The organism is Novosphingobium sp. GW821-FHT09E05 (assembly GCF_059416165.1).
This window is the reverse complement of the sequence record NZ_JBWKOQ010000006.1, coordinates 110233-155052: the sequence shown is the minus strand read 5'-3', so window position 1 is coordinate 155052 and position 44820 is coordinate 110233. Positions and strand designations below refer to the sequence as shown.

Sequence of the window (44820 nt, the reverse complement as noted above, 5' to 3'; positions counted from 1 at the left end):
CGCCTGTCCCTCGAGCGCGCGCCCGCGCTCGATCGCGGCGCGCAGGCCGGCGGTGCGCCGCTCGACCTCGGGCAGCATGGTGTCGAGCATCGCCCGCAGGTAGACCGCATCGCGCACGGAACCGGGCCGCAGCAGCGCCAGCAGCGGCGGGCGGCGCGAGAGGCGCTGGAGCGAGCCGGTGAGCCGCGCGAGCGGTCCCTGCCGCTCGGCGAGCTGCGCGCGCAGCCCGGCGCGCTGCGAGGCGATCAGCCGCATTTCCGCGCGCTGCGCCGCGATGGCGGCCTCGGTTTCCTGGATGCGGGCGGCGACGGCGGCGGCCTCGCGCGCGGTGCTGTCGGCCTGCCGGGTGACCGCCTGCGCCTGCCGTTCGAGCGTCTCGGCCCGCCTGCGCGCCGCCGCGCCTTCGACCCGCGCCGCGCGCATGTCCGCCTGCGCCCGCCGCGCATCGAGCGCCGGGTCGAGCACCGCCAAGGCGCCGCCTTGCGTCATCGCCTGCGTGGCAAGCACACCTCCGCCAAGTGCGGCAAGAACCAGCAGGGAGCGGGAGATAGGCTTCACGCGGGACTGACTAGGCGAGGCAGGTCCGGGCGGGAAGAGGGAAGTGCCACCGGCGCCGGCCGGGGACTAATCGCTGGCGGGACCGGCCAGGTATTCCGCGTCGGTGACATGTTCCAGCCATGTCACGGGCGAGCCATCGAGCGATTCCTGGACTGCGATGTGCGTCATCGCGGTGGTCGGCGTGGCGCCGTGCCAGTGCTTGCGGTCCGCCGGGCACCATAGCTGGTCGCCGGCATGAAATTCATGGATCGCGCCGCCTTCGACCTGCGTCCAGCCGATGCCCTCGGTGACGATCAGGGTCTGCCCCAGCGGGTGCTTGTGCCAGGAGGTTCGTGCGCCGGGCTCGAAATGGACGATCGCCCCGCCGAGCCGCGAGGGTTCGTCGCGCTGGAAGCGTCCCGTGACGGTCACCTTGCCGGTGAAGTTTTCGGCCGGTCCCTCGATGGTCTCCATGTCGGCCTGGCGGGTGATGATCATGTGTGTGGCTCCTTGCTGCGGCGGCGCGGCGGGGGCCGGCCGCGCCTGGGGATGGTCGGGCGCCGCGGCGGCGAGGATCAGCGCCGCGAAGGGCGCCAGGATGAGCTTCATCGCGGTCTCCGTTGCTGGATCGGCACGACGCCGTGCGCGGCAGATGTGGAGAGCCGGCCGGCGATCCGATACCCGCCGCATCCTGCATGCAGCAGTGAGCGGCAGTCATCCTGGCGGAACGAACGACACCCGCGCGGCCTTCGCGATCGTGGCGAGCAACGACCTCGCCGCCGCCATCCCGTTCTGGGAGCGTCTCGGCTTCGCGCGGGTGGGCGGGGATGCGGGCTACGTCATCATGACGGGCTGGGACTGCGAGGTTCATCTCACCCAGGCCGGAGGCGGCGTCTGGCGGGTGCCGGAAGAGGCCAATCCGTTCGGCGTATTCATCCGTACGCCCCACGTCGATGCCATCGCGGCGAGGGTGGACGACCTCGTCATTCGCCCCGGCGGGGTGCTGCGCCACCGCGAATGGGGGCTCTACGAGGTCGGCATCGCCGGGCCGGACGGGTTGCTCGTCCGCATCGGCTGGCCCTCGGCGCTGGTCGGGCCGTAACCCCTCACCCCGAGCGGTGGTAGGGGTGCCCGGCGAGGATCGCGGTCGCGCGCCACAGCTGTTCGGCGAGCATCGCCCGGGCCATCAGGTGCGGCCAGGTCATGCGGCCGAAGCAGAGCAGATGGTCGGCGCGGCTACGCGCCTCGTCGCCGTGGCCGTCGGCGGCGCCGATGAGGAAACGGCATTCGCGCACCCCCTCGTCGCGCCAGCGCCCGAGCAGCGCAGCGAATTCCTCGGAACTCATGGTCTTGCCTCGCTCGTCGAGGAGGACGTCGCGGCTGGGAGTCTGGCTGGAAGGCGGGACCTTGCCGCCCACGTCGGGCAGCTCGCTGTGCCGGAACGGCCAGGCGATGCGCTTCGCATAGCGGTCGAGCAGGTCGGCCTCGGGCGAGCGGGCGATCTTGCCGCGGGCGATGATGTGAAGCAGCATGATCGGGAGCGCTCGGGACGCGGGGTCCCGGCGCGAAATCCTTTCGCAAGGGGCCCGGTCAGGTCACGCGACCGGGGCTCATCCTCTCGCCGGGGCGGCGACCGTCAGGCCGCGCCGGACGGTCCGTCGAAGCCCCACATCCTTTCCAGGTTGTAGAAGCTGCGCACTTCCGGGCGGAACAGGTGGATCACCACGCTGCCCGCGTCGACCAGAACCCAGTCGGCGGCCGGAAGACCCTCGATGCGCGGGCTGCCGTGACCGGACTGCTTGAGGCGTTCGCCCAGCTTCTGCGCCATCGCGGCGACCTGGCGGGTGGAACGGCCCGACCCGATCACCATGAAGTCGGCGATGCTGGATTTGCCTTCGAGATCGATGGTGACGAGATCCTGCACCTGGTCGTCGTCCAGCGAAGCGAGGACGAGGGCCAGCAGCGGATCGTCGCTCTGGATCGTGGTAGGCGGGGGGGTGGCGCCGGTGGAAGCCGGCTGTATCTGTGCCTGTGGCATTTTAGTTGGTGTCTGCTCCTTTCAGGGATCGACCGGACCCGGCGGAAACCGCCGTGCCACGATCGATCGTTTTCTTTGGTTGCCGGTAGTGCAGGAGAAGGGGCACGAAGCCACTCACTCTGCCATGCCCGGAATGGTGCGGTGCGTGACTGCATCCCGCGAAAGTCCGGTTCCAGACCTTCGTGCCCAGTCCGGATCGGCCTGGCGTATCGCCGTGGCCGACCGCGTATCGGGGTCGAATCGCAATGTCACTAGCGCGGGTGCGCTCCACCTTTCCGGGTCGCGAAGGCTGGTCATGGGCTTCCGGTAGCGCCCTAGCCAGGCCATCGCGGGGCTCGCGAGGGCAGCGCCATCATACCCCGGACGGGCGATTACCGCAATCGGCATGAGTCGGGCGATGGTCCGCCAGTCTTTCCAGCGGTGCAACTGGGCGAGATTGTCCGCTCCCATGAGCCAGACGAAGCGCCGTTTCGGGTAGCGCCGCAGCAGCGCCTTCAGGGTGTCGACGGTGTAGCGGGTGCCCAAGGTCCGCTCGATCGCGGTGGGCCGGATTCGCGAGCGGCGCGCCTGGCGGCGGGCCGATTCGAGCCTGGCGGCGAGCGGCGCCATGCCCTTCGCGGGCTTGAGCGGATTGCCCGGCGAGACCAGCCACCACGCTTCGTCCAGCCCCAGCGCCGCGATCGCGAACAGGGTGATGCGCCGGTGCCCGCCGTGCGCCGGATTGAAGCTGCCGCCGAGCAGGCCGGTGACCGGGCCGGGGCGGGCCTTGTGAACGGTGCGAATCGGGGCGCGACTCAGGGGCGCGCCTGCCCCGTGCCGCGCACCTGCCACTTGTAGGTGGTGAGCCCCTCGAGCGCGACCGGGCCGCGGGCATGGAGGCGGCCGGTGGCGATGCCGATCTCGGCGCCGAGGCCGAACTCGCCGCCGTCGGCGAACTGGCTCGAGGCGTTGACCATGACGATGGCGCTGTCGACCTCGTCGAGGAAGCGCTCGGCCGCCTCGGCGTCCTCGGTGACGATGGCGTCGGTGTGGTGCGAGGAGTGCGCGGCGATGTGGGCGATCGCGGGCTCCAGCCCATCGACCACCGCGACCGCAAGCACCGCGTCGAGGTACTCGGTGTCCCAGTCCTCGTCGCTCGCGGCGAGGATGCGCGGGTCGAGCGCCTGGGCGCGGGCATCGCCGCGCAGTTCGCAGCCGGCGTCAAGGAGCGCGGCGACGACCGCCTCGCTCTCGGGGAACAGCGCGTCGAGCAGCAGCGTCTCCATCGCCCCGCAGATGCCGGTGCGGCGCATCTTGGCGTTGAGGGCGAGGCTGCGCGCCATCTCCGGGTCGGCGGCGGCGTGGATGTAGGTGTGGCAGATGCCGTCGAGGTGCGCGAGCACCGGAACGCGTGCATCGGCCTGGACCCGCGCGACGAGGCTCTTGCCCCCGCGCGGCACGATCATGTCGATCAGCCCGGCGGCGGTCAGCATCGCGCCGACGACGGCGCGGTCCTGCGTCGGCACCAGCTGGATCGCGGCGGCGAGGATGCCGACGCTCTCGAGCCCGGCGGCGAGCGCGGCGCGGATCGCGCGGTTGGAATGGAGCGCCTCGGTGCCCCCGCGCAGCAGCACGGCGTTGCCCGAGCGCAGGCACAGCGCGGCGGCGTCGGCGGTGACGTTGGGGCGGCTTTCGTAGATGATCCCGATCAGGCCGATCGGCACCCGGACGCGCGACAGCCTGAGGCCATTGGGCCGCTCGCTGGCGGAGATCACCTCGCCCACCGGATCGGGCAGCGCGGCGACCTGGTCGAGGGCGTCGGCGATGCCGGCGAGGCGCCCCGCGTCGAGGCGCAACCGATCGAGCAGCGCCGCCGTCAGGCCCTTCGCCTCGCCGGCCGCGATGTCGAGCGCGTTGGCGGCGAGGATGTCCGGCCCGGCGGCGCGAAGCGCGGCGGCGGCGGCGCGCAGGGCCTCGGCCTTCTGCGCGTCGCTCAGCCGGGCGAGCACGCGCTGGGCGGCGCGGCCGTCTTGCGCGAGCTGCGCGACCAGCGCCTCGGGCGACAGCGTGGCAGGGTCGGCGGCGAGAGGGGTCTGCAGGTTCATGGCCTCGGGCTAGCACCGCCCCGCCCGGTTGTCACCGATCGAGAGGCGGCGGCGGCGTTCACGATGTCGCCGCGCACGGTTACGCCGCGCAGGTCCTGTCCCGGGTCGTCATTGCGGCCGCCTTTGGGCGTGAAGAACGCCTCCCAGCGCCCGTCTTTCATCAACTGGAAGCGCGCGATTTTCCGGCAGAAAATGACAATCCGCGATGTATCCCTCGGTTCATCGCACGAATCTTCCGACTCGGCTCGATTCGACAATGCTTCGAGGTGAGTCGATTCGCCATGCCAACCACCCCCTGCTAGTTCGCCGCTCCGGGACTGAGACATAGAATTTCCAGCGGGGTCGTTTTGTTATCCACATCTGCCGGGGCGCTTTTCCAGCGCCTCAGGACTGCATTCCCCGATCGCGAGTTCATCATGCGATCGCAGGGACAGGTCCGTTTCATCCGCGTTTCTTCGCGCCGCCAGAAGATCGCCGCCGGAGTCGCGGTCGGCGTGCTCGGCGCGTGGTGCGCCTCGGTCGGCGCCCTGGCGCTGTCGCAGGCCTCCACGCAGACCGCGCAGGCCGATCTCGTCCAGCGTGAGGCGAGCGTCGCCAGGGCCGAGGGACGCGTCCAGCATTACCGGCAGAACGTCGACGCGCTCGCATCCGATCTCGCCCGCCGCCAGAAGTTCATCGAACAGGTGGTCGACGCCCACATCGGCGACCTTCCCGAAGCCGGCGCCGCCGAAGGCTCCGGCGACGAAGTGCCCGCCGCCAACAAGATCAGCGCCGCCAGCCCCGGCGCCGGCCCGCTCGCCCGCATCGAAGCCGGCCAGGTCGCGCTGGTCGAGCGCCTGACCCGCTACGCCGACCAGCGGTCGAGCGCCGCCAGCGAGGCGATCCGCCACCTCGGACTCAATCCCGCCGCCATGGCCGCCTCGCGCGCCGCGGAGGGTGGTCCGCTCATCAAGCTCGTGACCGCGAGCGACGGCAGCGTCGATCCCCGCTTCCGCCGCATGGGCCAGAGCCTGGCGCGGATGGATGCGCTGGAAAGCGGCCTCGCCTCGATCCCGCAGGTCAGCCCGGCGCACGTCGCCTATGTCTCGTCGAGCTACGGCTACCGCTCGGACCCCTTCACCGGCGGCGCCGCGTTCCACGCCGGGCTCGATTTCCCCGGCCCGATGGGCTCGCCGATCTACGCCGCCGCCAAGGGCCGCGTCACGTTCGTCGGCCAGAAGTCCGGCTACGGCAACTGCGTCGAAGTGACGCACGGCAACGGTCTCATGACGCGCTACGGCCACCTTTCGGGCTTCCGCGCCCATGTCGGCCAGGAGGTCGAGGCCGGCGCGCTGATCGCCGCGATGGGCAGCACCGGCCGCTCGACCGGCCCGCACCTGCACTTCGAGGTCCGCGTCAACGACCGCCCGGTCAACCCGCGGCCCTTCCTCGAAGCCGCCCGCAACGGCCAGACCGGCCAGTAAAGCCCAACCAAGGAGAGAGACGGACATGGCAAAGGCCTTCATCAGCTCCCGCGCCGTCAACGGCGCCGGCAGCTTCTCGATGCTCGGCGCCGATACCGCCATCACCGGCAACATCCAGGCCAGCGCCGACCTCCACGTCGACGGCAGCGTCGACGGCGACATTGCCTGCAACGCGCTGGTGCAGGGCGAAGGCAGCGAGATCACCGGCGCGGTGCGCGCCGAATCGGTGCGGATCGCCGGCCTCGTACGCGGCTCGGTCGCCGCGCGCGAAGTGGTGATCCTCAAGACCGCGCGGATCGAGGGCGACGTCGCCTACGACGCGCTGACCATCGAGCAGGGTGCCCGCCTCGAGGGCCGCCTCAGCCCCAACGGCGGCCAGATGCCCCCCGCCATCGCCCGCCTGCCGCACGCCGAGGCGGAACTGATCCTCCCCGCCGCGGCGGAGTGACCGCCTAGCCGGCCTGCGCTTCGCGGCGCAGGGCCTTGCGGTCGAGCTTGCCGGCGGCGGTGACCGGCAGCGCCGCGCGCAGCTCTACCCGGTCCACCCGCTCGTGCCTGCCGATGCGCGCGTTGAGCCACCCGGCGATATCCTGCGCGGTCGCGGCCTGATCCGCGCCAGCGACGACGAAGGCGCACGGCCGCTCGCCCATCCCTTCGTCCGGCACCCCGACCACGGCGGCTTCGCGGACGGCGGGATGTTCGAGCAGCACGGCCTCGACCCGGCTCGGGAAGACCTTGAGGCCGTCCACCGCGATCATGTCCGTCAGGCGATCGGCGAGAAGGACGTAGCCATCCTCGTCGATCGTGGCGACGTCGCCGGTGCGCAGCCAGCGGCGGCCGTCGCGCTCGACGAAAACGCCGGGCTCCGCGCGGTTCCAGTAGCCGAGCATGACCTGCGGCCCCGCGATCGCCAGTTCCCCCGGCTCGCCTTCGGCAGCATCGCGCGAGGGATCGTCGGTGTCGAGCAGGCGCAGGTCGGTGCCCGGAAGCGGCTGCCCGATCGACCCCGGCACCTCGCGCCCGTCGAACGGGTTCGAGGCGGCGACGCCGGCGGTTTCGGCCAGGCCGTAGCCTTCGACGAGCTTGGCGCCGCTGGCCTTCTCGAACCGCGTCTTCAGCGCCCCCGGCAGCGGTACGCCGCCCGAAATGCAGGTGAACAGGCTGGACAGGTCGCAGCGCTCCAGCGCCGGATCGTCGAGCATCGCCTCGAACATCGTCGGCACGCCAGGGATCGCCGTCACCCGGTTGCGCTCGACGACGGCGAGCGCCCGGCCCGTCTGGAACCGCGGCAGCATGGCGATCATGCCGCCGTCGTAGACGGTGCGGTTGAGCACGCAGGCATTGGCGAAGACGTGGAACAGCGGCAAGGCGCCCAGGATCACGTCGCGCTGGTGGGCATGGGGGTCGATTGCCTCGATCTGCCGGGCATTGGCGGTGAGGTTCTGGTGACTGAGCGCCACCCCCTTGGGCGCGCCGGTGGTTCCGCCGGTGTACTGCAGCAGCGCGACGTCGGCGAGCGGGTCGATTGGGGCCGGATCGCGTTCGCGCCCGAGCAGCATTTCGTCCCATTCGAAGACGTTTGCCGCCTCGGGGATCGCCGCGATCCGGTCGCGCCGGAACAGGCGCAGGCCCAGGCTCCGCCAGAACGGCAGCTGCGTGGACAGCCGCACGACGCAAAGCCATTCGAGGCCGGTACCGTGCAGCAGGTGCTCGGCGACGGGCAGGAGTTTCGGCACGTCGAGCGTGACCAGCAGCCGCGCGCCCGAATCGGCCACCTGCGCCTCGAGCTCGGCGCGGGACTGGAGCGGGGAGAAGTTGACCACGGTCATGCCGGCGATCAGCGCGCCGAAATAGGCCGACAGATAGGCCGGGACATTGGCCATGAAGAGCCCGACCCGGTCGCCCTTGCCCAGCCCCAGCGACTGCAGTCCACCCGCGAAGCTGTGCGCTTCGGCGGCGATGTCGTCATAGGAGAAGCGGCGTCCGAGAAAGTCGATCAGCACGCGGCTGCCATGCGCGGCGACGCTTGCCGCGAACATGTCGGTCATCGCCATCGGGGCGAACACCTGCTCCCACTCGCAGGGATGCGCGTAGCCGTCCCGCCAGGCCTTCGGGCCTATCCTCTCTTCCATTCCGCAGCTTTGCGCCGGGAAAAGAGGGCGAACAAGCGGATTGTGTGCGGTTGTAAACAGTGCCGACAGGCGGGGCGCTGAAAATCGCCGGCGCCTGTCGGGACGGTGTGTTTACTGGCCGCGTTCCTCGGCTTCGGCCGCGCGCTTGGCTTCGAGCCAGGCGGCGACTTCGGCTTCCTGGGCGGCTTCGCTGGCGGCCTGGACCTGAGCCTGGCGCTCGGCACGCAGTTCCTCGATCAGCGCGGTGCGATCGTCGGACAGGCGCTCGTTGGTGAGGTTCTCGTCCTCCTCGATGCCGGCCTTCTTCGCGGCCTTGGCGACGATGGCGTCGAGTTCGCGCTGCGAGCACAGGCCCAGCGTGACCGGGTCCTTCGGGGTGATGTTGGCGATGTTCCAGTGCGAACGGTCGCGAATCGCCGCGATCGTGTTGCGCGTGGTGCCGATCAGCTTGCCGACCTGCGCGTCCGAGACCTCGGGGTGGTTGCGCAGGATCCAGGCGATGCCGTCCGGCTTGTCCTGGCGCTTGGACACCGGGGTGTAGCGCGGGCCCTTGGTGCGGCTCACGTTGACCGGCGCCTTGTGCATGCGCAGCTTGTATTCGGGGTTGGCCTGCCCCTTCTCGATCTCTTCCATGGTCAGCTCGCCCGAACGCACGGGGTCGCGACCGGTATACTTGCTGGACGCCAGGTCATCGGCCATCGCCTGGACTTCGAGCATGTGAAGGCCGCAGAATTCTGCGATCTGCTCGAACGTCAGCGAGGTGATGTCGACCAGCCAGGAGGCGGTCGCGTGCGGCATCAGCGGAGTGGGCTGGCTCATGTCTCTATCTCCGGCGAAAACAATAAGGGCCGCCCCTTGGGGAGCGGCCGTACCGGGTCGATCTAGGCGAAGTCTGTGGATTCGGCAAGCAAAAGGCTCGCTGTCCGGACGAGTCATTTGGGCGGGCATCGGCGCGCTCGTCTGCGACGTTTCACGTGGAACGCGCCGCGGTGCTTCAGATCTCCAGCACGATCTTGCCGACATGGTCGCCCGCTTCCATGCGGACATGGGCGGCAGCGGCCTCGGCCAGCGGATAGCGCGTGTCCATGACCGGGCGCAGAGTGGCGTCCGCCACCAGCGGCCAGGCACATTCGAGGATTTCCTGCGCGAGCAGCGCCTTGAACTCGTCGGAACGCGGCCTCAGCGTCGAGCCGGTGAGGGTGTAGCGCCGCGTCATGACGACGGCCATGTTGATCTCCGCCTTCACGCCGCCCTGCACCGCGATGGTGACGTGCCGCCCCTCGGGCGCAAGGCACTTGAGGTTGCGCGCCACGTAGCTGCCCGCGACCATGTCGAGCACGAGGTCGACGCCCCTGCCCCCGGTGATGCGCGACACTTCCTCGACGAAATCGGCCGCCTTGTAGTCGATCGCATGGTGCGCGCCGATCTTGAGCGCCGCCTCGCACTTTTCGGGCGAGCCGCAGGTGACGATGACGGTCAGCCCGAAATGGCGCCCCAGCATCGTCGCCATGGTGCCGATCCCGCTGGTGCCGCCGTGGACCAGGATCGTCTCGCCCTGCCGCGCGTAGCCGCGCTCGAACACGTTGTGCCAGACGGTGAACAGCGTCTCGGGCAGCGCCGCCGCCTCGTCCATGGCGAGACCATCGGGCACCGGCAGGCAGTGCGCCGCCCGGGCGATGCAGTATTCGGCATAGCCCCCGCCCGAGACGAGCGCGCAGACCTGCTCGCCGATGACGAGCGCATCGACGCCCTGCCCCAGCGCGGCGATCGTGCCCGAAATCTCGAGGCCGGGAATCGGCGAGGCTCCCGGCGGCGGCGGATAGTTGCCCTGCCGCTGGACGACATCGGGCCGGTTGACCCCGGCGAACGCCACCTTGACCAGCACCTCTCCCGGTCCGGGCGCCGGCACGGCAACGACCTCGGCCCTGAGCACCTCGGGACCACCGGGCGATTCGTAGCCGACGGCGGTCATGGTGGCGGGCGGCTTCAGGTCCGGAGCGTCAGCTAACATGGGGCGATGGTGCCACAGCACCGGGCTGCGGGGAACACCTTTCGGGCCATTGACAGGCAGGAAATACAGTCCGATGCTGCACCGCAATGGACGATGATGATCGACCGCGGCTGCGGTCGCCCGAGGGCAACTTCGGCGCCGCCAGCCTCCTCGCCAGCGAAAGCCTGGAGCGCTATTCGCTGGACGAACTCGGCGCACGCATCGCCCTCCTGGAGGCGGAGATCGCAAGGGTCCGCGCCCACCGGGATGCATCTTCCGCGCACCGGCTCGCCGCCGATGCGCTGTTCAGGCCGCGATCATCGTGAGCCTCGCAGCTTCGCCTCTTGCCCCCGATACGGGTGCAACTGGGGGCAACCTCGCAACGGTCCTGATCGTTCCTATATCGATGCTGAAACCTCTTGCCGCCAAGCTCCCCCGCAAGGAGAGTCGTCCCTCCCAATGAAGGTCGCCTAAATGCCAAGTTTCGCGCAAAGCCTTGAAAAGACCCTGCACTCGGCTCTGTCTCACGCGTCTGAGCGCAGCCACGAGTACGCGACGCTCGAGCACCTGCTGCTCGCGCTGATCGACGACACCGACGCCGCCCAGGTCATGCAGGCTTGCGGCGTGGACCTCGGCGATCTGGGCGACGTGGTGCGCCAGTACCTCGACCAGGAATACCAGTCGCTCAAGACCGAGGAAAAGGGCGATCCCGCCCCCACCGCCGGCTTCCAGCGCGTGATCCAGCGCGCCATCCTCCACGTCCAGTCCTCGGGCAAGGACACCGTGACCGGCGCCAACGTGCTGGTCGCCCTGTTCTCCGAGCGCGACAGCTACGCCGTCTATTTCCTGCAGCAGCAGGACATGAGCCGCCTCGACGCGGTCAGCTACATCAGCCACGGCATCGGCAAGGGCGGCAAGCGCGTCGAGGAACGCAGCCCCAAGGGCTCGTCGGACGAGAACACGCCCACGCCCGAGGACAAGAACGAGACCAAGGCCGCCACCGGCAACAAGAAGGACTCGGCGCTCGACCAGTTCACCGTCAATCTCAACGAGAAGGCGCTGAACGGCAAGGTCGATCCCCTCATCGGGCGCGGCCCCGAAGTCGACCGCACGATCCAGATCCTGTGCCGCCGCTCCAAGAACAACCCGCTCTACGTGGGCGATCCCGGCGTTGGCAAGACCGCCATCGCCGAGGGCCTGGCGCGCAAGATCGTCGAGGGCGAAGTGCCCGAGGTTCTGGCCGAAGCAGTGATCTACTCGCTCGACATGGGCTCGCTGCTGGCGGGTACGCGCTATCGCGGCGACTTCGAGGAGCGCCTCAAGCAGGTCGTCTCCGAACTGGAGAAGATGCCGCACGCGGTGCTGTTCATCGACGAGATCCACACCGTGATCGGCGCGGGCGCCACCAGCGGCGGTGCGATGGACGCCTCGAACCTGCTCAAGCCGGCGCTGTCGGGCGGCACCATCCGCTGCATCGGCTCGACCACCTACAAGGAGTTCCGCAATCACTTCGAGAAGGACCGCGCCCTGCTGCGCCGGTTCCAGAAGATCGACGTGAACGAGCCGACGATCGAGGACACGATCAAGATCCTGCGGGGCCTGCGCACCGCCTTCGAGGAACACCACAAGGTCAAGTACACGCCTGACGCGATCAAGACCGCGGTCGAGCTTTCGGCCCGCTACATCAACGACCGCAAGCTACCCGACAAGGCGATCGACGTGATCGACGAAGTCGGCGCGATGCAGATGCTGGTGCCCCCCAGCCGCCGCAAGAAGACGATCACCGCCAAGGAGATCGAGCAGGTCATCGCGACCATGGCGCGCATCCCGCCCAAGTCGGTCAGCTCCGACGACAAGAAGGCGCTCGGCAACCTCGAGCGTGATCTGAAGCGCGTCGTGTTCGGCCAGGACAAGGCGATCGACCTGCTGTCAACCGCGATGAAGCTCAGCCGCGCAGGCCTGCGCGATCCGGACAAGCCGATCGGCTCGTTCCTGTTCTCGGGCCCGACCGGCGTCGGCAAGACCGAAGTCGCCAAGCAGCTCGCCACCATCATGGGCATCGAGCTGAAGCGCTTCGACATGTCCGAATACATGGAGCGCCACTCGATCAGCCGCCTGATCGGCGCGCCTCCGGGCTATGTCGGCTTCGACCAGGGCGGCCTGCTGACCGACGCGATCGACCAGAACCCGCACTGCGTCCTCCTGCTCGACGAGATCGAGAAGGCCCACCCCGACCTGTTCAACATCCTGCTGCAGGTGATGGACAACGGCCGCCTCACCGATCACCACGGCAAGACCGTCGATTTCCGCAACGTGGTCCTCATCATGACCACCAACGCGGGCGCCTCGGACATGGCCAAGCAGGGCATCGGCTTCGGCGACACCTCGAAGGAGGATGCCGGCGAGGAAGCGGTGAAGCAGATGTTCACGCCGGAATTCCGCAACCGCCTCGATGCGATCGTGCCCTTCGCCTATCTCGCCAAGGACACCATCAGCCGGGTCGTGGACAAGTTCATCCTCCAGCTCGAACTACAGCTGGCGGACCAGAACGTCCACATTCAGTTCGACTCGGATGCGCGGACCTGGCTCGGCGATCGCGGCTACGACAAGCTCTACGGCGCGCGCCCCATGGGCCGCGTGATCCAGGAGAAGGTCAAGCAGCCGCTCGCCGAGGAACTGCTGTTCGGCAAGCTCGCGCACGGCGGCGAGGTCCACGTCTCGGTCAAGGAAGACGCGCTCAACTTCGAGCTGACGCCTTCCCCGCCCAAGGTCGCCAAGGCCAAGAAAAAGGCCCCGGCCAAGCGGGCGAAGAACCCCGGCACCCAGCCGGAAACCAGCTCGGACGACTGAACCGAATAATCAGGTCAACGAGATGGGGCGGGAACCGCAAGGTTTCCGCCCCATTCTCTTTGGATGGCCCGCGATTTCTCCTGGATCAGACCCGAACCCTGGGGAATCCACGTCGTCCCTGCCGACTGCTGGATCGACCCGGCCCGGCCGGTCGACCGCGCGCTGGTGACCCATGGCCACGCCGACCACGCGCGCGGTGGCCACGGACGGACCTTCGCGACCCCCGCCACCCTCGCGATCATGAAGCTGCGCTACGCCACCGAGGACGGCGCGGTGCAGGTCCCCTACGGCGAGCGCATCGCCTTGCCGGGGGATGTCCACGCCACCTGGATTCCCGCCGGCCACGTCCTCGGTTCGGCGCAAATCCTGCTGGAGCACGCGGGCGAGCGCATCGTCGTCACCGGCGACTTCAAGCGCCGCGCCGACCCCACCTGCCCGCCCTTCGAGGTCACCCCCTGCGATGTGCTGGTCACGGAAGCCACCTTCGGCCTCCCGGTATTCCGCCACCCGCCGGTCGAGCAGGAGATCGCCAAGCTTCTTGCCGCCTTGGCCGCCAATCCGGAGCGCTGCGTCCTCGTCGGCGCCTACGCGCTCGGCAAGGCGCAGCGCCTGATCGCCGAACTGCGCCGCGCCGGTCACTCGGACACCATCTGGCTCCACGGCGCCATGGAGCGCATGTGCCGCCTCTACGAGGAATGGGGCGTCGATCTCGGCGACCTTCGCCTGATGTCCGACGCAACCAAGGACGAGCTGGCCGGAAGCATCGTCGTTGCCCCGCCCTCCGCGCTCAACGACCGCTGGAGCCGCCGCCTGCCCGAGCCGATCACCGCCATGGCCTCGGGCTGGATGCGCGTGCGCCAGCGCGCCCGGCAGCGGATGGTCGAACTGCCGCTCATCATCTCCGACCACGCCGACTGGGACGAACTGACGCAGACGGTGGTGGACGTGAACCCCGCCGAGACCTGGATCACCCACGGCCGCGAGGAAGCGATGCTGCGGTGGTGCGAATTGAACCAGCGCAAGGCGCGGGCGCTCGCTCTGGTGGGGTACGAGGACGAGGATGACTGAGGTTGGAAGGATAGACGCAGGGGAGCATGGCCCGGGGCGCACGCAGCAGCGTGGCGCCGTATGCGCTAGCGCCTCTCGCCTGAAGCCTTCACCCCAAACCTCGTCCTTCTCGCGAAGGCGGGAACCTATCTCCTGCGATTTCCGGGGGGTGCGGCATCAGATGGGTCCCCGCCTACGCGGGGATGACGGAAAGGGAGGAGGGCAAGCACCACGCCTCTGCCCGCGCAACCCCGCCGTGAAAGCGGTCCGGAGCCACGGCCCCAGGCCTCTCCCCCGCTGATGGAAGCCTTCGCCGCCCTCCTCGACGCGCTGGTCTACACCCGCAGCCGCAACGCCAAGCTCAAGCTGCTGGCTGACTACCTGCACGTCACCCCCGACCCCGACCGGGGCTGGGCGCTCGCCGCGCTGACCGACGGGATGGACTTCCCGGCGGTGAAAAGCTCGACCATCCGCAACCTGCTGACCGAGCGCATCGACCCGGTGCTCTGGACGCTCAGCCGCGAGTACGTCGGCGATTCCGCCGAAACCGCCAGCCTGCTCTGGCCCGAACCACCGGAAGCGCCGTCTCCGCCCACCGTGGCCGAGGCGGTCGATGCGCTGTCCCGCATGACCCGCGCCAACGTCATGACCGACCTGCCGCGCCTGCTCGACCGGCTCGACGCGGAAGGCCGCTACGCCCTGCTCAAGCTGGCGACCGGGGCGATGCGGATCGGCATATCGGCGCGGCTCGCCAAGACCGCCTTCGCGCAGGCGTTCGGCGTGTCGGTGGAGGACGTGGAGGAGCACTGGCACGGCCAGGTCGCCCCCTATGCCGCGCTGTTCGACTGGGCCGCGCACGGGGCCGAGCCGCCGAGTTCGCAGGACCTGCCGCTGTTCCGCCCCTTCATGCTCGCGCACGGGCTGGAGGAAACGCAAGTCGATCTCGCCGACTATGCGGCGGAGTGGAAGTGGGACGGCATCCGCGTGCAGGTCGTCTGCGCCGGCGGGGAGACCCGCGTCTATTCGCGCTCGGGCGACGACATCTCCGCCACCTTCCCCGAGATCGCCGACGCCCTCCACCTCGACGCTGTGCTCGACGGCGAACTGCTGGTGCGCGGCGCCCACCAGGGCGGCGAGACAGGCGGTGCGGCCAGCTTCAACGCGCTTCAGCAACGCCTCGGCCGCAAGACCGTCAGCAAGAAGATGCGCGAGGAATATCCCGCGTTCGTGCGCCTCTACGATGCGCTGATCGTCGAAGGCGAGGACCTGCGCCCCCTCCCCTGGACCCAGCGCCGCACGATGCTGGAAGCCCTGCTCCCCCGGCTCGACCCGGAGCGCTTCGACATCAGCGACGTCATCCCCGCCGCCGACTTCGCCGAGCTCACCGCCATCCGCGAGCGAGCGCGCGACGATGCGATCGAGGGGGTCATGCTCAAGCGGCGCGACAGCCCCTACGTCGCGGGCCGCAAGACCGGCCTGTGGTACAAGTGGAAGCGAGACCCGCTGCTGGTCGACTGCGTGCTGATGTATGCCCAGCGCGGCTCGGGCAAGCGCTCCTCGTTCTATTCGGACTACACCTTCGGCTGCTGGGACGGCGATCCCGACGCCGGGGCCGAGCTGCTGCCGGTCGGCAAGGCCTATTTCGGCTTCACCGACGAGGAGCTGAAATGGCTCGACCGCTATGTCCGCAATCACACCGTCAACCGCTTCGGCCCGGTGCGCGAGACGGACAAGTCGCTGGTGTTCGAAGTCGCATTCGATTCGGTCCACGCCAGCAAGCGCCACAAGTCCGGCGTCGCCATGCGCTTCCCCCGCATCAGCCGCATCCGCGTGGACAAGCCCGCGCACGAGGCGGACCGGTTGGCGACGCTGCGAGGGCTGATCCGCGATTGATGGGGTTCCACGTGGAACCGCCCGCCCGGTTCACAAGACGCACCCCGATACCGCAAGCACAGCTGGCCAAAAGCCCCCGTCGTCCCCTCGTCGGGGTTTGATCTATATCTTCATTCGATAATCTAGGTCTCGATGCGGAACTGCTTCTCGCGCGAGGTGGCGCCGCGCAGCAGCTGGACCCGCGACGGCGCCAGTCCCAGCGCGCGGGCGAGCAGGTCACGCACGGCTTCGTTGGCCTTGCCGTCCTCTGGCTTGGCGCGGACCTTCGCGAGCAGGCGGCCGTTGACGATCTCCAGCGCCTCGACCCGTGCGCCCGGCGTCACGCGCAATGCCAGCCGCCCCTCCCCGTCCATCATCGCCAGCAAAGCCTCAATCGAAGGTAACTCCGCCCGCGCCTTGGCCATCAGCCCCGCAGCCCGAGCGCCTCGGCATGCATGCGGCCGTTGATGACGTAGCCTTTCACCCCCGCCTGGTTGGCCGCCACCGCCGCGTCGTCGAGGTCGCGCAGGTACTTCGCCGGGCGGCCCATCCAGAGCTGGCGCGCGCCGATGCGCTTTCCCGTAAGCTGGGCGCCGGCCGCCAGCATGCCGTCGGATTCGATGTAGCTGCCGTCCATCACGATCGCGCCGAGGCCGACGAAGGCGCGGTCCTCCAGCGTGCAGCCGTGGACCATGGCGAGGTGGCCGATCAGCACGTCCTCGCCGATGATGGTCGGGAAGCCGTCGGGGTTGGAGGGCTTGGGGCTGTCGCAGTGGACCACCGAGCCGTCCTGGATGTTGGTCCGTGCGCCGATCACCACGCGGTGGACGTCGGCGCGGATCACGCAGTTGTACCAGACGCTGACGTCCGGGCCGATCTCGACATTGCCGATGATGCGGCACCCCGGCGCGATGAAGGCGCTGGAATGGATCCTCGGTGCCTTGCCGTTGATCGCGGCGAGGGTGATGTCGGTGCGGGTCGTTTGCGCATTTTGGGCAGTCATGGGTGTCCTGTCAGCCTCTCCCAGCGGACGTGCGGGAGGATGGACGCATGGTCGTCCGTCCACGGCCCCGCCGCCCGTTCCTCGAGCGGCGACCATGGGCTATCCGCATCCGCCCGCGCAAGGGCCGAGAGCACGGCACGGTCGCGCGAGAGGGCGATCCAGCGCGAGGGCGTGTAGCGGGTGGTGTCCTCGGGAAAGTCCAGCCGCGACAGTGCGCCGAGCCCCGCGTCGTGCGCATTGGCGCCGATCACCGGGGCAAGGTCGATGTAGCGGTTGGAAATATGCAGCAGCAGCACGCCGCGCGGGCCCAGCGCGCGCAGGTAGACCTGCAGGGCCTCGCGGGTGAGCAGGTGCATGGGAATGGCGTCGGACGAGAAGGCGTCGATCACCAGCACGTCGAACGAGGCGGCGGGAAGGTCGGCCAGCTTCAGCCGGGCGTCGCCGAGGATGACGGGGGCATCCGGCGCGCACTGGCGCAGGAAGGTGAAGCGCCCCTGCCGCGAGAAGTCGAGAACCACGGGGTCGATCTCGAAGAAGGTCCAGCGCTGCCCGGCGCTCGCCCGGCAGGCGAGCGAGCCGGTGCCCAGCCCCACCACGCCGACGCGCGCCTTGGCGCCCTCGATCGCCGGCGCCGCCTTCAGCGCCAGCGCCACGCCCGAGGTCGGGCCGTAGTAGGTGAGCGCCTCGCGCGCGTGGGCGGGGTCGAGCGACTGCATGCCGTGCAGCGTGGTGCCATGGGCGAGCGTGCGCATGCCCTCGTCGGTGTCGTCGCGCAGGGTGTAGATGCCGAAGTAGCTGCGCGTGCGCTCGCCCATCAGCGTCGCACGGATGGTCGAGAAGCCGCCCTGCGCGACCATCGCCATCGCCAGCACCGCGGCGAACGCCGGCCGCCAGGGCATCAGCATGATCCCCGTGCCGACGAGGAAGATCGTCAGCACGGCCGCCCGCAGGTTGCTGTCCGGCTGCAGCGCGTAGTCGCTCATCTGCCACGAGAGGAACGCCGCGAAGGCCAACAGGAACACCAGCGCGATGCGGGCCATGCCGGGCTCGATGCCGTCGCTGTCTCGCCAGCGCAGCAGCGGCGTGAGCGGCATCAGCAGCGCGGCGGCGAGGACCAGGATCGGGTGCTCCCACGCCCAGTCGAACACCAGCGGCGCGACGAGCGCGGTGAACACCCCGCCCAGCGCCCCGCCCGCCGACATCGTCAGGTAGAAGCGGGTGAGCTGCGCCGGACCGGGCCGCAGGTCGTAGAGCCGGCCATGGAGCGCGACGGCGACGCACAGCAGCAGCAGGCACGCCGCCCCCGCCGCCCACAGCGTGCCCGAGCCGTTCGAGAGCATCGCGTAGCTGCCCGCCAGCAGCACGACCACCGGCGCCGCCCGGCTCACCGCCGTGACCGGCCCGCGCCGGTCGGCGAAGGCGAACACGAAGCTGAGCAGATAGAGGCCGAGCGGGATCACCCAGATCAGCGGCATCGCGAAGATGTCGGTGGTGAGGTGCGTCGTCGTCGACAGCATGAGGCCCGACGGCACGGCGGACAGCAGCAGCCACAGCACCACGGTGCGGCGGGGAATCGGGGCGGTGTCCCGCGCCTCCACCGCTGCCGGTGCGGCGGCAAGGCTGCGGCGGCTCAGCGCGGCGGCGACCACCAGCACGACCAGCAGCGCGAATCCGGCGCTCCAGGCGAGGCTCTGCGCGCGCAGGCTGAGCAGCGGCTCGGCCAGCAGCGGATAGGCGAGCAGCCCCGCGAAACTGCCGAGGTTCGATGCGGCATAAAGCGCCCAGGGCTCGCCGGCGCCGGGCGCGGCGGCGAACCAGCGCTGCATCAGCGGCGCCTGCGCGGAGACCACGAAGAACACCGGGCCGATGCTGAGCGCCAGCAGCAGCGGCACCCACAGCGCCTCGGAGAGCCCCGCGATCGGCGGCAGTGCGACGAGGGCGACAGGCAGCGTCAGCGCGGCCAGCAGCAGCAGCGCGACGTGGATCGCCGCCTGGCGCCGCAGCGGCAGCCGGCCCAGCACATGCGCGTAGGCGTACCCCGCCAGGAGCAGCGCCTGATAGACCAGCATCGCGCTGTTCCAGACGTTCGGCGCGCCTCCCAGCCTGGGGAGGGCCATGCGCGCGACCATCGGCTGCACCAGGAACAGCAGGAAGCTGCCGACGAGTATCGTCGCGACGAACAGACCGCGCGCCGCTCTTCCCGAGCGGTCGCTCATGCCCCGCCGCGCCATTCCTGCGCCGTGATCGAATGGACGATGGTGTCGCCGATCGGCGGTTCGAAGCGCGGATCGACGAAGTCCAGCTCCGCGCGCCGCCGCATGCCTAGGCGGGTCATCAGGCCCCAGCTGGCGGTGTTCTCGATGTTGGTGATGGCGAAGATCTCGCGCGCGCCGAAGCGGCCGAAGCCGAGCTCGAGCGAGGCGGCGGCGGCCTCTTTCGCATAGCCCTGCCCCCAGGCGTCCTCGCGCAGCCGCCAGCCGATCTCCATCTCGCCAATAAAGCGCGCTTCCGGCGCGTCGATCAGCTTGAGGCCGCAGAAACCCAGCATTTCGCCGTCGTCCTTGCGCTCGGTCACCCAGAAGGTGTGGCCCAGCTGCTGCTGGCGTTCGATGACCCGGGTTTCGAAGGCGGCGAGCTTCTGCGCATCCATCACCCCGCCCAGCCAGCGCATGACGGCGGGGGTGTTGGTCGCTTGCGCGAAGCGGTCGATGTCGCCCGCCTGCCAGTCGTGCAGCACCAGCCGCGCGGTTTCCATGTGGAACATCCCGGCCCCCGCCTCAGCCATTCAGCAGCCGCGCGGCATGGGCCGCGTGGTAGGTCAGCACCCCCGAGCAACCCGCACGCTTGAAGGCGAGCAGCGTCTCCAGCACCATCGCGTCGCGGTCGGCGGCACCGGCGGCCACGGCATGCTCGATCATCGCGTATTCGCCCGAGACCTGGTAGGCGAAGACCGGGACCTCGAAGGCCTCCTTCACCCGGCGCACGATGTCGAGGTAGGGCAGGCCGGGCTTGACCATGACGCTGTCGGCGCCCTCGGCCAGGTCCATCTCGACCTCGCGCAGCGCTTCCTCGGCGTTGGCCGGGTCCATCTGGTAGGTCTTCTTGTCGCCCTTGAGCAGCCCGCGCGAGCCCACCGCGTCGCGGAACGGGCCGTAGAACGCCGAGGCGTACTTAGCGGCGTAGCTCATGATCTGGACGTTGACGTGGCCCGCGTCCTCCAGCGCATCGCGGATCGCACCGATGCGGCCGTCCATCATGTCGGACGGCGCGATGATGTCCGCGCCCGCGTTGGCCTGGTTGAGCGACTGGCCCACCAGCGCCTCGACCGTCTGGTCGTTGAGAACGTAGCCCGCATCGTCGATCAGACCGTCCTGCCCGTGGCTGGTGTAGGGATCGAGCGCGACGTCGGTGAGCAGGCCCACCTTGTCGCCCAGATCGTCGCGGATCGCGCGGATCGCGCGGCACATCAGGTTGTCCGGGTTGAGCGCTTCGGCCCCGTCCTCGCTGCGGCGCTCGGGCTGGGTGTGCGGGAACAGCGCCAGGCACGGGATGCCGAGGTCCACCGCCTCGCGCGCGCGCGCGACGATGCCGTCGACCGACCAGCGCGACACGCCGGGCAGCGAGGCGATCGGCTGCTCCACCCCGTCGCCCTCGGTGACGAACAGCGGCCAGATCAGGTCGGCCGGGGTCAGCACGGTCTCGCGGTGGAGCGCGCGGCTCCAGGCGGTGGCGCGCGCGCGGCGCAGGCGGGTGTGGGGGTAAGTGCCGGTCATGCCGGGTGCTTGCCGCAAAATGCGCGGGCTTTCAATTGCGCGAGGGTTGCGATTTGGGGGGTGTGGATTGCGCGAGGGACTCGCCTTCCTCCCCCGCAGGAGGAGGAAGGGGGCTCAACCCGCGATCTTGTCGATCTCGCGGCCCGCCTCGACCACCGCGCTGGGCACCGGCGCCACGGAACCGAGCGCCGCCCCGGGCGTGATGCCCAGCAGTGCCCTCAGCCGGGCGTTGAATGCGTCGCGCTCGCGGCCGTCGATCTGCGGGCGCGCGATCACGGCGATCCCGGCGGGGTTGATCGTATGCCCGCCGCGATAGGCTTCGAAGTGGAGGTGCGGGCCGGTGGACAGCCCGGTCGAGCCGACATAGCCGATCACCTGCCCGGCGCGCACCCGGCTGCCCGGCGCCACCGCGATGCGGCTCATGTGCCCATAGCCGGTATCGAGCCCGCCGCCGTGCTGGAGCCGCACGTAGTTGCCGTGCCCGCCGTGGCGTCCGGCGAACGTGACCGTGCCGTCCGCCACCGCGTAGATCGGCGAGCCATAAGGCGCGCCAAAGTCGATCCCCGCATGCATGCGCACGTAGCCCAGGATCGGATGGCGCCGCGCGCCGTAGGGCGAGGTGATGCGTCCCGCGACCGGCTGGCCGATCGGCACGCTGCGCGCCTGGCCCACTGCGCCGGCCGGGAACATCCCGCCGTCCTTGCCCCAGCGCACCAGCTGAAGGCTGGGCTTCCCGGCGCGCTCGACGCCCGCGTAGAGGAGGTCGCCGACCTGCTTTTCGCCTTTGGCCGAGCGCCTGTAGGCGACGATGAGGTCGAACTGGTCCTTCGCCCCCAGATCGCTCTCCAGGCTGACGTACTTGTCGAGTGCGCGCAAGTACGACTGGATCGCCGCGACCGGCGCCCCGGCATTGCGGGCCGAACGGTAGAGGCTGGGGCCAACGGTGCCGCGAATGCGCAGCGGGGTTTCGTCGACGCGGATGGGGCGGCGCACCAGCGCGAGAGCGCCGCCGCTGCGCTCGATCGAAAGGTCGAGGTCGAAGCGGGCGCGGAAATCGAGCGAGGCGAGCGCGCGCGGGGCTCCGGCGGCGGGGCGCGGGCCCAGCGTGATGTCGAACGGGGTGCCCGCGGCGATGTCGCCTACCGGGACCGCCTGCGCCACCAGCGCCGAGACCTGCGCGATGTCGCCGCCGCCCAGCCCGGCACGTTCGAGCATGCGGCCGAGGCTGTCGCCCGAACCGAGCGTGGAAACCATCTGGATGGCCGGCCGCTCGGGCACGCCGGTGAGCGGGCGCACCCGCGGCGTCGCGCCCATGTGGCGGCCGCTGGCGGCGCCGAGGCCAAGCGGGGCGATCGACTGGCTGCGGAATTCGTCGCGGGCCGAGGCGTCGAGCGGCATCGCCGTCGCCGCTTCCACGGCCGCGAAATTCGGGCAAAGCGCGATGGCGGCGGCGCCGAGGCCGAGCATCGTGGCGAGCCCGCGCAGCCAGGTGCGACTGCCGATGTCGGCGGCCAGATCGGGCGCAAGATCGACGCGGGCGCACCAGGCCTCGACCGCATCGCGGTAGATGGAAAGCTGGGCGGGCGGAGCGGCGGGCGTCGGCGCCGGGGGCTGGACCCTCGCGAAAGGCGCGGGGAACGCAAGCACGACGGATGGCTCGCGCACCGTCTCGGCGGGCACCTGCTCGTGCGCGTGCAGCGTGAGATGCGCGGCCGCCGCCGCCTTTGAAATATCGGCCCGACCGTCGTGGCGATCGGTGCGGTCCTGCCTTAGCGCCCTGAACAAACGCGCGGTCCTTCGTGCAACCCGGTTGATCCGCCAGCGCGGCCCTGTGCGAATTCCATGCCGTTACAAGGTTAAGACACGCCTAAGATTGTGGATTCGCATGGGGGGTTTCGGCGGGGCCACTCTTGCGAGCGACGAGCCGCGATGCCACATTCCCGGCAATGGCCTACGACCGGAATGCCTCGGCACGAAACGACGCCCCTACCGGGGTGAAGGCCGTGCTCGGGCCGACGAACACCGGCAAGACCCACCTCGCGATCGAGCGCATGTGCGCCCATTCCAGCGGCATGATAGGCTTCCCGCTGCGCCTGCTGGCGCGCGAGGTCTACGACCGCGTGGTCAAGATCAAGGGCGAGAAGAGCGTCGCACTCATCACCGGCGAGGAGCGGATCGAGCCGCCGAACGCGCGCTACCTGCTCTGCACGGCCGAGGCGATGCCGGTGACCGAGCGTTCGATGGCCTTCGTCGCCATCGACGAGGCGCAGCTCGCCGCCGACCGCGAGCGCGGCCACGTCTTCACCGACCGCCTGCTCCACGCACGCGGCCGCGAGGAGACGATGATCCTCGGCTCCTCGATCGCCGAGCCGCTGGTGCGCGCGCTCGTGCCGGGGGTCGAGATCGTCACCCGCCCGCGCTTTTCCACGCTGAGCCACGCGGGCGCCAGGAAGCTGAGCCGGGTGCCCCCGCGCAGCGCCATCGTCGCCTTCTCGTCCGAGCAGGTCTACGCCATTGCAGAGATGCTGCGCCGCTTCCGGGGCGGCGCAGCGGTGGTGATGGGCGCGCTCTCCCCGCAGACCCGCAACGCGCAGGTCGCGCTCTACCAGTCGGGCGAGGTCGACTATCTCGTCGCCACCGACGCCATCGGCATGGGGCTCAACCTCGATGTCGAGCATGTCGCTTTCGCGGGCCTCTCCAAGTACGACGGGCGCCGCCATCGCCGCCTCACCCCGCCCGAGATGGCGCAGATCGCCGGCCGCGCCGGGCGCCACCAGAAGGACGGCACCTTCGGCACGCTGACGGGCTCGGGCGGGCACGATTCCGAGTTCGAGCCGGAAGAGATCTACGCGATCGAGGAGCACCGCTTCGCCCCGCTGACCAAGCTGTTCTGGCGCGAGCCCGAACCGCGCTTCGACAGCCTCGCGACGCTCATCGCCGACCTCGAAACCCCGCCGATGCGCCCTGAACTCGCCCCCGCGCCTGAGGCGATCGACCTCGCCGTGCTCAAGCGCCTCGCGGACGAAGGCGCGGTCGCGGACACCGTACGCGGGCTGGGCCAGGTCCGCCGGTTCTGGGACGTCTGCCGCCTGCCCGACTTCCGCCACCAGGGCGTCGAAACCCATTCGCGCTTCGTCGCGCGGCTGTGGCAGGACCTGCGCCAGGGCGAACTCGGCGCCGATTACGTCGCCGCGCAGATCGCCCAGCTCGACCGCACCGGCGGCGACATCGACACGCTGCAGGGCCGCATCGCCGCGATCCGCTCGTGGGCCTACATCTGCCAGCGCCCCGACTGGGTCCTCGCCCGCGACGAGATGGCCGCGCGCGCCCGCGCGGTCGAGGCGCGGCTGTCCGACGCGCTCCACGGCAAGCTCACCGAACGCTTCATCAACCGCCGCACCGCCGTACTGATGCGCAAGCTCGGCACCGACGCCGGCCTGCTCTCCGTGCGGCTCGAGGATGAGGAAGTGCTGGTCGAGGGCGAGCACATCGGCGCCCTGCGCGGCTTCGCCTTCCAGGTCGATCCCGGCGCGCGCCTGTCCGACCGCAAGCTGCTGCTGGCGGCGGCGGAAAAGCACCTGTCCTCGCTCCTGCTCAGGCGCGCCGACGCGCTGGTCGAGGCGATCCACGAAGGCTCCGCCGCGATCGCGCTGGAGGGCGGTGCGCTCGTCTGGGACGGCCAGAAACTGGCCGGCCTCGCGCCCGGAAAGTCGCTGCTGACCCCCGTCCTGGTGCCCGACCGCACGCTCGACGCCGTGCCCGGCCCTGCGCGCAAGGCGCTGGTGGCGGCGCTGGAGGCATGGCTGGGCACCGCCCTCGCCCCCCTCGCCCCGCTGGCGAAGCTCGACGAGGCAAGCCGCGCGCCCGACGCCGGACCGGACCTGCGCGCCCTGCTCATCACGCTGGTCGAACGCGGCGGCATGGCCCCGCGCGAGGAGACCGGTGTCGACCGGCTCGACAAGGGCCGCCGCGCCATGCTCGCGCGGCTCGGCGTGCGGGTCGGCGCGCTCGACCTGTTCGTGCCCGCCATGCTGCGCCCGCAGGCCATCGCGCTCTGGCGCCAGCTGGCAGAGATCGCCGGCAAGCCCGCCGCCGAAGCGCCCGCGCCGCAGATGGCGCCCGCCCTGCCCGCGTCGAACCGCCGCCCGCCGCCGGGCTACCGCACCCTCGGCAAGCAGCTCCTGCGCCTCGACATGGCCGAAAAGCTGCTGCGCGAGGCGCACGATGCCCGCGCCGCCGCCGAGCGCGGCCGCACCGGATTCGCGCTCGATCCCGCCCGGGCCGTCTCGATGGGGCTGACCACGGCAAGCTATGCGCGGCTGCTCCGCCTCGCCGGCTTCAACCCGCTGATGCCGCGCGCGCTGGCCGAGGCCGCGCATGGCCCGCCCGCGCCGGTCCGCTGGCGCTGGCGCCCGCCGCGCCGGCAGGTCGAAGCGGCCGCTCCCGTCGCTATCAAGCGCGACGGTGCCTTCTCGGCGCTGGCCGACATGGTGCGGTGATGCGCGTCGTGCCCGCGCCATGAGGGTCGACAAGCTCCTGTGGTTCCTGCGCCTCGCAAAGACCCGTCCGCTGGCGCAGGCGCTGGCCGAGGAAGGCCACATCCGCCTCAACGGCCGCCGCATCGATCGCGCCCATCAGAAGATCGTTCCGGGCGACGTGCTTACGGTGCCGATAGCTACCGGAGTGCGGGTGATAGAAGTCCTTTCACTCCCCCTCCGCCGAGGGCCTTCCAGCGAAGCCCAAGCCTGCTACAGAATGCTTGACGGCGGACCCGCTCTTCCCATAGCAGCGCCGCAATCGAATGACGCCTGAAGGAAGGAAGCCGCACTCATGACGTACGTCGTCACCGACGCCTGCATCAGGTGCAAGTACATGGACTGCGTGGAAGTCTGCCCCGTGGACTGCTTCTACGAGGGCGAGAACATGCTCGTCATCAACCCGAGCGAATGCATCGACTGCGGCGTCTGCGAGCCCGAGTGCCCCGCCGAGGCGATCCTTCCCGACACCGAGAGCGGCCTCGAGCAGTGGATGGAGCTTAACGCCAAGTACTCGGCGGAATGGCCCAACATCACCTCGAAGGGCGAAGCGCCCGAGGACGCCGACGAGATGAAGGGCGTCGAGGACAAGTTCGAGAAGTTCTTCTCGGCCGAACCCGGCGAGGGCGACTGACGCCCGGCTAAACTACCGGAGCCGGGATTCGCGCAATCCCGGCGTCCCGGCCGGCGCGCAAAAATTCCTTTGGAAATCGCGCCGTCCGTCTCCCTTCGGGGCACGCCCGGACACGCAAAACGAAAACGTTTTCGCGGCTCTGGCAATTTTCGCGCATAGCTGCTATATAATCGTCCAACTGCCCGAGCCCTCTGCTCGTTCGGCAGGCATCTTCATTTGTGAGGCAGGGTTCGAAAGCAGACGGTTGGGAGAGTGATCTGACCGGGTGGTGGGGGCGCATGCGCCCTCGGAGTCGCGCCCCCGGTTCTCTCCCTGTCCGGGACAACGGGAACCCTGCAGGTGAAAGGACGATACATGGCAACCAGGGCCGATGCCTTCGATGTTGGAGATTACGTCGTTTACCCCAAGCACGGCGTAGGACGTGTCATCGAGTTGCAGAAGCAGGAAATTGCCGGGATGCAGCTCGAGCTTTATGTACTGAGGTTCGAAAAAGAGCGCATGACCTTGCGCGTTCCCGTCAACAAGGTCGAATCGATCGGCATGCGCAAGCTGTCGTCGGACAAGACCCTGCGCGAAGCACTACAGACCCTGACCGGCAAGCCCAAGGTGAAGCGCACCATGTGGTCGCGCCGCGCCCAGGAATACGAAGCGAAGATCAATTCGGGCGACCTCGTGTCGATCGCCGAAGTGACCCGCGACCTGTTCCGTGCCGACGACCAGCCCGAGCAGAGCTACTCGGAGCGCCAGATCTTCGAGGCCGCCTCGTCGCGCCTGGCCCGCGAACTCGCGGCCATGGAAAAGACGGACGAGCCTGCCGCGCTCAAGAAGATCCTCGCGATCCTCAACGAGCACGCGCCCAAGTACTACGATACCGCTGAAACCGCCGCCTGATCCGGCGTTTCACGTGAAACACGGCAAGGGCCGTCTCCGCAAGGAGGCGGCCCTTCGCTTTGGGGACTGGCGGTTCGTGCGACAATCGTGCCGGTGCGGCGCAGTCGTTCATTGCGCTGTCATTCGCCCCGTGTGACCCTGCAGGCATGATCCAAAGGCCCGCCCTCCTCGCCGCGCTCGTCGCCCTGCCCCTGCTGTCCGGCTGCGTCAGTACTGTCGCCAGCGTCGTCACCGCCCCCGTCCGCGTCGCCGGCAAGGCGGTCGACTGGACCACCACCAGCCAGTCCGAAGCCGACGAGAAGCGCGGCCGCCAGGTTCGCAAGCAGGAGGAGGAACTGGGCAAGCTCGACCGCCGCTACCAGAAGCACCTCAAGGAATGCCGCGCCGGGGATGAAAAGTCCTGCGACCTGGCGCGCGACGATTACGCGGATATCCAGGCTGTGCGGTCGAGCAGCCGATACTGACGGCGAGCGGTAGATTGTGAGCGTATACCGCGCCAACACTCACAACCATTTCATCCAAACACTTCGTCGCCCCTGCGTAGGCGGGGGGCCCCGCTTCCTTGCACCCCAACAAGAACAAGCGGGATCCCCGCCTACGCGGGGATGACGGAGATTCGGTCGTGCCTAAGCGGCGGCGCGCTTCAGCCTGTCGTTGATGGCCTCGCCGATATCGCTGTCCGGGATCGGCGCGACCGCGATGCGCGGCTGCCTTGCCCCAGCCGCCTCGTGCAGCACCGCGTAGAGCCGCGCCGCCGCTTCGAGAAGATCGCCGCCGGCCGAGAGGGTGACATCGCCCGCCACCGCGCCGAAGCCGATATGGAATTCGTCCGCCTCGGCTTCCAGCGCGCCCAGCCGCACCGGCTTGCCCGGCGCGTAGTGGCTCGCAAGCTGCCCCGGCGCCTCGATCGCCTGCGAGGTCACCGGCTCGCTCGCCGTGCCGAGCACCGCCGCGATGCGCGCCTCGGCAATCGGGCCCGGACGCAGCACCTGCCAGCGCCCCTCGCCCCGCAGCGCGACGATCGTCGATTCCAGCCCTGCCTCGCACGGCCCGCCGTCGATCACCGCGTCCAGCTTGGCGCCTAGTGACGCCACGACATGCGCGGCCTCGGTCGGGCTCACCCCGCCGCTGCGATTGGCCGAGGGCGCCGCGAGCGGCAGGCCGGTCTGGGCAATGACCGCGCGCATCACGCCGTGCGCCGGACAGCGCAGCGCCACGGTCGGCAACCCCGCCGTGACCGCCGCTGCGATTGGCGCGCCGCCGCGCAGCGGCAGAACCAGGGTAAGCGCGCCCGGCCAGAACGCCTGGGCAAGCTTCAGCGCCTGCGCATCGAAATGCGCCAGTGCCTGCGCCGAGGCCAGGTCGGCAACATGCACGATCAGCGGATTGAAGCTCGGCCGCCCCTTGGCGCGATATATGGCTGCGACGGACTCGTCCCGGTCCGCGCGCGCCGCGAGCCCGTAAACGGTCTCCGTCGGCACCGCCACCAGCCCGCCGCCGCGCAGCAGGGCGGCGGCGGCGGCAATGCCGTCCGGTCCGTCGTCGAGCATCGCGGGTTTGCTGGCGTGGTCCATGCCCCGCCGCTATAGCCGCGCGCGACGAAAGCCAAGGAAAAGCGCGCGATGACCGGCACCGAAGACCAAGCCCAGCTCCTCACCCGCATTGCCGACGCGCTGGAGCGCCTCGCCCCGCCCGCCGTGCCGCAGACCGACTGGCTCGCGCATCCCGCCTACGTCTGGACCGGCAGCGCCGCCCGCGCCGTGGACCGCCTCGACGCGCCCGCGCTCAACCTGCTGCGCGGGATCGACAACCAGAAGGAGCGCGTGGTTACCAACGTCCAGCGCCTCGCCGCCGGCCATGCCGCGCACGACATGCTGCTCTGGGGCTCGCGCGGGATGGGCAAGTCCGCCGTCCTGCGCGCCGCCATCCGCGACGCCGATGCCGCCCATCCCGGCCGCATCGCCCTCGTCCAGGTCGCGCAGGAGGCGCTCGCCGGTGTCTCCGCGCTGTTCGCCGCGCTCGGCAGGATCGACCGCGCCTTCCTCGTCTTCATCGACGACCTCGGCTTCGAGGACGGCGACGGCGCCGGTCCGCGCGTGCTGCGATCCTGGCTCGAAGGCGGTGTCGAGGCCCGCCCCGCCAACGTCCGCCTCGCCGTCACGTCCAACCGCCGCGCCATCGTCGGCCGCTCGATGGCCGAGCAGGACGACCCCATCAACCCGCGCGACCTCGTCGACGAAAAGCTCGCGCTCGCCGACCGCTTCGGCCTCTCGGTGGGCTTCCACAACTGCGATCAGGACGCCTACCTCGCGATCATCGGCGGATACGCTGGCGCGTTCGGGCTGGAATGGGAACCGGGCGACGCTTTGGAATGGTCGCGTCGGCGCGGGGCGCGCTCAGGGCGCGTGGCGTGGCAGTATGTGAATGAACTGGCGGGCCGGGCCGGAAAGGCGATTTGAGAGACGAGGCAGGGCCCGCGCACCGATCGCGGCGCATCTTCCCTTTCGTCATTCCCGCGACGAAAGTGACGGTCAGGGATAAAAGCGGCGCCGCGCACGACGACCATACAAGGCAGAAGCTGGGGCGATGGCCCTAGCTTCTGCCTCAACCCCTCAAGGCAGCAGCTTGTCGGCCTCCTTGCGGAATCCCCCCATCAGCTCGCTCGGGGCGGTAGGGTCCTTGATCTCCTCGAGAGGCTTCATGTGCTCGGTCACGACCGGCTTGATCGCCGCCGAGGGCTGCGCGCCCGGCGAGATCACGCGCCAGACGATGCCCGCGGTGTCGTCGCTGACGAGGAGCCCGCCGGTCCTGTCCCAGGTGACCCAGGTCGGGCGGCCGTGGGTGTCGCCATTGTCCTTGAGGAAGCCCGTGAGCACCGGCTGCGGCTTCACGTCCTTCGGATTGCCGTTGGCATCGAAGGGCACGAACACGACGTCGTAGCCCGCCGCCGGGCGGCGATTCCACGAACCATGGCGGGCGATGAAGACGCCGTTCTCGTATCCCTTGCCCATGCGGTTGCCGCCGTTCGCGAAGGTCAGGCCCAGCACCGAGACGTGCGCGCCCATCGCGTATTCGGGCTTACGGGTATATTCGATCATGTAGGTCTGCATCGGCCACTCGACGCGCTCGTCGAAGGTGGTCTTCCAGTACACCCACGGCCAGCCGTACTGCGCGCCGACGGGGACGTTGGTGAGGTAGTCGGGCACGAGGTCCGGGCCGAGCATGTCGCGCTCCTGCACGGTCGCCCACATCTCTCCGGTGGAGGGATTCCAGCCGAGGCCGTTGGGGTTGCGCATGCCCGCGGCAAACTGGCGGCGGCGGGCGGTGTCGACGTCGATCTCCCAGATCATCGCACGGCCCGCTTCGGCCTCCATGCCGCCATCGGCGATGTTGCTGGCCGAGCCGACCGCGACGTAGAGGTGCTTGCCGTCCTCGCTCAGCAGAAGGTTGCGCATCCAGTGGTTACCGGCGGGCGGCAGGTCCATCATCGTGCGCAGCGGCTTGCCTTCCAGCCTGGTCTGGCCGGGCGTGAAGGCGAATTCGAGCACCTTGTCGTGGTTGGCGACGTAGAGCTTGCCGTCGCGGTAGGCGAGGCCCGAGGGGGAGTGCAGGTCGTCGGTACGCAGCGTAGTCTTCAGCTCCGCCTTGCCGTCGCCGTCGGCGTCGCGCAGCAGGACGATGCGGTCGGGCGAGGGATCGCCGGCGCCGACACGGCTCATCATCAGCCCCATGACCGTGCCGACCACGCCGCTCGGCTTGTTGCCGGCGGGCGCGTTGGTTTCGGACACGAGCACGTCGCCGTTGGGCAGTGTCAGCATGGTGCGCGGGTGGTCGAGCCCTTCGGCGAAGCGGGCGACGGCCAGCCCCTTGGCGGCCTTGGGCGCCTCTCCTGCCGCCCAGCCCACCGGCTTGGCCAGCGCGATGCTGGGGAGCCACTGCGGGTCGGGGTCGACCAGCTGCGGGTCCCGGCCCGCCGTGGCGTCGCTCGGCAGGTCGGAGCTGTTGGCGTGGAGGCCCCAGTAGACCAGCCCGGCAGCGGCCAGGACGATCACGGTGGAGGCGATGGCGGTCTTCTTGACGATCGGGTGCATGGACAACGAGATAGGCGGACGCCGCCTAGCCGACAACAGAGAGTTGCGCTAACGAGCCATCATGTACGACTTTGCCGCTTACGCCGACCTTCCCAAGCCTGAACTCTACAGCGCGCTTGCCCGCGCGGCCGATGCGCTGGTGCAGGGCGAGCCCGACCCGGTCGCCAACATGGCGAACATCGCAGCGGTCATCTGGCAGCTGGTGCCGGACCTCAACTGGGCCGGGTTCTACCGCGCGATCGGCGACGAGCTGGTGCTGGGTCCCTTCATGGGCAAGCCCGCCTGCATCCGCATTCCCTTCGGCGTCGGCGTCTGCGGGACCGCCGCCGCGCTGGGATCGACGCAGGTGGTGCCGGACGTCCACGCCTTCCCCGGCCACATCGCCTGCGACGCGGAGAGCCGCTCGGAGCTGGTCGTGCCGGTACTGCGCGATGGCCGCGTCATCGCCGTGATCGATCTCGACAGCCCTACGGCGGGCCGTTTCGACGACGAGGATGCAGCCGGCATGCAGCTGATCGCGCAGGTCGCCTCACTGGCGATCTGACGCCCCTACGGGGCACACTGCACCAGATCGGGACACCGCGTCGCCAGAGCTGCAAGAAGCTTGGTTTTCCGCGCAACACGATGCTAAATTTCGCGTTAACTGATGGGACTAACCTCCCGACCGCGAAAGGGTGCCCATGCGTCTCCGTCTCCGTGCTGCCGCCATTGCGGCGCTGTCCCTCGCCGCCAGCCCGGCGCTTGCCCAGGCCGACCATGCCGGAGCGGACTATGCCGGGGGCTACGCCGACGACGGCGGCTACCCGGACCGCGAGTATGCTCCGCCCCATAGCGCCAACGGTTATGGCGACGATGGTCGCAATGCCTGGCTGGCCGACTGCCGCCAGCGCCTGTCCGCGCGCGATTCGGGTGTCGGCGGCGCGGTGATCGGCGGACTGGTCGGCGGCGTGGCGGGCAACCGCATCGCCGGTCGCGGCAACCGTACGGTCGGCACTCTCGCCGGAGCCGCGGTCGGCGCGGCAGCGGGCGCGGTGATCGACAAGGCCGAAGACACCGGCCGCAACCGCGACGAGTGCGAGGCCTATCTCGACGACTATTACGCCCGCTACTCCCAGCAGGTCGCCTACCCCGGCGGGCCGGTCCATGGCGGCTATCCGCAGCCCCAGGGCTATTACGCAGCGCCTGCCTATGGCTACGGCTACCCGGCGCAAGGGTGCTGCACGGCGCAGCCGATGATGATGGTCCCAGTTCCGCAGGCCAGGCCGAACTGTGTCGAGACGGTCGAATACGTCTACGAGGACGTGCCCGTCCGCCCGTCCCGCCGCGTCATTCCCCGCCGCTCGAAAGCGGTGCCGGACAAGCGGATCAAGCTGGTGCCGACGAAGTAAGATTAGGCGGCGCAACCCCTCGATCCGTCCCCCAACGCGGGGGTCCGGCTCCGTCCGCGGCGCCGAAAAGACCGAGCGGGATACCCGCCTTTCGCGGGGATGACGGGCAGGGTGGGCGGTAGCCCCCTCAGATCGCCCCGCCGGTGAGCCGCTGGCAGATCAGATCGAGCTGGTCGAGCGTCGAGTAGCGGATCGTCACCGTGCCCGAAGCCAGGTCGGCGTTGGAATCGATCTTGACCGGCAGGCCGAGGAATTCCTCGAGATGGTTCTGCACGGCGGCGATATCCGCGTTCGGTGTGCTGCCCTCGCGCGCGGTGCGTGGCCGGCGCGGGGCGCTGTCGCCGCGCTGCTTCTTGCGCACCAGCTTCTCGATCTCGCGCACCGACATCTGCTTGGAGACGGCGGCCTCGGCAATATCCTCCGCCCCGTCGCAGCCGATCAGCGCGCGGGCGTGGCCCATCGACAGGTCGCCCTTCTCGACGAGCGTGATGACGCCCTCGGGCAGCGCGAGCAGGCGCTGGAAGTTGGCGACATGGCTGCGGCTCTTGTCGACCATGCGGGCGATTTCGGCCTGGGTCATGCCTTCCAGTTCGGACAGACGGTTGTAGGCGCGCGCCTCCTCGATCGGGTTGAGGTCCTCGCGCTGGAGGTTCTCGATCAGCGCGAGCGCCATGACCTCTCGGTCGGTCAGCTCGCGCACCAGCGCCGGAATTTCGTGCAGCTGCGCCTTCTGGGCCGCGCGCCAGCGGCGTTCACCGGCGACCAGCTGGAAGCGGCCGTTGTCGAGCGGGCGCACGATGATCGGCTGTATCACGCCGCGCTGGGCGATCGACGCAGCCAGTTCCTCGAGCGCGGCTTCCTCGAACACGCGGCGCGGCTGCTGCGGGTCGGGCTGGATATCGGCGATCGCAAGCACGGCGAGCCCGCCACGCGATGCCCAGCCCGCGCTGCCGCCGCCATCGTTCGAGGTCGATACGGGCTCCTCGCGCCGGGTCTCGCCCAGCAGCGCGCCGAGGCCGCGGCCAAGGCCCTTGGGCTTCGCGCGGGCCGGAGGCGGATTCACGCTCAGGCGGACAATGGAGTCGTCGTTCATGCCGCTTTCCTCTTCTCGGGCAGCCGGGTGATCAGCTCGCGGGCGAGCGCCATGTAGGCGCGGCTGCCGGCGCAGGCGTGGTCGTAGATGAGCGCCGGAACGCCGTGGCTCGGCGCTTCCGACAGGCGCACGTTGCGCGGGATGGTGGTCTCGAAGATCAGCTGGCCGAGGCACGAGCGCACGTCCTCGGAGACCTGTTCGGTCAGGCGGTTGCGGCGGTCGAACATGGTCAGCGCGATGCCGATGATGCCGAGGTCCGGGTTGAAGCGCTGTTGCACCCGCTCGACCGTGGTGAGCAACTGGCTCAGTCCTTCCAGCGCGAAGAACTCGCACTGCAGCGGCACCAGCAGGGTGTCGGCGGCGGTGAGCGCGTTGAGCGTCAACAGGCCCAGCGAGGGCGGGCAGTCGATCAGGCAGACGTCGTAGGGCAGATCAGGCGCCCGCAGCGCCCGCTGCAATCGGTGGGCGCGGTCCTCGCCGTTCACCAGTTCGACCTCGGCGCCGGACAGGTCGACCGTAGCGGGCAGCAGGTCGAGGCCGGGGATCTTGGTCGGCATCACGCACTGCGACACCGGCGTGCCGTCGACCAGCACATCGTACGACGAGGCATTGCGCGCGGATGCCGAAACGCCGATCCCGGTCGAGGCATTGCCCTGCGGGTCGATGTCGATCAGCAGCGTCCGCCAGCCGGTGGCGGCGAGCGCGGTGGCGACATTGATGGCGGTGGTCGTCTTGCCGACCCCGCCTTTCTGGTTGGCAATGGCGATGCGGATCATCTGCTCTTACCCTTCCCGCCGGCAAGCGTGCCGACAATGATGCCTGCCTGCGGGTCCGTGAGAGACTGTTCCACGTGGAACACATGCCGCCAGTTGCGAAGGTCCTGCAATTCTTGGCTGGCCGACTGCCCTTTCGGCAACAGCCAGATCGTGTCACTTGTGGAAAATCGCGAAGATAATACGAGCAGCTTGTCCAAAGGTGCAAAAGCACGCGCCGAGATGACGCTGCAAGGCTGCGAGTCGACGAGTTCAAGGCGCTGGCCGATCACCCGCGCCTTTCCCAGACCCATCGCGATTCGCGCCCGGTCGAGCCACTCGATTCGCCGCGCCCGCGATTCGACCATGAGCACTTCCTGCTCCGGGCGCAGCGCTGCGACGACAAGGCCGGGGAAGCCCGCGCCGGTGCCGAGGTCGAGCCATGGCAGCGTTGTTTCACGTGGAACATGCGGCAACAGCTGGGCGCTGTCGACGATGTGGCGCAGCCAGACCTGATCGAGGCTCCGCGCGGAAACGAGGTTCTGCCGCTGGTTTTCCTCGCGTAGCATGTCGACCAGCACCGCCAGCCGGTCCATCGCCGCGTCGTCGCATCCGGGCAGCGCACACAGCCAGTCGCGGGCCCATTCTTCCGTCGGGACATCTTGGGTCGGCACTTCTGGGGTCGTGGTCACGCGGCCTCCCTGCGGGCATGGACAAGCAGCGCGGCAAGCGCGGCGGGGGTGATGCCGGGGAGCCGCCCGGCCGCAGCGAGAGTCGCGGGCTGCGCGCGCGTCAGCCGCTCGACCATCTCGCGCGAAAGGCCGGCGATCCGGTCATAGGGGAAGCCGTCGCCGAGCGGCAGCGCTTCGCTGGCGCGCAGGTCGCGCAGTTCGCGCTCCTGCCGTTCGAGGTAAGGCGCATAGGCGGCGTCCTCGGCCATCTCCTCGACCAGCGCGGCGTCTTCGCGCAGGGCCGGGTCGATCCAGGGCGAGAGGCCCGCGATGTCCACGCCGCCGAAGCGCAGCCATTCGCGCAGCTGCAGGCGGCCCGCGTCGGAGCGGACGGGGAGACCGGCGACGGCCAGTTCGGTCGCCGGGATGGTTTGGTCCATCGCTTCCGACAAGGCAGCCTTAGCCTGCTCGCGCCGGGCGAACCACTCGCGTCTTTCAGGCCCGACCACGCCCGCCTCGATCGCCAACGGAGTCAACCGCGTCGAGGCGTTGTTCGCCCGTAGTCGCAGCCGGTATTCGGCACGGGCGGTGAGCATGCGGTAGGGTTCGCTGACGCCGTGCAGGGTCAGGTCGTCGATCATCACCGCCATGTAGCTGTTGGCACGGTCGAGCGCCGCCGCCTCGCGGCCGAGCACGGCGGCGGCGGCGTTCATGCCCGCGACCAGCCCCTGCGCCGCGGCTTCCTCGTAACCGGTGGTGCCGTTGATCTGCCCGGCGCAGTAGAGGCCGGGGATCGCGCGCAGTTCGAGGCTGGTCCGCAGCGCGCGCGGGTCGATGTGATCGTACTCGACCGCATAGCCGGGCACGACCATCTCGACCCGCTCCAGTCCCTCCATGGTGCGCAGCATGTCCAGCTGCACATCGGCGGGCAGCGAGGTGCTGATGCCGTTGGGATAGACCAGGTGCGTATCGAGGCCTTCGGGTTCGAGGAAGATCTGGTGGCCGTCGCGATCGGCGAAGCGGTGGATCTTGTCCTCGATCGAGGGGCAGTAGCGTGGCCCCTGTGCGCCGATCGCGCCCGAGAACAGCGGCGAGCGGTGGAGGTTGGCGCGAATGACCTCATGGCTGCGCGGGTTGCTGCGGGTGATCGCGCAGAACACCTGCGGCACCGCGCGGCCCTGCCCCATCGCGGACATCGTCCAGTCTTCACCATCGGAAGGTTGCTCGTCGAGCCTAGCCCAGTCGATGGTGCGGCCGTCGAGGCGCGGCGGGGTGCCGGTCTTGAGACGGGCCATCGGCAGGCTCGCCTCACGCATCTGCGCGGCGAGGCGCTGGGCCGAAGCCTCGCCGATGCGGCCGCCCGTCAGGCGCTCCTCGCCCCGGAACAGCGTGCCGCCGAGGAAGGTGCCGGTACACAGGACTACCGCGCGGGCATCGAGCCGGGTGCCGTCGGCAAGGTCCACGCCAACCACGCGGCCGCCTTCGAGCACCAGCGCGGCGGCCTCTCCGGCAACGAGCGTGAGGTCGCCCTGCTCCGCCAGCAGCCGGTGGATCGCCGCCTTGAACAGCTTGCGGTCGGCCTGGACGCGGGGGCCCTGCACGGCGCTGCCCTTCGAGCGGTTGAGCATGCGGTAGTGAATCGCGGCGGCATCGGCGGCGCGCGCGATGAGACCGTCGAAGGCATCGACCTCGCGCACGAGATGGCCCTTGCCCAATCCACCGATCGCCGGATTGCAGCTCATCGCGCCGACCGCATCGAGATCGAAGCTTACCAAAGCGACGCGCGCGCCCGTGCGCGCGGCGACGGCAGCCGCCTCGCAGCCGGCATGGCCGCCGCCGATCACGATCATGTCGAAGGAATGCATGGCCGCGCCTTTACCGCAGTGCGGGATTCGCGTCAAAGCGCCATGCGTCGAAACGCACGATGTTTCACGTGAAACATCGGATTCACTTGCCGATGCAGAAGCGGCCGAACAGTGCGTCGAGCATATCCTCGGTGGTGGCCCGGCCGACCAGCGCGTCGAAAGCCACGCGAACGCGGCGCAGGCACTCGGCCACGAGCAAGGGGTCGCGCTCGGTGAGAGCGGCGCCCAGCGACCGTTCGGCCGCTTCCAGCAGGCCGTGCTGCCGGGCGTTCAGGGCGGCATCGCCCGGACGCGGCATCGCCTGCCGCGCCGTCTCGACAAGGTCGCGGCGCAAGGTGTCGAGACCCTGTCCCGTGACGGCCGAGACCCGGTGCCGGGCCGCCCCCTTCGACGAGGTCACGACGCGATCGACCTGCGCGGCGATCTCCCAGGCGCTGTCCGGCCCCTGCCCTTCATCGCCCAGCCACAGCACGACGTCGGCGCGGTCCAGCGCGGCGCGGGCGCGGTCGATGCCGATGGCCTCGATCGCGTCGCAGGTCTCGTCGCGCAGTCCGGCGGTATCGGCGAACACGAAGGGCACCCCCTCGATCGCCACCGCGCGGGTGAGCACATCGCGCGTGGTACCGGCCAGCGGCGCGGTGATCGCCGCCTCGTCCTCGACCAGCGCATTGAACAAGGTGCTCTTGCCCGCATTGGGCGGCCCGGCAAGCACGACCCGGAAACCCTCGCGCAGCGTCTCGGCGCGGGGGCGGGCGAGCCAGTCGGACAGTTCGGCGGCCAACGCCCGCAGCCGCTCGGCGAAGTCGGCGGGAAGATCGGCAACGTCGTCCTCGTCGCCGAAGTCGAGCACCGCCTCCAACGCCGCCGAAGCCACGAGACCCCGCTCGCGCCAGTCCTCGACCTGGGCCGAAAACAGGCCGCCGGCCATGGCGATGGCGCTGCGCCGTTGCAGCTCGGTCTCTGCAGAGAGCAGGTCGGCGAGCCCCTCGGCCTCGGCGAGGTCGATGCGGCCGTTGGCGAAGGCACGGCGGGTGAACTCGCCCGGCTCCGCGCGGCGCAGGCCGGGCAGCGCGGCCAAGGCCCGTTCGGTGGCGGCTACGACCGCCCGGCCGCCATGCAGGTGCAGTTCGGCAAGGTCCTCTCCGGTCGCGGTCCGAGGTCCCGGAAACCACAGCACAAGCGCGCGGTCGAGCACTGTTCCACGTGAAACACGCAAGGTCCGGTAGCTTGCGCGGCGAGCTTCGGGCACTCCGCAAAGGGCGTCCAGTGCCGCGCCCGCCTGCGGTCCGCTCAGCCGCACAACGGCGATCGCGGCCGGCGGCGAGCCGCTGGAGAGGGCGAAGATCGTATCGTTCATGGCGTTCGGATGGCTTGCCTAAACGCAAGCTTCAGCGGCGACTACTCGCCGTCCTTCCTGGGCTTGCCCGAGCCGCCCATGCCCATGGCGACGCCGTTGTCGATGAACTGCTGGAACAGCTTGAGGCCGAACTGGCCCATCGGCGCGATCTGCTTGGTCAGCTCGTTGAGCTGGTCGAAATTGCCCGTGCCCTTCATCGCGTTGGTCAGGGCATCGACGTAGACGTCGTTGGCGCGCGTGACGTCCGGCAGGCCAAGAAAACGGCGGGCTTCCTCCGGGGAACACTCGACCTCGACATTGACCTTCATGAGCGGTCTCCCGTTGGATTTTCGCCACCTAGCTGACACATGCGCTTGGCAAAGTCCATCGCAAGTGCCTAACTCGCGCCGAGCCGACAGGCACCCAGACAGGAGTCCCCGATGACCACCAACACCGAAATTCCCACCCTCGACGGCGACGGCCAGATCCCCGCCTACGTGGTTCGCCCAGAAGGCACGCCGCGCGGCGCGATCATCGTGCAGCAGGAAATCTTCGGCGTCGATGCGGGCATCCGCAAGAAGGCGGACGACTGGGCCGCCAAGGGCTACCTCGCCGTCGCGCCCGACAGCTTCTGGCGCCAGAAGCCCGGCATCGAACTCAGCCCCTATGACGAGGGCGAGTTCAAGCAGGCGATCGAGGCGATGATGGCCCACGACTTCGACCTCGGCATCCGCGACCTCGAGGCCGTGATCCACTGGATCCGCCGCGAGGCGGGCGTCGCCAAGGTCGGCCTGGTCGGCTTCTGCATGGGCGGGCGCATCGCCTACATGGTCGCCGCGCGGACCGACATCGACGCTTCGGTGGGCTACTACGGCGTGATGATCGACCAGATGCTCAACGAGAAGCACGCGATCGCGCGCCCCCTCATGCTGCACATCCCGAGCGCCGACCACTTCGTCGATGCTGCCGCGCAGCAGGCGATCCACGAAGGCCTCGACGACCACCCGCGCGTCACGCTGTATGACTACGAAGGCCTCGACCACGGCTTCGCCGCCGAGATCGGGGCGCGCCGCGACGAAGCCGGCGCGCAGCTGGCGGATGGCCGCACCGAGGCGTTCTTCGCCGAGCATATCGGCTGACCATGACCCAGGCCTATCACATGGTCGTGCGCGCGCATGGCGGGCCCGAGGTGATCGAACGCGAGGACTTCGCCGTGCCCTCTCCCGGGCCCGGCGAGTTGGTGATCGAGACCGAGGCGGTGGGCCTCAACTTCATCGATACTTACTACCGCAAGGGCCTCTACCCCGACGCTCTGCCGATCAGCCTCGGCTCGGAAAGCGTCGGAAAGGTCGTCGCGGTCGGTGACGGCGTGACGCACCTTGCCGTGGGCACGCGCGTCGGCACTACGCAGAACGGCGGCGCCTATGCCACCCACCGCGTGATCCCCGCCGCCAAGGCCATGCGCATCCCCGAAGGCATCGCGCCCGAGATCGCCGCTGCCGTCATGCTCAAGGGGCTGACGGCCTGCTATCTCGCCGAGGACACCTTCCCCGCCAAGGCCGGCGACGTGGCGCTCGTCCATTCGGCGGCGGGGGGCGTCGGCTCGCTGCTGGTGCCATGGCTGCTCGACAAGGGCGTGACGGTGATCGCCCACTCGGGATCGCCGGAAAAGGCGGCGCAGGTTCCGGGCGAACATTCGCTTTCGTGCGCGTTCGAGGACCTGCCTGAAGCGGTGCGCGAGATCACCGGCGGGGCCATGTGCCATGTCGTCTACGACGGCGTGGGCGCGGCGAGCTGGGATGCCTCGCTCGCCTGCCTCGCCAGGCGCGGCATGATGGTGAGCTATGGTAATTCCTCGGGCGCGGTGCCGCCGGTCGCGGTTCTCGACCTGATGCGCGCGGGCTCGATCTACCTCACCCGGCCTACCCTGGCCGACTACATCGCAACGCCCGAGGCGCTGGCGAGCAGTGCGAAGAAGCTGTTCGACCGGATCGCCTCGGGCGTGCTGCAACCCAAGATCGGGCAGACCTTCGCGCTGGCGGATGCGGCCGAGGCGCACCGGGCGCTCGAGAGCCGGGGAACCACCGGCTCGACGGTGCTGCTGCCCTGACATCCGATGGGATTCAAAAAAGGGGCCCCGGAACATGTCGTTCCGGGCCCCTTTTTCTATTCAGAACAGCGAGATGATCCCCAGATTGGGATCGATCCAGCCTTCGTAGATCATCTTAGCCGCGACATAGAGGATGACCACGAGGCCCACCCATCCGATCCAGCGATAGCGCTCGATGTACCGCGCGATGAAGTTCGCCGCGAGGCCCATCATCGCGACGGCCACGATCAGGCCGACGATGAGGATGCCGGGATGGTCGCGCGCCGCGCCGGCGACGCCCAGCACGTTGTCGATCGACATCGACACATCCGCCACCGCCACCGAGATGGCCGCCGAGGCGAAGCTCTTGGGCGACTTGAGGCCGGAGCTTTCGTCGCCATCGATCTCGGGCGAGCCGGGTGAATGCCCGGCCGGGCTGTGGTGCAGTTCACGGTACATCTTCCACGCGACCCACAGCAGCAGCAGGCCGCCCGCGAAGATGAGGCCGACGATGCCGAGCAGCCAGGTCACGACGAGCGCGAAGCCGATGCGCAGCACCAGCGCCGCGATCACGCCGATGGCGATGACCTTCTTGCGCTGGTCCGCGGGCAGCCCCGCCGCGAGCGCGCCGACGACGATCGCGTTGTCACCGGCCAGCACCACGTCGATCATCAGGACCTGCAGGAACGCCGACAGCGCCGCGGGCGTGCCGATGTTCGAGAAGTCCTCGACGATGTGCTGCCAGATCTGGCCAGGCCCCTGGATCGCAGGGGCCGCGGCGGCGAGAATGGATAGGATGTCCAAGGTAGGTTGCCCCCTGCCCTGACCGTTACTGGTTCATCGTCGCGAAGAAGTCCTCGTTGGTCTTCGAGTCCTTCATCTTGTCGAGCAGGAATTCCATCGCATCGACGGTGCCCATCTGCATGAGGATGCGGCGCAGGACCCACATCTTCGACAGCTGGTCGCGCGGCACGAGCAGTTCTTCCTTGCGGGTGCCGGACTTGCCGACATCGAGCGCCGGGAAGATGCGCTTGTCGGCCACCTTGCGGTCGAGGACGATTTCCGAGTTACCGGTGCCCTTGAACTCTTCGAAGATGACTTCGTCCATGCGGCTGCCGGTGTCGATCAGGGCCGTGGCGATGATCGAGAGCGAACCGCCCTCCTCGATGTTGCGCGCGGCGCCGAAGAAGCGCTTGGGGCGCTGCAGGGCGTTGGCGTCGACACCGCCGGTCAGCACCTTGCCGGAGCTGGGCACCACGGTGTTGTAGGCGCGGCCGAGGCGGGTGATAGAGTCGAGCAGGATGACGACGTCGCGCTTGTGCTCGACGAGGCGCTTGGCCTTCTCGATGACCATTTCGGCGACCTGGACGTGGCGCTGGGCGGGTTCGTCGAAGGTGGAGGAGATGACCTCGCCCTTCACCGAGCGCTGCATGTCGGTGACTTCTTCGGGGCGCTCGTCGACGAGCAGCACGAGGAGGAAGACTTCCGGATGGTTGTCGGTGATGGCCTTGGCCATGTTCTGCAGCAGCACGGTCTTACCGGTGCGCGGCGGCGCCACGATCAGGGCGCGCTGGCCCTTGCCCTGCGGCGAGATGAGATCAATCACGCGGGCCGACTTGTCCTTGACCGTCGGGTCGAGGCAATCGAGCTTCAGGCGCTGGTCGGGATAGAGCGGCGTCAGGTTGTCGAAGTTGACGCGGTGACGGACCGCATCGGGATCGTCAAAGTTGACGGTAACGAGCTTGGTGATCGCGAAGTAGCGCTCGCCGTCGCGGGGCGCGCGGATTTCGCCTTCGACGGTGTCGCCCGTGCGCAGGCCCCATTTGCGGACCTGGTTCGGCGAGACGTAGATGTCGTCCGGGCCGGCGAGGTAGTTCGCCTCGGGGCTGCGCAGGAAGCCGAAGCCGTCGGTCAGCACTTCGATGGTGCCCTGGCCGACGATTTCCTCGCCGTCCTCGGACACTTCCTTGAGGATGGCGAAGATCAGGTCCTGGCGGCGCAGCGTGGATGCGCCTTCGACGCCGAGTTCCTCGGCCATTTCGACCAGATCGGCCGATGTCTTCTTCTTGAGTTCTTTGAGATGCATTTCTAGGGATTCCGGATGGAAATGAGAGTGTCGGCCGGCGGATCGATGGGCTTGGGGAAAGCTAATCCGGGCACGCGAACGGGTGTCGCGTCCCTGTGCCGGAACAGGGAGGAGATAATCGCTGCCGGGGCCTTGGTCAACGAGTCAATCTACAGGGCGGCGCGTGGGCGGGCCGGGTGGAAATTCCCGCCGCAGGACCGGCTGGCTACCCGCCGCCTTCGTAGCGGCCGCGCCATTGCTCGAAGCGGGCGGCGAGCGGGTCCAGCTGGATGTGGCAGCGGGCCTTGTCGGCCCGATAGGTCTCGGGGCCATAGCCGGGCGCATGCAGGATAGCCTCGACCTGCGCGCCGATATCGAGCTGCGGCGACCGCGATTCCATCCGCCCGAAGTAGTACAGCGCCCCGGCTTCCGCCTTGCGCCGCTGGTCACCCTGGACCTTGCCTGCCGCGACGGAGAGATAGGCGAGGCAGTGCAGATCGTCCTCGTCTGCTTTGGGGAGCCCCGTGAGGGCCAGGGCGGCGGCAAGGACGGGGACGATCATGGGCGACCTCCTAGAACGGCTTCACGACCACCAGAACGACGATCACCGCGATCGCGAGGCCCGGGACTTCGTTGAGCAGGCGCAGCTTCTTCCCAGTCAGCGGGCGCTCGCCCCGCGCCAGTTTCTTCGCATAGCCGACCAGCCAGCCGTGATAGCCCGACAGGCCGAGAACGAACAGCAGCTTGGCATGAAGCCAGCCCTCGCCCCAGGCGCCGAGCGCGGTGGCGGTGAGGATGCCCAGCACCCAGGTCAGGATCATCGCCGGGGTCAGGATGATCTTGCGCAGCTTCGCCTCGCGGTCGATCCAGCGCAGTTCCTCCGCCGAGCCCGCTTCGGACTCCTGATGGTAGACGAAATAGCGCGGCAACATGAACAGGCCGGCCATCCAGAAGATCACGAAGATGACGTGACCGGCTTTCAGCCACAGGTACGTGCTCGACAAAATCTGCTCCATGAAACCTCTTGTAGCGCGCAGGCGACCTGCCGGTCAGCCCCTTTTCCATCCCCGGACGGTCGCCAGCAGCCGCTCGACATTCACGATCGGCGTGTGCTGGCCGATGCCGTGGCCGAGGTTGAAGACGTGGGGACGGTCCGCAAAGGCATCAAGCACCGACAGCGCCCCGCGTTCCAGGTCCTCGCCGCCTGCCAGCAGCAACAGCGGATCGAGGTTGCCCTGCACCGGCATCCCGGCGGGAAGCTCGCGGGCGGCCCAGAGCGGATCGATGGTCTCGTCGATGCCGACCGCGTCCACCCCGGTTTCCCGTGCATAGGCGGGCAGCTTCTCGCCGGCCCCCTTCGGGAAGCCGATGATCGGAGTCTCGGGATGGCGCGCCTTCACGGCGGCGACGATGGCGGCATTGGGCGCGATGACCCAGCGAGCGAACTGCGCGGGGCTGAGCGTGCCCGCCCACGAGTCGAACAGCTGCACCGCCTCGGCGCCCGCTTCGATCTGGCCGCAGAGGTATTCCACAGTCACCTGAGTCACCGCCTCGATGATCGCCTGGAACGCCTCCGGGTCGCGGTAGGCCATGGCGCGCGTGTCGTGCTGGTCTCGGCTGCCCTCGCCTGCGACCATGTACGTGGCGACGGTCCAGGGCGATCCGGCGAAACCGAGCATCGTCTTGTCCACAGACAGCTGGCCCCGCACTTTCCGGACGGTTTCGTAGATCGGTGACAGTCGCTCGGGCACCGCGACGAGGCTTTCGAGCGCGTGATCGACAAGCCGGGGCGAGAGTCTCGGCCCCTCGCCGACCAGGAACTGGAGGTCCTGGCCCATCGCGTAGGGCACGATGAGGATGTCGGAAAACAGGATGGCGCCATCGAATCCGAAGCGATCGATAGGCTGCAACGTAATCTCGGCCGCGGCGTTGGTATCGTAGACCAGCGCGAGAAAACCGCCCTTCTCGGCCCGGAGCGCGCGGTACTCGGGCAGGTAGCGGCCGGCCTGGCGCATCAGCCAGATCGGAGGGCCAGAGTCAGAGTCCGTTTGAGCCCCGCGCAGGGTGTCGAGAAGCAGTCCGGGCATCGCGTTTTCGTCCACTCAAAAAAATATAGAGATTCTCTATAAGGTTGATGGAGGTAGTTGGTCCTGTGGATATCGGGGACGGCTGCGCATTGCCTGATTTGTACCCGGTTGAACAGGCCCAAGCGGCCGATGCGACTCTCCGGGCGGGGTGAGTCAACGAAAGGTTGTTCGCCTTGTCCACAGGCTGTGGACCGACCGGGCCCGGCTGCGCAGAAACTGACTCGGTGAATCCCGGCAGTGGGCAGGAATCGGTGCTGACGAGTTGTCACCGGTTTGCTCCCGTGGTTTATGCCGGGACATATCCACAAGCGGCCCACCCCATGCCGGGGGGCCGCGCAAGGGGCGCTGCGAAGCCGACCATGGCACGAACCCACCTCCACCTGCTCTCTGACTCCACCGGCGAAACGCTGGAGATGATCGCCAAGGCGGCGCTCGCCCAGTTCGACGATTCCGATGTCCTGCGCCATTTCTGGCCGATGGTCCGCTCGCAGCAGCACCTCGACCGCATCATGGCCGAGATCGCCGCCAACCCGG

General features: G+C 69.2%; 45 protein-coding genes and 1 pseudogene (1 of these 46 only partly in view). 18 read left to right on the top strand and 28 right to left on the bottom strand.

The window, feature by feature from the left end; all coding sequences use genetic code 11:
* Both AC07M9_RS19170 and AC07M9_RS19165 read right to left on the bottom strand, forming a co-directional pair.
* Positions 1-558, bottom strand: a pseudogene (locus AC07M9_RS19170) (metalloendopeptidase); the annotation flags it as partial.
* 66 nt (positions 559-624) lie between these two features.
* On the bottom strand, positions 625-1146 hold the full coding sequence (locus AC07M9_RS19165) for a (R)-mandelonitrile lyase (RefSeq protein ID WP_494885982.1): 522 nt from the start codon (positions 1144-1146) through the stop codon (positions 625-627).
* 94 nt (positions 1147-1240) lie between these two features.
* Between AC07M9_RS19165 and AC07M9_RS19160 the strand changes: the two genes are divergently transcribed.
* Entirely contained in the window at positions 1241-1639 is a 399-nt protein-coding gene (locus AC07M9_RS19160) for a VOC family protein (RefSeq protein ID WP_494885980.1), read from the top strand.
* A 4-nt stretch (positions 1640-1643) separates the two neighbouring features.
* On the opposite strand, the gene AC07M9_RS19155 is transcribed toward AC07M9_RS19160, so the two are convergent.
* From AC07M9_RS19155 to AC07M9_RS19140, 4 genes are all read right to left on the bottom strand, one after another.
* Positions 1644-2069, bottom strand: coding sequence for a 23S rRNA (pseudouridine(1915)-N(3))-methyltransferase RlmH (locus AC07M9_RS19155; protein ID WP_494885978.1), 426 nt, complete (start codon positions 2067-2069; stop codon positions 1644-1646).
* Positions 2070-2173: 104 nt separating this feature from the next.
* The gene (gene rsfS, locus AC07M9_RS19150) at positions 2174-2575 is read right to left on the bottom strand and encodes a ribosome silencing factor (RefSeq protein ID WP_494885976.1); all 402 of its coding nucleotides are present in this window, start codon (positions 2573-2575) and stop codon (positions 2174-2176) included.
* A gap of 114 nt (positions 2576-2689) precedes the next feature.
* The gene (locus AC07M9_RS19145) at positions 2690-3406 is read right to left on the bottom strand and encodes a nicotinate-nucleotide adenylyltransferase (protein WP_494885974.1); all 717 of its coding nucleotides are present in this window, start codon (positions 3404-3406) and stop codon (positions 2690-2692) included.
* Complete coding sequence (locus AC07M9_RS19140; protein WP_494885972.1) at positions 3370-4659, bottom strand: glutamate-5-semialdehyde dehydrogenase; 1290 nt, start codon at positions 4657-4659, stop codon at positions 3370-3372. Before AC07M9_RS19140 ends, AC07M9_RS19145 begins: the two co-directional genes overlap by 37 nt.
* 416 nt (positions 4660-5075) lie before the next feature.
* Between AC07M9_RS19140 and AC07M9_RS19135 the strand changes: the two genes are divergently transcribed.
* Together AC07M9_RS19135 and AC07M9_RS19130 are read left to right on the top strand one after the other, a co-directional pair.
* The gene (locus AC07M9_RS19135; protein ID WP_494885970.1) at positions 5076-6122 is read left to right on the top strand and encodes a M23 family metallopeptidase; all 1047 of its coding nucleotides are present in this window, start codon (positions 5076-5078) and stop codon (positions 6120-6122) included.
* A gap of 25 nt (positions 6123-6147) precedes the next feature.
* Entirely contained in the window at positions 6148-6570 is a 423-nt protein-coding gene (locus AC07M9_RS19130; protein ID WP_494885968.1) for a bactofilin family protein, read from the top strand.
* Positions 6571-6574: 4 nt separating this feature from the next.
* On the opposite strand, the gene AC07M9_RS19125 is transcribed toward AC07M9_RS19130, so the two are convergent.
* The 3 genes from AC07M9_RS19125 to AC07M9_RS19115 all read right to left on the bottom strand — a co-directional run bounded on the left by AC07M9_RS19125 (position 6575) and on the right by AC07M9_RS19115 (position 10265).
* The gene (locus AC07M9_RS19125; RefSeq protein WP_494885966.1) at positions 6575-8254 is read right to left on the bottom strand and encodes an AMP-binding protein; all 1680 of its coding nucleotides are present in this window, start codon (positions 8252-8254) and stop codon (positions 6575-6577) included.
* A 111-nt stretch (positions 8255-8365) separates the two neighbouring features.
* Entirely contained in the window at positions 8366-9073 is a 708-nt protein-coding gene (locus tag AC07M9_RS19120) for a DUF1013 domain-containing protein (protein WP_494885964.1), read from the bottom strand.
* A 175-nt stretch (positions 9074-9248) separates the two neighbouring features.
* Complete coding sequence (locus AC07M9_RS19115) at positions 9249-10265, bottom strand: NAD(P)H-quinone oxidoreductase (RefSeq protein WP_494885963.1); 1017 nt, start codon at positions 10263-10265, stop codon at positions 9249-9251.
* A gap of 86 nt (positions 10266-10351) precedes the next feature.
* Here AC07M9_RS19115 and AC07M9_RS19110 point away from each other — a divergent pair, with 86 nt between their 5' ends.
* From AC07M9_RS19110 to AC07M9_RS19095, 4 genes are all read left to right on the top strand, one after another.
* Entirely contained in the window at positions 10352-10570 is a 219-nt protein-coding gene (locus AC07M9_RS19110) for a DUF1192 domain-containing protein (protein ID WP_494885962.1), read from the top strand.
* Between the two features lie 148 nt (positions 10571-10718).
* Positions 10719-13094 (top strand): ATP-dependent Clp protease ATP-binding subunit ClpA, encoded by a 2376-nt coding sequence (gene clpA / locus AC07M9_RS19105; RefSeq protein WP_494885960.1) that lies wholly within the window; start codon positions 10719-10721, stop codon positions 13092-13094.
* Between the two features lie 63 nt (positions 13095-13157).
* Positions 13158-14162 (top strand): ligase-associated DNA damage response exonuclease, encoded by a 1005-nt coding sequence (locus tag AC07M9_RS19100; RefSeq protein ID WP_494885959.1) that lies wholly within the window; start codon positions 13158-13160, stop codon positions 14160-14162.
* Between the two features lie 279 nt (positions 14163-14441).
* Positions 14442-16034: a cisplatin damage response ATP-dependent DNA ligase gene (locus AC07M9_RS19095; RefSeq protein ID WP_494885958.1), complete on the top strand. Its 1593-nt coding sequence runs from the start codon at positions 14442-14444 to the stop codon at positions 16032-16034.
* Positions 16035-16156: 122 nt separating this feature from the next.
* On the opposite strand, the gene AC07M9_RS19090 is transcribed toward AC07M9_RS19095, so the two are convergent.
* From AC07M9_RS19090 to AC07M9_RS19065, 6 genes are all read right to left on the bottom strand, one after another.
* Positions 16157-16438, bottom strand: a complete 282-nt coding sequence (locus AC07M9_RS19090; RefSeq protein ID WP_494885957.1) for a DUF167 domain-containing protein — start codon at positions 16436-16438, stop codon at positions 16157-16159.
* Complete coding sequence (locus AC07M9_RS19085) at positions 16438-17016, bottom strand: gamma carbonic anhydrase family protein (RefSeq protein ID WP_494885956.1); 579 nt, start codon at positions 17014-17016, stop codon at positions 16438-16440. Before AC07M9_RS19085 ends, AC07M9_RS19090 begins: the two co-directional genes overlap by 1 nt.
* A complete protein-coding gene (locus tag AC07M9_RS19080) occupies positions 17013-19232 on the bottom strand; it encodes a fused MFS/spermidine synthase (protein WP_494885954.1) in 2220 nt (739 codons plus the stop codon). Before AC07M9_RS19080 ends, AC07M9_RS19085 begins: the two co-directional genes overlap by 4 nt.
* Positions 19229-19801, bottom strand: coding sequence for a GNAT family N-acetyltransferase (locus AC07M9_RS19075; protein WP_494885952.1), 573 nt, complete (start codon positions 19799-19801; stop codon positions 19229-19231). Before AC07M9_RS19075 ends, AC07M9_RS19080 begins: the two co-directional genes overlap by 4 nt.
* Positions 19794-20789: a porphobilinogen synthase gene (hemB, locus tag AC07M9_RS19070; RefSeq protein ID WP_494885950.1), complete on the bottom strand. Its 996-nt coding sequence runs from the start codon at positions 20787-20789 to the stop codon at positions 19794-19796. Before hemB ends, AC07M9_RS19075 begins: the two co-directional genes overlap by 8 nt.
* A gap of 114 nt (positions 20790-20903) precedes the next feature.
* On the bottom strand, positions 20904-22574 hold the full coding sequence (locus AC07M9_RS19065; protein WP_494885948.1) for a M23 family metallopeptidase: 1671 nt from the start codon (positions 22572-22574) through the stop codon (positions 20904-20906).
* A 161-nt stretch (positions 22575-22735) separates the two neighbouring features.
* On the opposite strand from AC07M9_RS19065, the gene AC07M9_RS19060 reads away from it, so the two are divergent.
* From AC07M9_RS19060 to AC07M9_RS19040, 5 genes are all read left to right on the top strand, one after another.
* The gene (locus AC07M9_RS19060; protein ID WP_494885946.1) at positions 22736-25288 is read left to right on the top strand and encodes a helicase-related protein; all 2553 of its coding nucleotides are present in this window, start codon (positions 22736-22738) and stop codon (positions 25286-25288) included.
* Positions 25289-25307: 19 nt separating this feature from the next.
* Positions 25308-25601: an RNA-binding S4 domain-containing protein gene (locus tag AC07M9_RS19055; RefSeq protein ID WP_494885944.1), complete on the top strand. Its 294-nt coding sequence runs from the start codon at positions 25308-25310 to the stop codon at positions 25599-25601.
* Between the two features lie 18 nt (positions 25602-25619).
* Positions 25620-25958, top strand: a complete 339-nt coding sequence (gene fdxA, locus AC07M9_RS19050; RefSeq protein WP_494885942.1) for a ferredoxin FdxA — start codon at positions 25620-25622, stop codon at positions 25956-25958.
* 354 nt (positions 25959-26312) lie between these two features.
* Positions 26313-26849: a CarD family transcriptional regulator gene (locus AC07M9_RS19045; protein ID WP_494885940.1), complete on the top strand. Its 537-nt coding sequence runs from the start codon at positions 26313-26315 to the stop codon at positions 26847-26849.
* 146 nt (positions 26850-26995) lie between these two features.
* Positions 26996-27313, top strand: coding sequence for a hypothetical protein (locus AC07M9_RS19040; RefSeq protein WP_494885939.1), 318 nt, complete (start codon positions 26996-26998; stop codon positions 27311-27313).
* A 162-nt stretch (positions 27314-27475) separates the two neighbouring features.
* Here AC07M9_RS19040 and AC07M9_RS19035 read toward each other — a convergent pair whose 3' ends face one another.
* The gene (locus AC07M9_RS19035) at positions 27476-28423 is read right to left on the bottom strand and encodes an L-threonylcarbamoyladenylate synthase (RefSeq protein WP_494885937.1); all 948 of its coding nucleotides are present in this window, start codon (positions 28421-28423) and stop codon (positions 27476-27478) included.
* Positions 28424-28471: 48 nt separating this feature from the next.
* On the opposite strand from AC07M9_RS19035, the gene AC07M9_RS19030 reads away from it, so the two are divergent.
* The gene (locus tag AC07M9_RS19030; RefSeq protein WP_494885936.1) at positions 28472-29308 is read left to right on the top strand and encodes a DUF815 domain-containing protein; all 837 of its coding nucleotides are present in this window, start codon (positions 28472-28474) and stop codon (positions 29306-29308) included.
* A 153-nt stretch (positions 29309-29461) separates the two neighbouring features.
* Here the strand turns inward: AC07M9_RS19030 and AC07M9_RS19025 are convergent, their stop codons facing one another.
* Entirely contained in the window at positions 29462-30940 is a 1479-nt protein-coding gene (locus tag AC07M9_RS19025) for a PQQ-dependent sugar dehydrogenase (protein ID WP_494885934.1), read from the bottom strand.
* A 61-nt stretch (positions 30941-31001) separates the two neighbouring features.
* On the opposite strand from AC07M9_RS19025, the gene AC07M9_RS19020 reads away from it, so the two are divergent.
* Both AC07M9_RS19020 and AC07M9_RS19015 read left to right on the top strand, forming a co-directional pair.
* Positions 31002-31484: a GAF domain-containing protein gene (locus tag AC07M9_RS19020; RefSeq protein ID WP_494885933.1), complete on the top strand. Its 483-nt coding sequence runs from the start codon at positions 31002-31004 to the stop codon at positions 31482-31484.
* A 136-nt stretch (positions 31485-31620) separates the two neighbouring features.
* On the top strand, positions 31621-32328 hold the full coding sequence (locus tag AC07M9_RS19015; protein WP_494885931.1) for a glycine zipper 2TM domain-containing protein: 708 nt from the start codon (positions 31621-31623) through the stop codon (positions 32326-32328).
* Positions 32329-32455: 127 nt separating this feature from the next.
* Here AC07M9_RS19015 and AC07M9_RS19010 read toward each other — a convergent pair whose 3' ends face one another.
* The 6 genes from AC07M9_RS19010 to AC07M9_RS18985 all read right to left on the bottom strand — a co-directional run bounded on the left by AC07M9_RS19010 (position 32456) and on the right by AC07M9_RS18985 (position 38374).
* A complete protein-coding gene (locus tag AC07M9_RS19010; RefSeq protein WP_494885929.1) occupies positions 32456-33421 on the bottom strand; it encodes a ParB/RepB/Spo0J family partition protein in 966 nt (321 codons plus the stop codon).
* Entirely contained in the window at positions 33418-34197 is a 780-nt protein-coding gene (locus tag AC07M9_RS19005) for a ParA family protein (RefSeq protein ID WP_494885928.1), read from the bottom strand. The genes AC07M9_RS19010 and AC07M9_RS19005 overlap by 4 nt, the downstream gene beginning before the upstream one ends.
* Complete coding sequence (gene rsmG, locus AC07M9_RS19000; RefSeq protein ID WP_494885927.1) at positions 34194-34865, bottom strand: 16S rRNA (guanine(527)-N(7))-methyltransferase RsmG; 672 nt, start codon at positions 34863-34865, stop codon at positions 34194-34196. Before rsmG ends, AC07M9_RS19005 begins: the two co-directional genes overlap by 4 nt.
* On the bottom strand, positions 34862-36709 hold the full coding sequence (gene mnmG / locus AC07M9_RS18995; RefSeq protein ID WP_494885925.1) for a tRNA uridine-5-carboxymethylaminomethyl(34) synthesis enzyme MnmG: 1848 nt from the start codon (positions 36707-36709) through the stop codon (positions 34862-34864). Before mnmG ends, rsmG begins: the two co-directional genes overlap by 4 nt.
* Positions 36710-36791: 82 nt before the next feature.
* Complete coding sequence (mnmE, locus tag AC07M9_RS18990; RefSeq protein ID WP_494885924.1) at positions 36792-38066, bottom strand: tRNA uridine-5-carboxymethylaminomethyl(34) synthesis GTPase MnmE; 1275 nt, start codon at positions 38064-38066, stop codon at positions 36792-36794.
* Between the two features lie 41 nt (positions 38067-38107).
* Complete coding sequence (locus AC07M9_RS18985) at positions 38108-38374, bottom strand: DUF6489 family protein (protein WP_494885923.1); 267 nt, start codon at positions 38372-38374, stop codon at positions 38108-38110.
* A gap of 111 nt (positions 38375-38485) precedes the next feature.
* On the opposite strand from AC07M9_RS18985, the gene AC07M9_RS18980 reads away from it, so the two are divergent.
* Both AC07M9_RS18980 and AC07M9_RS18975 read left to right on the top strand, forming a co-directional pair.
* The gene (locus tag AC07M9_RS18980) at positions 38486-39184 is read left to right on the top strand and encodes a dienelactone hydrolase family protein (RefSeq protein ID WP_494885922.1); all 699 of its coding nucleotides are present in this window, start codon (positions 38486-38488) and stop codon (positions 39182-39184) included.
* 2 nt (positions 39185-39186) lie between these two features.
* Complete coding sequence (locus AC07M9_RS18975; protein WP_494885921.1) at positions 39187-40155, top strand: quinone oxidoreductase family protein; 969 nt, start codon at positions 39187-39189, stop codon at positions 40153-40155.
* Positions 40156-40215: 60 nt separating this feature from the next.
* On the opposite strand, the gene AC07M9_RS18970 is transcribed toward AC07M9_RS18975, so the two are convergent.
* The 5 genes from AC07M9_RS18970 to hemE form a co-directional block, all read right to left on the bottom strand.
* Entirely contained in the window at positions 40216-40938 is a 723-nt protein-coding gene (locus tag AC07M9_RS18970) for a TerC family protein (protein ID WP_494885919.1), read from the bottom strand.
* Between the two features lie 25 nt (positions 40939-40963).
* Positions 40964-42220 carry a transcription termination factor Rho gene (rho, locus tag AC07M9_RS18965; protein WP_494885917.1) on the bottom strand — a complete coding sequence of 419 codons (1257 nt, stop codon included), beginning with the start codon at positions 42218-42220 and terminating at the stop codon, positions 40964-40966.
* A gap of 205 nt (positions 42221-42425) precedes the next feature.
* Positions 42426-42761: a hypothetical protein gene (locus AC07M9_RS18960; RefSeq protein WP_494885916.1), complete on the bottom strand. Its 336-nt coding sequence runs from the start codon at positions 42759-42761 to the stop codon at positions 42426-42428.
* A 10-nt stretch (positions 42762-42771) separates the two neighbouring features.
* Positions 42772-43215: a CopD family protein gene (locus AC07M9_RS18955; protein WP_494885915.1), complete on the bottom strand. Its 444-nt coding sequence runs from the start codon at positions 43213-43215 to the stop codon at positions 42772-42774.
* 33 nt (positions 43216-43248) lie between these two features.
* On the bottom strand, positions 43249-44286 hold the full coding sequence (gene hemE, locus AC07M9_RS18950; RefSeq protein WP_494885914.1) for a uroporphyrinogen decarboxylase: 1038 nt from the start codon (positions 44284-44286) through the stop codon (positions 43249-43251).
* A gap of 359 nt (positions 44287-44645) precedes the next feature.
* Here hemE and AC07M9_RS18945 point away from each other — a divergent pair, with 359 nt between their 5' ends.
* Positions 44646-44820: the beginning of a pyruvate, water dikinase regulatory protein gene (locus tag AC07M9_RS18945; RefSeq protein ID WP_494885913.1), read on the top strand. The gene runs 671 nt beyond the window's last position; 175 of the gene's 846 nt are visible here — the first part of the coding sequence; it begins with the start codon at positions 44646-44648; its stop codon lies beyond the right edge, outside the window.

What these genes read in the sequence shown, in the direction of transcription:
- hemE (WP_494885914.1), bottom strand. Translation starts at nt 44,286, where the DNA reads ATGCCCGGACTGCTTCTCGACACCCTGCGCGGGGCTCAAACGGACTCT.
- AC07M9_RS18980 (WP_494885922.1), top strand. Translation starts at nt 38,486, where the DNA reads ATGACCACCAACACCGAAATTCCCACCCTCGACGGCGACGGCCAGATC.
- AC07M9_RS19060 (WP_494885946.1), top strand. Translation starts at nt 22,736, where the DNA reads ATGGCCTACGACCGGAATGCCTCGGCACGAAACGACGCCCCTACCGGG.
- AC07M9_RS19125 (WP_494885966.1), bottom strand. Translation starts at nt 8,254, where the DNA reads ATGGAAGAGAGGATAGGCCCGAAGGCCTGGCGGGACGGCTACGCGCAT.
- hemB (WP_494885950.1), bottom strand. Translation starts at nt 20,789, where the DNA reads ATGACCGGCACTTACCCCCACACCCGCCTGCGCCGCGCGCGCGCCACC.
- AC07M9_RS19030 (WP_494885936.1), top strand. Translation starts at nt 28,472, where the DNA reads ATGACCGGCACCGAAGACCAAGCCCAGCTCCTCACCCGCATTGCCGAC.
- AC07M9_RS19075 (WP_494885952.1), bottom strand. Translation starts at nt 19,801, where the DNA reads ATGGCTGAGGCGGGGGCCGGGATGTTCCACATGGAAACCGCGCGGCTG.
- AC07M9_RS19055 (WP_494885944.1), top strand. Translation starts at nt 25,308, where the DNA reads ATGAGGGTCGACAAGCTCCTGTGGTTCCTGCGCCTCGCAAAGACCCGT.
- AC07M9_RS19010 (WP_494885929.1), bottom strand. Translation starts at nt 33,421, where the DNA reads ATGAACGACGACTCCATTGTCCGCCTGAGCGTGAATCCGCCTCCGGCC.
- AC07M9_RS18955 (WP_494885915.1), bottom strand. Translation starts at nt 43,215, where the DNA reads ATGGAGCAGATTTTGTCGAGCACGTACCTGTGGCTGAAAGCCGGTCAC.
- AC07M9_RS19155 (WP_494885978.1), bottom strand. Translation starts at nt 2,069, where the DNA reads ATGCTGCTTCACATCATCGCCCGCGGCAAGATCGCCCGCTCGCCCGAG.
- mnmG (WP_494885925.1), bottom strand. Translation starts at nt 36,709, where the DNA reads ATGCATTCCTTCGACATGATCGTGATCGGCGGCGGCCATGCCGGCTGC.
- AC07M9_RS19080 (WP_494885954.1), bottom strand. Translation starts at nt 19,232, where the DNA reads ATGAGCGACCGCTCGGGAAGAGCGGCGCGCGGTCTGTTCGTCGCGACG.
- rho (WP_494885917.1), bottom strand. Translation starts at nt 42,220, where the DNA reads ATGCATCTCAAAGAACTCAAGAAGAAGACATCGGCCGATCTGGTCGAA.
- clpA (WP_494885960.1), top strand. Translation starts at nt 10,719, where the DNA reads ATGCCAAGTTTCGCGCAAAGCCTTGAAAAGACCCTGCACTCGGCTCTG.
- AC07M9_RS19165 (WP_494885982.1), bottom strand. Translation starts at nt 1,146, where the DNA reads ATGAAGCTCATCCTGGCGCCCTTCGCGGCGCTGATCCTCGCCGCCGCG.
- AC07M9_RS19020 (WP_494885933.1), top strand. Translation starts at nt 31,002, where the DNA reads ATGTACGACTTTGCCGCTTACGCCGACCTTCCCAAGCCTGAACTCTAC.
- fdxA (WP_494885942.1), top strand. Translation starts at nt 25,620, where the DNA reads ATGACGTACGTCGTCACCGACGCCTGCATCAGGTGCAAGTACATGGAC.
- AC07M9_RS19025 (WP_494885934.1), bottom strand. Translation starts at nt 30,940, where the DNA reads ATGCACCCGATCGTCAAGAAGACCGCCATCGCCTCCACCGTGATCGTC.
- AC07M9_RS19015 (WP_494885931.1), top strand. Translation starts at nt 31,621, where the DNA reads ATGCGTCTCCGTCTCCGTGCTGCCGCCATTGCGGCGCTGTCCCTCGCC.
- AC07M9_RS19135 (WP_494885970.1), top strand. Translation starts at nt 5,076, where the DNA reads ATGCGATCGCAGGGACAGGTCCGTTTCATCCGCGTTTCTTCGCGCCGC.
- AC07M9_RS19115 (WP_494885963.1), bottom strand. Translation starts at nt 10,265, where the DNA reads ATGTTAGCTGACGCTCCGGACCTGAAGCCGCCCGCCACCATGACCGCC.
- AC07M9_RS19045 (WP_494885940.1), top strand. Translation starts at nt 26,313, where the DNA reads ATGGCAACCAGGGCCGATGCCTTCGATGTTGGAGATTACGTCGTTTAC.
- AC07M9_RS19110 (WP_494885962.1), top strand. Translation starts at nt 10,352, where the DNA reads ATGGACGATGATGATCGACCGCGGCTGCGGTCGCCCGAGGGCAACTTC.
- mnmE (WP_494885924.1), bottom strand. Translation starts at nt 38,066, where the DNA reads ATGAACGATACGATCTTCGCCCTCTCCAGCGGCTCGCCGCCGGCCGCG.
- AC07M9_RS19120 (WP_494885964.1), bottom strand. Translation starts at nt 9,073, where the DNA reads ATGAGCCAGCCCACTCCGCTGATGCCGCACGCGACCGCCTCCTGGCTG.
- AC07M9_RS19085 (WP_494885956.1), bottom strand. Translation starts at nt 17,016, where the DNA reads ATGACTGCCCAAAATGCGCAAACGACCCGCACCGACATCACCCTCGCC.
- AC07M9_RS18975 (WP_494885921.1), top strand. Translation starts at nt 39,187, where the DNA reads ATGACCCAGGCCTATCACATGGTCGTGCGCGCGCATGGCGGGCCCGAG.
- AC07M9_RS19090 (WP_494885957.1), bottom strand. Translation starts at nt 16,438, where the DNA reads ATGGCCAAGGCGCGGGCGGAGTTACCTTCGATTGAGGCTTTGCTGGCG.
- AC07M9_RS18960 (WP_494885916.1), bottom strand. Translation starts at nt 42,761, where the DNA reads ATGATCGTCCCCGTCCTTGCCGCCGCCCTGGCCCTCACGGGGCTCCCC.
- AC07M9_RS19095 (WP_494885958.1), top strand. Translation starts at nt 14,442, where the DNA reads ATGGAAGCCTTCGCCGCCCTCCTCGACGCGCTGGTCTACACCCGCAGC.
- AC07M9_RS18985 (WP_494885923.1), bottom strand. Translation starts at nt 38,374, where the DNA reads ATGAAGGTCAATGTCGAGGTCGAGTGTTCCCCGGAGGAAGCCCGCCGT.
- AC07M9_RS19100 (WP_494885959.1), top strand. Translation starts at nt 13,158, where the DNA reads ATGGCCCGCGATTTCTCCTGGATCAGACCCGAACCCTGGGGAATCCAC.
- AC07M9_RS19005 (WP_494885928.1), bottom strand. Translation starts at nt 34,197, where the DNA reads ATGATCCGCATCGCCATTGCCAACCAGAAAGGCGGGGTCGGCAAGACG.
- AC07M9_RS19040 (WP_494885939.1), top strand. Translation starts at nt 26,996, where the DNA reads ATGATCCAAAGGCCCGCCCTCCTCGCCGCGCTCGTCGCCCTGCCCCTG.
- AC07M9_RS19035 (WP_494885937.1), bottom strand. Translation starts at nt 28,423, where the DNA reads ATGGACCACGCCAGCAAACCCGCGATGCTCGACGACGGACCGGACGGC.
- AC07M9_RS19130 (WP_494885968.1), top strand. Translation starts at nt 6,148, where the DNA reads ATGGCAAAGGCCTTCATCAGCTCCCGCGCCGTCAACGGCGCCGGCAGC.
- rsfS (WP_494885976.1), bottom strand. Translation starts at nt 2,575, where the DNA reads ATGCCACAGGCACAGATACAGCCGGCTTCCACCGGCGCCACCCCCCCG.
- AC07M9_RS19140 (WP_494885972.1), bottom strand. Translation starts at nt 4,659, where the DNA reads ATGAACCTGCAGACCCCTCTCGCCGCCGACCCTGCCACGCTGTCGCCC.